The organism is Rothia uropygioeca (genome assembly GCF_004136585.1).
Taxonomy (GTDB): Bacteria; Actinomycetota; Actinomycetes; order Actinomycetales; family Micrococcaceae; genus Rothia.
In genome coordinates this window covers 692058-749088 of the sequence record NZ_NOIR01000001.1, presented here as the reverse complement: position 1 = coordinate 749088, position 57031 = coordinate 692058, and the positions used below count along the sequence as shown (strand labels likewise).

General features: G+C 60.9%; 54 protein-coding genes, 1 tRNA gene, 1 pseudogene and 1 riboswitch (2 of these 57 only partly in view). Of the genes and pseudogenes, 18 read left to right on the top strand and 38 right to left on the bottom strand.

The window, feature by feature from the left end:
• The 4 genes from EWR20_RS03295 to fmdA form a co-directional block, all read left to right on the top strand.
• Positions 1-378 carry the 3' end of a multidrug effflux MFS transporter gene (locus tag EWR20_RS03295; protein WP_129358956.1) on the top strand. It extends 858 nt beyond the left edge of the window, so only the last 378 of its 1236 coding nucleotides appear in the window; its start codon lies beyond the left edge, outside the window; it ends in the stop codon at positions 376-378.
• A 55-nt stretch (positions 379-433) separates the two neighbouring features.
• Positions 434-1315 carry an aminotransferase class IV gene (locus tag EWR20_RS03290; protein WP_129358954.1) on the top strand — a complete coding sequence of 294 codons (882 nt, stop codon included), beginning with the start codon at positions 434-436 and terminating at the stop codon, positions 1313-1315.
• A 91-nt stretch (positions 1316-1406) separates the two neighbouring features.
• Positions 1407-1694: an FmdB family zinc ribbon protein gene (locus EWR20_RS03285; protein ID WP_129358952.1), complete on the top strand. Its 288-nt coding sequence runs from the start codon at positions 1407-1409 to the stop codon at positions 1692-1694.
• Positions 1695-1735: 41 nt separating this feature from the next.
• Entirely contained in the window at positions 1736-2992 is a 1257-nt protein-coding gene (gene fmdA, locus EWR20_RS03280) for a formamidase (protein WP_129358950.1), read from the top strand.
• 74 nt (positions 2993-3066) lie between these two features.
• Here fmdA and EWR20_RS03275 read toward each other — a convergent pair whose 3' ends face one another.
• The 5 genes from EWR20_RS03275 to EWR20_RS03255 form a co-directional block, all read right to left on the bottom strand.
• Positions 3067-4485: an ABC transporter permease gene (locus EWR20_RS03275; protein WP_129358948.1), complete on the bottom strand. Its 1419-nt coding sequence runs from the start codon at positions 4483-4485 to the stop codon at positions 3067-3069.
• A gap of 1 nt (position 4486) precedes the next feature.
• Positions 4487-5224: an ABC transporter ATP-binding protein gene (locus EWR20_RS03270; protein ID WP_129359421.1), complete on the bottom strand. Its 738-nt coding sequence runs from the start codon at positions 5222-5224 to the stop codon at positions 4487-4489.
• 192 nt (positions 5225-5416) lie between these two features.
• A complete protein-coding gene (locus EWR20_RS03265; protein WP_129358946.1) occupies positions 5417-6208 on the bottom strand; it encodes an energy-coupling factor transporter transmembrane component T family protein in 792 nt (263 codons plus the stop codon).
• Complete coding sequence (locus EWR20_RS03260; protein WP_129358944.1) at positions 6196-7857, bottom strand: ABC transporter ATP-binding protein; 1662 nt, start codon at positions 7855-7857, stop codon at positions 6196-6198. The genes EWR20_RS03265 and EWR20_RS03260 overlap by 13 nt, the downstream gene beginning before the upstream one ends.
• A complete protein-coding gene (locus EWR20_RS03255; RefSeq protein ID WP_129358942.1) occupies positions 7854-8525 on the bottom strand; it encodes an ECF transporter S component in 672 nt (223 codons plus the stop codon). The genes EWR20_RS03260 and EWR20_RS03255 overlap by 4 nt, the downstream gene beginning before the upstream one ends.
• 56 nt (positions 8526-8581) lie before the next feature.
• Positions 8582-8681: riboswitch (TPP riboswitch) on the bottom strand.
• 141 nt (positions 8682-8822) lie between these two features.
• Between EWR20_RS03255 and EWR20_RS03250 the strand changes: the two genes are divergently transcribed.
• The gene (locus tag EWR20_RS03250; RefSeq protein ID WP_129358940.1) at positions 8823-9095 is read left to right on the top strand and encodes a DUF4235 domain-containing protein; all 273 of its coding nucleotides are present in this window, start codon (positions 8823-8825) and stop codon (positions 9093-9095) included.
• Positions 9096-9167: 72 nt separating this feature from the next.
• Here the strand turns inward: EWR20_RS03250 and mnhG are convergent, their stop codons facing one another.
• From mnhG to EWR20_RS03220, 6 genes and pseudogenes are all read right to left on the bottom strand, one after another.
• Complete coding sequence (mnhG, locus tag EWR20_RS03245) at positions 9168-9641, bottom strand: monovalent cation/H(+) antiporter subunit G (protein ID WP_129358938.1); 474 nt, start codon at positions 9639-9641, stop codon at positions 9168-9170.
• A 126-nt stretch (positions 9642-9767) separates the two neighbouring features.
• Positions 9768-10025: pseudogene (locus EWR20_RS03240) on the bottom strand (monovalent cation/H+ antiporter complex subunit F); the annotation flags it as partial.
• On the bottom strand, positions 10022-10606 hold the full coding sequence (locus EWR20_RS03235; protein WP_129358934.1) for a Na+/H+ antiporter subunit E: 585 nt from the start codon (positions 10604-10606) through the stop codon (positions 10022-10024). The gene EWR20_RS03235 and the pseudogene EWR20_RS03240, both read right to left, overlap by 4 nt.
• 1 nt (position 10607) lies before the next feature.
• Complete coding sequence (locus EWR20_RS03230; RefSeq protein ID WP_129358932.1) at positions 10608-12233, bottom strand: Na+/H+ antiporter subunit D; 1626 nt, start codon at positions 12231-12233, stop codon at positions 10608-10610.
• Positions 12230-12805, bottom strand: a complete 576-nt coding sequence (locus EWR20_RS03225; protein ID WP_129358930.1) for a Na(+)/H(+) antiporter subunit C — start codon at positions 12803-12805, stop codon at positions 12230-12232. The genes EWR20_RS03230 and EWR20_RS03225 overlap by 4 nt, the downstream gene beginning before the upstream one ends.
• A complete protein-coding gene (locus tag EWR20_RS03220) occupies positions 12802-15963 on the bottom strand; it encodes a Na+/H+ antiporter subunit A (RefSeq protein ID WP_129358927.1) in 3162 nt (1053 codons plus the stop codon). Before EWR20_RS03220 ends, EWR20_RS03225 begins: the two co-directional genes overlap by 4 nt.
• A 206-nt stretch (positions 15964-16169) precedes the next feature.
• Between EWR20_RS03220 and EWR20_RS03215 the strand changes: the two genes are divergently transcribed.
• Positions 16170-17507, top strand: a complete 1338-nt coding sequence (locus EWR20_RS03215) for an MFS transporter (RefSeq protein WP_129358925.1) — start codon at positions 16170-16172, stop codon at positions 17505-17507.
• Here EWR20_RS03215 and EWR20_RS03210 read toward each other — a convergent pair.
• From EWR20_RS03210 to dcd, 3 genes are read right to left on the bottom strand one after another with little or no spacing between them, the layout of a single operon-like run.
• Positions 17428-18510 (bottom strand): MauE/DoxX family redox-associated membrane protein, encoded by a 1083-nt coding sequence (locus EWR20_RS03210; protein WP_129358923.1) that lies wholly within the window; start codon positions 18508-18510, stop codon positions 17428-17430. The two genes, EWR20_RS03215 and EWR20_RS03210, sit on opposite strands and share 80 nt — an antisense overlap.
• Before the next feature lie 35 nt (positions 18511-18545).
• On the bottom strand, positions 18546-19817 hold the full coding sequence (locus tag EWR20_RS03205; protein ID WP_129358921.1) for a P-loop NTPase family protein: 1272 nt from the start codon (positions 19815-19817) through the stop codon (positions 18546-18548).
• 9 nt (positions 19818-19826) lie between these two features.
• Positions 19827-20411, bottom strand: coding sequence for a dCTP deaminase (gene dcd, locus EWR20_RS03200; RefSeq protein ID WP_129358918.1), 585 nt, complete (start codon positions 20409-20411; stop codon positions 19827-19829).
• Between the two features lie 95 nt (positions 20412-20506).
• Between dcd and EWR20_RS03195 the strand changes: the two genes are divergently transcribed.
• Positions 20507-20580: transfer RNA gene (locus EWR20_RS03195), tRNA-Gly, on the top strand.
• A gap of 81 nt (positions 20581-20661) precedes the next feature.
• Here the strand turns inward: EWR20_RS03195 and EWR20_RS03190 are convergent.
• Positions 20662-21315 carry a class I SAM-dependent methyltransferase gene (locus EWR20_RS03190; protein WP_129358916.1) on the bottom strand — a complete coding sequence of 218 codons (654 nt, stop codon included), beginning with the start codon at positions 21313-21315 and terminating at the stop codon, positions 20662-20664.
• A 9-nt stretch (positions 21316-21324) separates the two neighbouring features.
• Complete coding sequence (locus EWR20_RS03185) at positions 21325-22032, bottom strand: hypothetical protein (protein ID WP_129358914.1); 708 nt, start codon at positions 22030-22032, stop codon at positions 21325-21327.
• A 59-nt stretch (positions 22033-22091) separates the two neighbouring features.
• On the opposite strand from EWR20_RS03185, the gene EWR20_RS03180 reads away from it, so the two are divergent.
• Positions 22092-23084, top strand: a complete 993-nt coding sequence (locus tag EWR20_RS03180; protein WP_129358912.1) for a hypothetical protein — start codon at positions 22092-22094, stop codon at positions 23082-23084.
• Positions 23085-23105: 21 nt separating this feature from the next.
• Here the strand turns inward: EWR20_RS03180 and EWR20_RS03175 are convergent, their stop codons facing one another.
• From EWR20_RS03175 to EWR20_RS03100, 16 genes are all read right to left on the bottom strand, one after another.
• On the bottom strand, positions 23106-25040 hold the full coding sequence (locus tag EWR20_RS03175; protein WP_129358909.1) for an NHL domain-containing thioredoxin family protein: 1935 nt from the start codon (positions 25038-25040) through the stop codon (positions 23106-23108).
• A gap of 168 nt (positions 25041-25208) precedes the next feature.
• Entirely contained in the window at positions 25209-27479 is a 2271-nt protein-coding gene (locus tag EWR20_RS03170) for a cytochrome c oxidase assembly protein (RefSeq protein WP_129358907.1), read from the bottom strand.
• A gap of 79 nt (positions 27480-27558) precedes the next feature.
• Positions 27559-28881, bottom strand: a complete 1323-nt coding sequence (locus EWR20_RS03165; protein WP_129358905.1) for a Dyp-type peroxidase — start codon at positions 28879-28881, stop codon at positions 27559-27561.
• Between the two features lie 12 nt (positions 28882-28893).
• A complete protein-coding gene (locus EWR20_RS03160; protein ID WP_129358903.1) occupies positions 28894-29571 on the bottom strand; it encodes a copper chaperone PCu(A)C in 678 nt (225 codons plus the stop codon).
• Positions 29572-29585: 14 nt separating this feature from the next.
• Positions 29586-30233, bottom strand: a complete 648-nt coding sequence (locus EWR20_RS03155) for a copper resistance CopC family protein (protein ID WP_165000939.1) — start codon at positions 30231-30233, stop codon at positions 29586-29588.
• A gap of 80 nt (positions 30234-30313) precedes the next feature.
• Positions 30314-30952, bottom strand: coding sequence for a hypothetical protein (locus EWR20_RS03150; protein ID WP_129358899.1), 639 nt, complete (start codon positions 30950-30952; stop codon positions 30314-30316).
• 185 nt (positions 30953-31137) lie between these two features.
• Positions 31138-31422, bottom strand: coding sequence for an HU family DNA-binding protein (locus EWR20_RS03145; protein WP_129314580.1), 285 nt, complete (start codon positions 31420-31422; stop codon positions 31138-31140).
• A gap of 68 nt (positions 31423-31490) precedes the next feature.
• Positions 31491-31796 (bottom strand): 30S ribosomal protein S14, encoded by a 306-nt coding sequence (gene rpsN, locus EWR20_RS03140; protein ID WP_129358897.1) that lies wholly within the window; start codon positions 31794-31796, stop codon positions 31491-31493.
• Between the two features lie 5 nt (positions 31797-31801).
• Positions 31802-31972: a 50S ribosomal protein L33 gene (gene rpmG / locus EWR20_RS03135; RefSeq protein WP_030015328.1), complete on the bottom strand. Its 171-nt coding sequence runs from the start codon at positions 31970-31972 to the stop codon at positions 31802-31804.
• Between the two features lie 2 nt (positions 31973-31974).
• A complete protein-coding gene (rpmB, locus tag EWR20_RS03130; protein ID WP_129314578.1) occupies positions 31975-32211 on the bottom strand; it encodes a 50S ribosomal protein L28 in 237 nt (78 codons plus the stop codon).
• Positions 32212-32487: 276 nt separating this feature from the next.
• Positions 32488-33345 (bottom strand): SGNH/GDSL hydrolase family protein, encoded by an 858-nt coding sequence (locus EWR20_RS03125; protein ID WP_129358895.1) that lies wholly within the window; start codon positions 33343-33345, stop codon positions 32488-32490.
• Between the two features lie 131 nt (positions 33346-33476).
• Positions 33477-34460, bottom strand: coding sequence for a siderophore-interacting protein (locus tag EWR20_RS03120; RefSeq protein ID WP_129358893.1), 984 nt, complete (start codon positions 34458-34460; stop codon positions 33477-33479).
• Entirely contained in the window at positions 34457-35278 is an 822-nt protein-coding gene (locus EWR20_RS03115) for an ABC transporter ATP-binding protein (RefSeq protein ID WP_129358891.1), read from the bottom strand. Before EWR20_RS03115 ends, EWR20_RS03120 begins: the two co-directional genes overlap by 4 nt.
• 5 nt (positions 35279-35283) lie before the next feature.
• Positions 35284-36360, bottom strand: a complete 1077-nt coding sequence (locus EWR20_RS03110) for a FecCD family ABC transporter permease (protein WP_238147535.1) — start codon at positions 36358-36360, stop codon at positions 35284-35286.
• Positions 36357-37397, bottom strand: coding sequence for a FecCD family ABC transporter permease (locus EWR20_RS03105; RefSeq protein ID WP_129358889.1), 1041 nt, complete (start codon positions 37395-37397; stop codon positions 36357-36359). Before EWR20_RS03105 ends, EWR20_RS03110 begins: the two co-directional genes overlap by 4 nt.
• Positions 37398-37409: 12 nt before the next feature.
• Entirely contained in the window at positions 37410-38471 is a 1062-nt protein-coding gene (locus tag EWR20_RS03100) for an ABC transporter substrate-binding protein (protein ID WP_129358887.1), read from the bottom strand.
• A gap of 270 nt (positions 38472-38741) precedes the next feature.
• On the opposite strand from EWR20_RS03100, the gene EWR20_RS03095 reads away from it, so the two are divergent.
• The 4 genes from EWR20_RS03095 to EWR20_RS03080 all read left to right on the top strand — a co-directional run bounded on the left by EWR20_RS03095 (position 38742) and on the right by EWR20_RS03080 (position 42762).
• On the top strand, positions 38742-39476 hold the full coding sequence (locus EWR20_RS03095; protein ID WP_129358885.1) for an HAD family hydrolase: 735 nt from the start codon (positions 38742-38744) through the stop codon (positions 39474-39476).
• Positions 39477-39748: 272 nt separating this feature from the next.
• Positions 39749-40441, top strand: coding sequence for a hypothetical protein (locus EWR20_RS03090; protein WP_129358883.1), 693 nt, complete (start codon positions 39749-39751; stop codon positions 40439-40441).
• A 57-nt stretch (positions 40442-40498) separates the two neighbouring features.
• Positions 40499-42001 carry an FGGY-family carbohydrate kinase gene (locus tag EWR20_RS03085; protein ID WP_129358881.1) on the top strand — a complete coding sequence of 501 codons (1503 nt, stop codon included), beginning with the start codon at positions 40499-40501 and terminating at the stop codon, positions 41999-42001.
• 14 nt (positions 42002-42015) lie between these two features.
• Complete coding sequence (locus tag EWR20_RS03080) at positions 42016-42762, top strand: GolD/DthD family dehydrogenase (protein ID WP_129358879.1); 747 nt, start codon at positions 42016-42018, stop codon at positions 42760-42762.
• 81 nt (positions 42763-42843) lie between these two features.
• On the opposite strand, the gene xylB is transcribed toward EWR20_RS03080, so the two are convergent.
• The 4 genes from xylB to EWR20_RS03060 form a co-directional block, all read right to left on the bottom strand.
• Positions 42844-44232, bottom strand: coding sequence for a xylulokinase (gene xylB / locus EWR20_RS03075; protein ID WP_129358877.1), 1389 nt, complete (start codon positions 44230-44232; stop codon positions 42844-42846).
• Positions 44233-44321: 89 nt separating this feature from the next.
• A complete protein-coding gene (locus EWR20_RS03070) occupies positions 44322-45827 on the bottom strand; it encodes a mannitol dehydrogenase family protein (protein WP_129358875.1) in 1506 nt (501 codons plus the stop codon).
• A gap of 69 nt (positions 45828-45896) precedes the next feature.
• The gene (locus tag EWR20_RS03065; RefSeq protein ID WP_129358873.1) at positions 45897-47588 is read right to left on the bottom strand and encodes a dihydroxyacetone kinase family protein; all 1692 of its coding nucleotides are present in this window, start codon (positions 47586-47588) and stop codon (positions 45897-45899) included.
• Between the two features lie 129 nt (positions 47589-47717).
• A complete protein-coding gene (locus EWR20_RS03060; RefSeq protein ID WP_129358871.1) occupies positions 47718-48812 on the bottom strand; it encodes a zinc-binding dehydrogenase in 1095 nt (364 codons plus the stop codon).
• Positions 48813-48955: 143 nt separating this feature from the next.
• Between EWR20_RS03060 and EWR20_RS03055 the strand changes: the two genes are divergently transcribed.
• Positions 48956-49903, top strand: coding sequence for a sugar-binding transcriptional regulator (locus EWR20_RS03055; RefSeq protein ID WP_129358869.1), 948 nt, complete (start codon positions 48956-48958; stop codon positions 49901-49903).
• A gap of 242 nt (positions 49904-50145) precedes the next feature.
• Here EWR20_RS03055 and EWR20_RS03050 read toward each other — a convergent pair whose 3' ends face one another.
• Positions 50146-51567, bottom strand: coding sequence for an RbtT/DalT/CsbX family MFS transporter (locus EWR20_RS03050; protein WP_129358867.1), 1422 nt, complete (start codon positions 51565-51567; stop codon positions 50146-50148).
• 412 nt (positions 51568-51979) lie between these two features.
• On the opposite strand from EWR20_RS03050, the gene EWR20_RS03045 reads away from it, so the two are divergent.
• The 3 genes from EWR20_RS03045 (at position 51980) to EWR20_RS03035 (ending at position 54763) form a co-directional block, all read left to right on the top strand.
• Positions 51980-52867: a MetQ/NlpA family ABC transporter substrate-binding protein gene (locus EWR20_RS03045; protein ID WP_129358865.1), complete on the top strand. Its 888-nt coding sequence runs from the start codon at positions 51980-51982 to the stop codon at positions 52865-52867.
• Between the two features lie 127 nt (positions 52868-52994).
• Positions 52995-54053 (top strand): methionine ABC transporter ATP-binding protein, encoded by a 1059-nt coding sequence (locus EWR20_RS03040; RefSeq protein WP_371811918.1) that lies wholly within the window; start codon positions 52995-52997, stop codon positions 54051-54053.
• Positions 54050-54763 carry a methionine ABC transporter permease gene (locus EWR20_RS03035; RefSeq protein WP_238147534.1) on the top strand — a complete coding sequence of 238 codons (714 nt, stop codon included), beginning with the start codon at positions 54050-54052 and terminating at the stop codon, positions 54761-54763. Before EWR20_RS03040 ends, EWR20_RS03035 begins: the two co-directional genes overlap by 4 nt.
• An 87-nt stretch (positions 54764-54850) precedes the next feature.
• Here the strand turns inward: EWR20_RS03035 and EWR20_RS03030 are convergent, their stop codons facing one another.
• Positions 54851-56557: a long-chain-fatty-acid--CoA ligase gene (locus tag EWR20_RS03030; protein ID WP_129358863.1), complete on the bottom strand. Its 1707-nt coding sequence runs from the start codon at positions 56555-56557 to the stop codon at positions 54851-54853.
• A 48-nt stretch (positions 56558-56605) separates the two neighbouring features.
• Between EWR20_RS03030 and EWR20_RS12650 the strand changes: the two genes are divergently transcribed.
• Complete coding sequence (locus EWR20_RS12650; RefSeq protein ID WP_165000938.1) at positions 56606-56749, top strand: hypothetical protein; 144 nt, start codon at positions 56606-56608, stop codon at positions 56747-56749.
• 53 nt (positions 56750-56802) lie between these two features.
• Positions 56803-57031, top strand: partial view of a sugar O-acetyltransferase gene (locus tag EWR20_RS03025; protein ID WP_129358861.1) — the beginning only. Its footprint extends 503 nt past the window's final position; 229 of the gene's 732 nt are visible here — the first part of the coding sequence; it begins with the start codon at positions 56803-56805; its stop codon lies beyond the right edge, outside the window.

The following is a 57031-nucleotide window of genomic DNA, read 5'->3' as shown; positions in this document are numbered from 1 at the left end:
AAAAGATTCCGTCCTCAAGGAATTGGGTTAGGCGGCATTGTCATCTCAAATGTGGCGACACTGTCTTTTCTGGTCCTCGCACTGTGCGGGCTCTCCCTCGTTCCAACGCTCGTGTGTCTCTTCGTCACCGCCGCGGCCCAAGGACTGGTCTTCGGAAATGCGACATCGTTGGCGCTCGGGCACGGTCGAGATTACGCAGGGGCGAGTTCGGCATTGGTTGGCGGACTTCAGTGCACAATGGGCGGGATCGTTTCCCCGCTCGTCAGTGCCGCTGGCGCGAATGCGGTGATCCCCATGGCGGCAATGATGGTCGGTTGCAGTCTGATTGCCTTGGTTCTTTTCCTGCTCGCGTCCCGAATTTTCGAACCGCGAATCTGAAGATCCGCGCGGGTCCTCGAACAACGCTCTTGCGGTATGGCGTTTAATGAGGTGTATGACACCCACGGTTGTTCGCATAGATCAGAATTCTCCGACCGGAACGGTCCTCAACGCCTCGACTCCCCTGATTCGAATCGACGACGAAGGCTATACGCGTGGAGACGGAGTGTTCGAAACGATGCTGGCCGTAGACGGTTCGATTCGCAAATTCGATCTCCATCTCACGAGGCTCGGGAACTCAGCCCGCCTCCTTCACCTCCCGAATCCCAGCGAGGACTCGTGGCGATCGGCATCGGCCCTGGCTCTCAAATCCGCAGGAAACGGCACACCATCTTCTCTGGGAGCCGAGCACACGGTGAAACTCCTCATTAGTCGCGGAACGCCGGAAGACGGTCCGTACGGGCTCGTCGTCGTGAGTTCCGTACCGGACTCGACCATCGCTCAACGCGAGGAAGGCGTCAAGGCGCTCCTGCTTCCACGCGGACACGATCCCGCTGAAGACACGGCCTACCCATGGCTTCTGGCCGGCGCCAAAACCCTTTCCTACGCGGTCAACATGGCCGTCCTGCGACACGTCAGGTCCCTCGGCGCACAGGAAGCCATTTTCACGGCTTCGGATCGACGAATTCTCGAAGCTGCGACCAGTTCCGTGATCATGGCTCGTCAGGAAGGCGACCGACTGCGACTCTTCACCCCGGAACCCAACCGGGGGATTCTTCCGGGAACCACTCAGGGCGCAATTTTCCAAGGAGCGCGGGAGGCAGGTTGGGAGGTCGGCTTCGGACCGCTCTACCCGACGGACCTGATGGAGTCCGATGGTGTCTGGCTCACCTCATCCGTCCGCCTGTTGGCACCGGTGACCCATCTCAATAACCAAGAGCTCGTTCTCAACCCCGGCCTCACGGGTGAATTGATGAATTTTCTTCGTTCCCGCTAGGTAATATGCGGTTTTTCCTTTGACCGGTCATCACGGCGGGCGTAGCCTCGAGGCGTTAGTGTTTTGGATCACAGCATCATTTGGGGTGTGCATGCCGCTGTACGAGTTCCGGTGTCCGCGTTGCGGGGTCTTCGAAGCCCAGCATTCTATGTCCGCTGTCCCCGCCGAGCGGCAGTGCCGCACCTGTGTCGAGACCGCAACGCGCATCTTCTCCCCAGTCGGCCTCTCGAAACTCGGCACGGCCCGGGCGACGGCAATGAGTGAGGCCGAACGCTCGGCCCATGAGCCCGACGTCGTAACCCGCCTCCCCGGTCCGCCTGTCCCCAAGGCCCCACATACCTCCCACGATCCGCGACACCTCAAGCCTCCTCGTCCCTGAGGTCTCAAGCCCCTGTTCATCGTTCGATCGAGAGGAACACCATGCCCGAGGTTCTATTTCCGCTGGACTCCGACAAGCCATTCTCCGAACAGGAGAAAATCGGTCACAACCGGTGGCACCCGGACATTCCTCCCCTCGAGACCCTGAAGCCGGGCGAGACCTTCCGGGTGGATTGCCGCGAGTGGTTCGACGGCGCGATTAAGAACGACGACTCCGCCGACGACATCCGGGATGCGCCCATCGACGTCGTCCACGCTCTTTCAGGACCTTTTGCCGTGGAAGGTGCCGAGCCCGGCGACCTACTGATCGTGGACATCCTGGATCTGGGTCCCATTCCCCAGGAAACCGGCCCGCTAGCAGGCCAGGGCTGGGGATACACAGGGATTTTCCCCAAGAACAACGGTGGGAGCTTTCTCGTCGACCAATTTCCGGATGCCTACAAGGCCGTTTGGGACTTCACCGGCGACGTCGCCACATCGAGACATATCCCCGGAGTCAGTTTCACGGGCATCACCCATCCCGGGTTGATGGGAACCGCGCCGTCCACCGATCTTCTGGCCAAGTGGAACAAACGGGAGGGCGATCTGATCGCAACCGACCCGAACCGTTTGCCGCCCCTGGCACTTCCCCCTGAGCCCAAGAGCGCAATCCTTGGGCAGCTCGAAGGCGCGGAATATGATCGTGTGGCATCCGAAGCGGCTCGGACCGCCCCTCCCCGGGAGAACGGCGGCAACCAGGACATCAAGAACTTCACTAAAGGCTCGCGCGTCTTCTATCCCGTGTTCGTCAAGGGCGGCAACTTGTCGGTCGGCGATCTGCACTTCTCACAAGGCGACGGAGAGATCACCTTCTGCGGCGCGATCGAGATGGGAGGGTACATCGATCTGCGTGTCGATGTTCTGAAGGGCGGCATGGAGACCTATGGCGTGAGCGAAAATGCCATCTTCATGCCTGGCCGCACTGCACCCCAGTACTCGGAGTGGCTTGCCTTCTCGGGAACCTCCGTGACACTCGACGGCGAACAACGCTATTTGGACTCCCAGCTGGCTTATCAGCGCGCAATCCTGCATGCGATCGACTATCTGACCAAGTTCGGATACTCCCCAGAACAAGCATTCCTGTTGCTGGGCGCCGCCCCGATCGAAGGCCGGTTCTCAGGCGTCGTCGATGTCCCGAATTCCTGCGCAACCGTTTATCTGCCCACGGAAATCTTCGATTTCGATGTCAGTCCTCAGTCCTCGGGGCCGGTGCAGATCGATCCTGGAATGGGTGCGCCCCGTTCGGCGAATCCAGCTTAGGACTGTTTCGGCCGCAACCCGCACTACGGGCGCCCCCCCCCAATTCGATCCGAGGGGCGCCCGTCACATCGTCGTTAGGTCAGCGCGAGGGCCCGGACGGGCGATTCCTTGGCTGTCTGGCGCGCGGGGAGTGCGGTGGCGAGGCCGGTAATGGCCAGGCATCCGACGACCACGCAGACGAGCACGGTCCACGGCGGTGTCGGTCCGAAAACTCCGACACCATCGACCGCGGCGAACATGCAGAAGGTTCCGGCCCAACCGTAGAAGAGACCCAAAGGTATGCCCAGGCATGCCGCAGAAAGCGTCAGTTGGGCAGTTTCCCCGAAGATCATGCGCCACATTTGACTCGTGGACAGTCCCACGGTCCGGAGCATCCCCAACTCGCGACGACGTTGCAGGATTGCGGACTTCATATTGTTTGCCACCCCGATCGCGGCGATGACCACCGAGAACGCGACCATTCCGTAGACGAAGAGCAGTGAGTTGTCGACCATCTGGTTGACGACTGCCACGTCCTCGGGGCGGTACTCGCCACTACCGGCCATACGCTGGACCACCGATTTCAAGGTCGAGCCGAGAGTGCCGAACATCACCACGAGCGTGATTCCAATGACCAGCCCCATGGAGGTCCGCGCCGAGCGCAGAGGGTATCGCCGCGAATTGGCGACGGCCATCCGCCCCGAGGTCCCGTGACCGACCACTTTTCCCGAAAGGGCGAAAAAGGGCGGCATAATCCACGCGGATCCCAGGCCGATACCGCCAAAGCTCAGGAACCCTCCGAAGACCGCGGGAAGGACCCCCGCGGGGCCCGTCAGCCCCATCATGAGTCCACCGCCGAGGAACAATGCTCCCAACACGACCAGCGCTATCGAGAGCCCGAGTGTCCAAACTCGCTTGCGCAGAGTCTTCAGGGCCGGTTCGGCGCTTCGGCGCGAGCCTTCGAGAGGAGAGACTGACAGAACCGGACGCGCTCCGTTCCACGCGGCAATCCAACTCGTGAGGGCCACCAGCACGGCGGCAGTAATCATCCACGGGTTGGTTGCTGTGACTTGCAAACCACTACCGGCGCCGTTCGCCTCCGCGGTCAAGGCGATAACCCATGTCGTCACGGCGCCCAGGCCGAGTCCGACGACGGAACCGATCAGTCCGATCAGAAGCCCCTCGCAAGCTACCGCACGCCGCAGCGTCGAGGCTTTCGCACCGATCAAACGAAGAAGCGCCAGCTGCTGTGTTCGGCCCGCGACAACGATGGAAAATGTATTGACCACCACCATCGCCGCGACGAACAGGGCGATCGCGAAGAACGTCATCGAAGTCAACAGGAGCATGACCAACAGCGTTCCTTCGGCCTCGCCTCCGGGATCGAGAATTTTGTGCAGCAGCCCCACGGCCCCGATAAGGCCGGAGCCGAACATCGAACCGATGACCACAACGAGGAGGGTCGATAGGTGCTGTCGAGGATGGTGAGTCAGTTCACGCACGGCATTTTTCACGTCAGTTCACCTCCAAGGAAAGCATCATCTGGGCGATGTCCTCAGCCCGAGCGGAGCTGTTGCTCTGGTGAACAATCTCGCCGTCCGCCAGGTACACCACCCGATGGGCGTGAGCCGCGGCTTTGGGATCGTGTGTGACCATGACGATTGACTGCCCGAGCTCTTGGGCGGCCATTCTCAGCAGCTGGAGGACTTCCAGCGCCGAGCGCGAATCCAGGTTGCCCGTCGGCTCGTCAGCCAGGATCAATGCCGGTCGGGTAGCCAGCGCGCGCGCAATTGCAACTCGTTGTTGCTGGCCTCCCGACAGCTCTGCAGGACGGTGGTTGACGCGCTCGGAGAGTCCCAACCGGTGAAGAAGGTCCTCGATCCACGCACGCTCTTGACGGTCCGGCGAACGCCCGTCCAGGTCAAAGGGCAGCAGGATATTCTCTCGAACGTCCATGGTCGGCATCAGGTTGAAGGCCTGGAATACGAACCCGACACGACGACGCCGAATCTCGGTCAGTGCGGCGTCGTCGAGATGCGTGATTTCCTGCTCTCCGATCCACATCCGTCCGCCGCTCGGGGACTCGAGTCCGGCCATGAGATGCATCAACGTGGATTTTCCCGATCCGGACGGTCCCATCACCGCGACGAATTCGCCTGGAGCGACGTCGAGGTCGACATTGCGGACAGCCGAAACGACGTTGCTGCCTTGTCCGTATGATTTGCTGACGTTCTCGGCCCGAGCGATGGGCATGACGGCCCGGGGCGCTCCACCGGGTGCCTGGGCTTCACGAGTCTGGGGTGACATTTTTCGCTCCAAAGATGCTTGATGGCTGGTGCATCTCTTACTTTTCCGCTGATGGCGTCCGCGGACAGTGGAGCGAGCAGTATTTGGAGGTAGAGCTGGGTCTAGTCTGTCCAGGTGGAGCGCACCCTAGACACGGCCCTAGTAGAAGAAGCGATACGTGCCCAAGGTCAGCGAAAGACCGATGGCCGCAGCGGGAATCCCAAGTCCAATGACCAAGGCGACGGCATCCCGCCACGAGTACTCCGGGCGATGCACCCAGGTTCTCGGTCCAGCACCGAAACCGCGTGCCTCCATGGTCACGGCCAGTCGGCTCGCTCGACGCAAAGCCTGAACGATGAGCGCGAAAGCTTGCGCCGTGAACCCAGTAATGCTCCCGATGACGCCGCGGTCTGCGCCCATACCCCGGGCGCGTCGCGCGGCAGCGAGAGTTTCCCACTCCGTGATCATGATTCCTACCAGCCGGAATGCCGCCACGGCCGAGAGCACGAAGCGCGCCGGCAGTCTGAAAGTCTGGGCCAGCGAATCGCCGATCTCTCTGGCATCCGTGGTCAACAGGAGCAGCACCGAGACCATCGCGAGAGCGCCACCACGCAAAGCGATCGCGATCCCTGCATCCACCGAGTCGGTGGTGAGCAACAGCGGGCCGAAGTCGAGCACGGTCCTGCCGGTCTTGGCGGACAGAAGGGCCGTTGCCCACCCGCTGAATAGCGCCGCCGTAAAAACCGGCCATAGCCGAATGAGGATATTCCAGGGATTGATGCGGCAGCCCGCCATGACGAGTACCAGTGCGATCAGGCCGACGCTCGACGTGACCCAGTCCGCGCTCGCCAAGAAAGCTATGGTCAGAACAAAGAGTAGGACGATCTTGACGGCCGCGTTGACTCGCCCCAACCCCGATTCGGCGGCGCTGGCATTGTTCAAGAGGTCCATGCCTGGTCTCCTGTTCGAACCGCGTGCTGCCGCGTCCCGGCAACGTTGAGGCCGTTCAACCTGTACTCGCTGCCTCCGAGAGCTTCGATGAAGGCATGATCGTGAGTCACCGAGACGACCGCCGTACCCGCGTCCAGGACCTCGCGCAGCAGATCGACCAGGCTGGCCCAGGTGACCGCATCCTGCCCGAAAGTCGGCTCGTCCAGGATGAGAACATGAGGACGAGCCGCGAGCGCAGTACCGACTGAGAGTCGCCTTTTCTCCCCGCCGGAGAGAGTAAACGGGTTCGCTTCCGCAACGTGGCTCAGACCGAGACGTTCGAGCAGCTCAGCCGCCCGATCCTCGGGGTATTCCCCGTCGCTTCCGGAGAAGACGCCGCGCGGTGCCGCATCGCGGGCCAATCGTGCGCCGAGGGCAAGCTCCTCGGCGACCGATGCTTTGACGAATTGGTGTTCCGGTTCCTGAAACACAGTTCCTATCCGCGCAATCAGCTGGCTCGAGCTCCACAGCAGGGGATCCCACGAGGGGCCGCCGGATCGGTCAAGCTCTCGCCTCGCCCCTGCGTATCGGAGTGCATCGGACGCCGCAACATAACCCGCGGCCGGTGCGAGCAGGCCGGCCAGGGTCAGAGCCAAGGTGGATTTGCCGCAACCATTTGGTCCCGTGACCGCCAGATGCTCCCCTCGACGTATACGGACGCAAATATCCGAAGCCGCGACGGTCACTTCCCGGTGTGCCGGGATGGGTCCTTCCGCCGAGCGAGCGGTCGCGCGGCGTCTTTGCCTGAGCCACTTGCGCGCGGGTGCTTGACGAGACACCGCGAGGTCGTGCGCCTCGAGAAGCGCTTCGCCGTTCCCCCGTCCCTGAACCGCCCCCGGCCCCTTGCTCGGAAGCCGGGGAACGTAATCCGGGACCCATACTCCTGCTTGGAGCAATTCCTTTCTCGCCTCATCCAGAACCTGCCGTGGAGGCCCGTCGTGGCTGATTCCCCCGTGCGGACTGAGCACGATCACTCGATCGACGAATTCGGACCAGACCGAGACTCGGTGCTCGACTACGACCAGGGTCGAACCGTATTCCTCCGCAGCGTTCAACACGGCGTCGCGAACTTCGATGACGCCATCTGGGTCGAGGTTGGCCGTCGGTTCGTCCAACAAGATCAGCTGGGGTTCCATGGCCAGAACCCCTGCCAATCCAAGCCGTTGTTTTTGGCCGCCGGACAGCGCCGACGTGGGACGCTCCCACGAGAGATCCAAACCGACCGAACGCAGAGCTCGTTCGCACCGCGGAACGATAACCGCGGGGTCGGCTCCCAGATTCTCCGGGCCGAATGCGAGGTCGTCTCCTACGCGTGACAGGACGATCGACGATTCTGGGTCTTGTTGCATCAGACCGACCGCGCCCCTCGATTGTTCGGGCCCGAGGCCATTGATCGTTGCCCGCCCCAGAACGGCGTCGCCGTCATCGTCCACGAGCACACCCGCCAACGCGTGGAGCAATGTCGATTTTCCTGCCCCTGAGGGGCCTAGTAGCAAAACCCTTTCACCGGCCCGAATATCCAGATTTACACCGTGGAAAGCGGGTGCCTCTCGACCAGCGTGGTGCCAACCGAAGTTCTGGGCCAGGACCCGGGCCCCGTGAACCGTCACGGGCGAACCCTGCTGCGCCGAGCATCACGACCTGCGGCAACGGAACCGAGAACGCCCGTCGAGATCAATGCCCTCATCAGGGCCCAACCCAGAAGTCCCGCGATGACGACGCCGGAAATCGTGCCGCACACGATGTAGACGACCTGATACTTTGCTTCCCAGAAGCCGTAATACATCATGACCTCGCTGACGCCCATGAATACGCCGGAGACGCCGCCGGAAAACATGGCCACTGCAAGCCCGAACCTGCGGTACAGGAATAGAGCGAAGACGATCTCGGCACCGATGCCCTGAATCAACCCTGACAGCAATACGCCGGCGCTGTAATGGGTGCCCAGTAGGGCTTCGATAACGGCCGCGAGAATCTCACAGTAGATCGCGGCACCGGGTTTCCGAATTACTAAGCCGCCGACGACTCCCGCGATGAGCCAGCCTCCACCGATCAGGCCCGACAACGGTGGGAAACCAACCGTCGCGGTCTGCGTTGCCGGCGAAACGGCATTGGACCAGATCCAGAAGATCACGCCGCAGACAACGGCAAGAACCGAGGCGATCACGATGTCGATCACGCGCCACGAAACTTTCCGGCGCTTCGGATGTTTTCCGCTCCCGGTCTCGCTCAACGACTGGACCGTTTGACCGGACTCGTGATGGGATGTGGTGTTCATGGGTCTTCCTCCTGCAATTTTCAGGAGGGGAGGCCGTACCCGTACTGTTCTTGGATACGCCCGAGATCTCGACTCCCTACGTCGGTGCTAACCGCATCAGGTCGAGGGTCTGCTTTCGCACTCTCAGCCTCATCCGAGGCTCCCCTGTCGTTCTTGAACGTCCCCCAGTCTATCTGACTCATTTCACTTCCGGTGAATCGCCCAGCAGATTGGGACAAAGGCAAACTCGTACGATTAGGCTAGAGAGAGCTGAACGTGACCGGCCGCACCGCCGGTGCGAATGAAGAGGAGAGATGGATGAGCAATCCCGTTATCAAGATCGGTTCCACGGTTGCGTCCTTGGCCGGAGTATTCGCGGCCAATAAGGTCATGACGCTGGGCTGGAAGAAGGTTACCGGCAATGAACCGCCGTCGAGCAATCCGGACGCCGAGGAAAGCATCCGCGACATCGTCATTTGGACCGCGATCAGCGGTGTCGTCGCGACCCTCATCAAATTGAGCGTCACGCGGCTGGCCAACAAGATGGAGCACAAGGAAGAAGTCGAGACCGGCGGCCAGGCCGAGGTCTGATAGCCCTCCCCTCGATACGAACAATGGCGGGCGCGTGAATCCTTCACGCGCCCGCCATTGTTCTCACGTCGCTCAGTCCCGCTCTGCCTCCAGGTCGCTTTCGGGTTTGGCCTGCGCATCGTTCCCGAGACCGGCGGCGTCGGCGTCGACGTCGCGCGGCTCGTCGGTTGCTTCAGCAGGAGCCTCTTCTTCTTCCTCTTCACGGTTCATCTGCTCCACGAGGTCGGCAAGCTCGTTGACCGTGAGAGCCGATGCCGTGAAGTGACGATTGCGGAACCCGGAACGTCCTACCATGTGCGAGGAGACGGGTACCGCCAGGATTTGGAGGGTCCACGCCAATACGAGCGCTGGAACCAGAGCCCATGAACGCGCCGCGAATCCGATCCCGGCCAAAAGCAAGAACAAACCGAAAACCTGCGGTTTGGCCCCTGGGTGAAGTCTTGAAAGAACGTCCGGAAAACGGACGATGCCGAGCGCGGCCCCGAGAGACATGAGGCAACCGAGGATCAGGCAGATCCCGGTCAGGATGTCGAATACGAGGTCCATCTAACGATCACCTCGCTGTTTCTTGGTTGTGCCGGGGGAAAGTTTGGAAGGCTTGCGAGAACCAGCAGGCTTCGCGGGCGAAGTGCTCTCTGCCGAACCTGCCCGAGATTCGCGTTCATCCTTGCGTTCGCGTTTGTTGTTTGCGAAGCGAGCAACAGTCACGGACCCCAAGAAACCGACCAGGGATATCACGACGAGCATGGTGATGTTCTCGTAACTGTCCCGGTAGACCATGTCCACTGAGAGCCCCGCACCGACGATAGCCAGCAGCACGTCGGAGGCGATCACGCGATCCAACAGTGAAGGCCCCTTGGCCAGGCGAACTATGGTCCCGATCGCAGCGAGCACCAGAATGACGCCGCAGATGACAATGACGACGGTCATTGCGACACCTCCTCAAGGCTTCCGGATTTCAGGGCCTCGTGACTTTCCTTGGTGCCCATCACCCGGATGACCAAGTTCTCGATGGATCTCACGCTCTCTTGGAACGCGCGCACTTCGTCTTCCGTGTTGATATCGATCACGTGGAAGTAGATCGTGGCACTCCGGCGATCGACCTCAACCACCAGGGACCCCGGAATGAGGGAAACGATATGTCCGACGACGGTAATGAGAAGATCACTGTTGATACGCAACCGGACGGATACCACCGCCGATTTCGGCGCGCCGCGTGGTCTCACCGTGAACCACAGGATCTCGAAACTCGCCTTGGCGATCCACCACACGAATTTTGTGCCCAGGACCGCGCCCCAGAAAACGTTGAATCTTCCCGATAGCTGGACCGGAGGGAGGTAAAAGACCCGGACGATCACCAGAGCCATGATCAGCCCGAAAGCCAGGTTTCCTATCGAGAAGTCCTGCCACAGAGCACCCCAGACCAAAACCAACCAGAAGATCAGGGGCAACTCGGTACGCAGTGTGTTCTTGGGACGCACGCGAGGCGCGCGGTGAGCGGATGGACTCATCTCAGTGGCCCCCTTCCGCAGAGGTTCCGTGGTCCTGCCCCAAGACCGCATCGATGTAGACCTGCGGGTCGCTCAGGTTTCCCGCGGCTTGATGAGAAAGGTCGAAGAGCGGCCCGGCCAAAACGGTGATCGCGACGCCGACCGCCACGAGGCCAATGGTCGAGGCCATCATCGGACGGGGCAGCAATGTCACGTCCTTGCCGCGGTAGCGACGGGACTCGACGTCGAGCTCACCAGAGGTCCTCACCCCGTAGTTACCGTCCTGGTCCTTGGCGAGCAGAATGGGATCCGGGAACTCCGCGTCCTCGGGTTTCCGCCAGAACACGCGATTCCAGATTCGGGCCAACGTCAGCAAGGTCAGCAGCGATACGAAGACGCCGACTCCTGCCAAGGCATAGCCCTGCCATGTACCGGCATGTACGCTCGCGTCAATCAGTCCGACCTTGCCGAGGAATCCCGAGAACGGCGGAATACCACCGAGATTCATGGCCGGGATGAAATACAGAATACCTAGAACCGGGGCAATCTTGGCCAACCCGGCCAAACGGTCGGTATTCGCGGAACCACCACGACGTTCGATCAAGCCGACCACCATGAAAAGACTGGTTTGGATCACAATGTGGTGCGCGATGTAGAAGACCACGGCCATCATGCCTTCCGGTGTGGCCAAGGAGATGCCCCAAATCATGTAGCCGATGTGGCTGATCAGGATGAAGGAAAGAGTTCTCTTGATGTCACTCTGCGTCAGGGCACCGAGGATTCCGACGATGAGAGTGGCCGCCGCGACCAAGGCCAGCAAATTGTCCACCCGGCTTCCCGGGAACAGCAGGGTCTCGGTGCGAATGATCGCGTAGACGCCAACTTTGGTCAGCAACCCGGCGAACACCGCGGTCACCGGAGCGGGCGCGGTCGGATACGAGTCCGGAAGCCACAGGGACAGTGGGAAGACCGCTGCCTTGATCCCGAAAGCAACCAGGAGCATGAGGTGAAGTTGAAGCTGCGTCCCGACCGGTAAGTCAGGCGCCTTGGCCGCGATATCGGCCATGTTCACGGTCCCGAGTGCGGCGTAGATCATTCCGATCGATATCAGGAACAACATCGACGAGATCACGGAAACGACCGTGTACGTGATGCCGGCCCTGATTCTGGGGGCCGAACCGGACATTGTCAGCAGCACGTAACTCGCGGTCAGGAGGATTTCGAACCCGACGTACAGATTGAAAAGATCGCCTGCGAGGAAGGCATTCGACACGCCCGCCAGCAAGACCAGGTAGGTCGGGTAGAAAACCGAGATCGGGGCGTCGGAATCTCCGTCCGCCAGGCCCTGACCGGTCGCGTAAATCATCACTGCGAACGAAACCAACGTGGAAACCACGAGCATCAGCGAGGACAGTTGGTCCACGACCATCACGATGCCGAATGGAGCGGCCCAGGCTCCCAGAGTCACGGATTGTGGGCTCGTTCCCCATGTGGAAACCAACAAGACCGATTCGAGGCTCAACGTCGCGAGCATTGCGATGATCGACAAGAGACGCTGCGCATTGGGGTGTCGGTACAGCGTGAAGTTGGCCCCGGCCGCCATGAGCGGAAAGACAACGGCGGCGGGGGCAAAGTCAACAGCGTTCACGCGTGCCACTCCCCTTGGTCACGGTCGCCACGCCCGAGGTGAGGGTGATGCTCCCCGGCAAAGCCGGGCGACTCGTCGTCCGAGGACGAACGGGCACCCTCTCGTTTGGTTCGCTCGGCATGTTTGCGCTGGCGATAGGCTTCCTCTCGTTGTTCCTCGGAGCCCTCGAACTCAGACGGTTCGATGGGAGCGGCGTCGTCGTCTTCCGGATCGTAATCAGGCTGGGCGGCGACGCGACGGTCCTCGGCGTCGTCCTGGATGTCGTCCCGGCGGGAGAGAACCCAGCTGCGGTAGATCATGCCAAGCATCAGCGCGGTGACCGAGAATGAAATCACGATGGCTGTCAGGACCAAAGCCTGAGGCAACGGATCGAAGTATTCGTCTCCGTCGACCGCCGGGTCGAAGAAAGCTGGCAGCCCAGACAACCCACCGGTGTGCAGGATCAGGATATTGGTTGCGTTGGTAATGAGCATCAAACCCAAGAGGACCTTGGTCAACGATTTCTCGAGGATCAGGTAAACGCCCACCGCGTAGAGGACGCCCATGACCAAGAGCAGTGCAGCATCGATCATTGCGCTCCCTCCCCTGAATTATTCGACGATTCGGACGCCGTTTGAGCCTTGCCTCGTGAGGAAGACTCGTGCACCGGCTCCTCTTCGCTTGTGGCGGTGACCGGTCCCGAAGGAATGACGGAGGTCTGCGGTCCACCCGAGCGCCGGACCTTGATGCGGCGACGCTTCCGGCCAGTGATCCTGGCTTTTTCCCGTTCTTTCTCGCGCTCTTCCTCGAGGACGGAGTCGATTCTGCCTCCGAGGCTCCGGAGCACGTCCAGCACCAGACCGATCACGACGAGGTACACTCCGACGTCGAAGATCGTGGAGGTCACGAAGTGGACCTCCCCGAAGAGCCACAGGTCGAGGTTGACGTTGTACGAGGTGAAAACTGTCCCGCCCCATGCCAGGGGAAGAAGCGCGTAGAGGGCCGCGATGATCATTCCCGAGCCCAGCAGAACACCGGCGTTGAGAGGCGTCGCTTCTTCGAGTTCATAGCGTCCGCCGGCGAGGTACCGAAGGCCCAGTGCGAGTCCGGCAAGCAGGCCGCCCGAGAAGCCCCCACCGGGCAGATTGTGACCGGCAAGCAACAGGTAGACGGACGTGAGCATGATCGTGTGGAACAACAACCGGGTGATGACTTCGAGCATCAACGAACGGTTTTCTGGCGCGAGGGTCCGGCCCGCGACGAGGAAGGGATCTCGTTTCACATTCATGAAGCGCCCGGCGACACGGACCCCGGGGCTCAGCCCGGTTCGCCCCGCGTACCGCTTGGTCACAGCTTTGATGCGTCCCGTGTCGAGGTCAGGATTGTTGCCGCCGCCGTCCTGGCGGCCGGCGATGAATATCAAACTGGCCACGCCCGTGGCCGCAAGGGCGAGGACCGAGATCTCTCCGTAAGTATCCCAAGCACGCATGTCGACGAGCGTCACGTTCACGACGTTCTTGCCGTGCCCGATTTCGTAAGCCAGTTGCGGCATATCCACTGAAATCGGCGCCTCGGTGCGCGAAGAAATCGAGAAAGCCGCCAAGGCCATCATGAACAGGCCGAAACCTGCCGCAATCGCGATGCGGATGGGCTTCCTGGTCGTCTTTCTCTGGCCCATACCGGATGGCAGCATCCGCAAGGCCAGGACAAAGGCGATCAGCGAAATGGTTTCGACCAGGAGCTGGGTCAACGCCAGGTCAGGCGCTCCACGAAGCGCGAAAATCAGGGCAAGGCCGTAGCCGGTGACCGAGACCATGAGGATGGCCAGGAACCGTTTGTTGGCCCGAACCGCGACCAACGATGCACCCACCATGACAGTCGCAATGGCCCACTGCGCGGGTGAGTCCGACCAAACGAAGGAATTCAGCGGCGGAGTCTCGACGATGAAAAGACCGATAGTCGGCACGACGACCGCCGTCACGAGGATGACCGCAAGATAGAAGCTCAAAGAACCCCGCTGCGTGTACCCCGTAATTCGGACGGCCAGGTAATCGATTGCCCCAATGACAGCGCGGTACACGGTGTCCGCGGTCGGGAGGCTCGGCAAAGCGAGTTGGAATCGTTGGATGGGCACGCGAAGGGCGAAGAGCCCAAAACCCAACGCAATAATGACCAGGGAGAGTCCGAGCGCCGGGGTGATTCCGTGCCACAGCGCCAAGTGCTGTTCCAGATGGCCGCCCGATCTCGCGTAGTCGTAGACCATCGCGTGCAGAGGTTCCGGAAAGAGACCGAAGGCGACCGTCAGAACCGTGATGAGCCCCGGGGCCAGTGCGAAGTTGAAGGGGATCACATGGAAGTCGGTCGCGTGAACCGAGCCTCCCTGGATCAGATCCGGATGGGCGTCTCCGGCCTTTTTGGTTGCGAATGCACCCCAAATGAACCGAGCACTGTACGCCAGCGTCAGCACTGAGCCGAGCGCTATGCAGACCAGGACCACCGCGGATTCCGTGGTATTCAGCGTCCCCAGACCGTGGCTCAGTCCCTCGACGCCCAATTCGAGGATGCCTTCCTTCGTCACGAAGCCGGCCAGTGGGGGCAGACCCGCCATGGACGCTGCGGACAGGATGGCCATGACGAACAGCCCTGGAGCCTTCCTCCAGATACCGGAAAGGCGGGTGATCTCACGGGTACCGGCCTGGTGGTCGATAATTCCCGTGGCCAGGAACAAAACCGATTTGAAGAGCGAGTGCGCGACCATCATAGCCAAACCGGTATATATCGCGCCCGGACTCCCGATGGCGACGACCGTCATGATGAAGCCAAGCTGGCTCACGGTCCCGTACGCGAGGATCAGTTTGAGATCGAATTGCTTCAGCGCTTGGTAACCGCCGAACAGCATCGTGAACAGGCCGACCACAACCACCAGACCGGTCCAGGGAGCGACATCGGCGAACCCGGGCGCAAGTCTGGCAACGAGGTAGATACCGGCCTTGACCATGGCAGCCGCGTGGAGGAAAGCCGAGACCGGCGTTGGGGCGGCCATGGCACCCGGCAGCCAGAAATGCAGGGGGAACAAAGCCGACTTCGACAGCGCTCCGACCAGGATCAGAACGAGGGCTGCGCCAACCGCGACCCCGCCACCCGGGGCGTTGATGGTCTGAGGAGCTCGTGCGACGACGTCGGACAGGAGGTAGGAATCGCTGGCGATGCCCAACATGATGACGCCGATGAACATCGCCAGACCACCGGCCGTTGTGACGATCAAGGCTTGGAGGGCCGCCCGGCGAGCGAAGAACCGCACGTGAGCGAATCCGATCAACAGATACGACAGGATGCTCGTGACTTCCCAGAACACGAACATCACGATCATGTCGTCCGCCGTGACCAGGCCGAACATGACGCCGGCGAATAACACCAGCTGGGCTCCGAAAGCCCCGGAATATTGGTTGGTGTGTTTGAAGTACGACGCGCAGTAGAAAAGGATCGGCGCACCGATACCGAGAATCATCGCGGAAAGAATCCAGGACAATGGATCCAACCGGAAAGTAAGACTGATCCCCAATTGCGGGATCCATGGAAAGCTCTCAGTGACGTCGTGCCCGCCGAAAACACCAGGGGCGGTCGTGCAGAGCCATATGAAGGAGACTGCGGGGACAACCGCAAGGCCATAAAAACTGGTGCGGCCCCATCGTCGGAAACATGCCGGGGAGATGAGGGCCGCTAGGCCATGGACCAGGATCACGAAGCTCACGCAGGATCCTCCTCTTAGGGCCTCGGGGTCTGGTCCCCACTAAGAATACCAGCGCAGTTATGTGTCGTTTGCCGGGCAAGCTGAGAGCTGACTATTACGTTATGCAATGCAAATGTTCGAGCACCTGAGCATTCCTCTCCACGATCCGAGACTTTAGGAGTTCGTGGAGGCGCGCGAACCTCCGACTCGCTTGTACCCTGAGCACTATGAGCTATGACACCTCCGCGGAGGTCCCTGCCCAGACCAGGAAACGAAAGCCCGTGCTCCCCTGGGCACTCTGGGACGCGGGGGCCTCGAGCTTTCACGCCGTCATGACGACCTTCGTCTTCAACGTCTATCTGACGAGCGAGCTCTTCGGCACGAAAACGCACACGACGCAGGTTCTCTCCGCAGGCCTTGCGATCGCGGGTCTGGTCATCGCGCTGACAGCCCCTGTCACAGGACAGAGAGCCGATCGCAACGGATCACGTCGGCGGTCCCTCGCCGTGACCACGGCAGGTGTCGCTTTATGCGTCGCTGCGTGCTTCTTCGTTCGCCCCGATCCGTCCTATCTCTGGTTGGGAGTAGGGCTGATCGCGCTGGCCAATGTCTTCAGCGAAATCGCCACCGTGCACTACAACGCCCTTCTTCCCTCGGTATCGACGCCGGAAACCGTCGGTCGAGTCTCCGGAACAGGATGGTCCTTCGGATACTTCGGCGGAATCATCGCCTTGGTGATCGTTCTCTTCGGATTCGTATCACCGGGCTTTCCGGGTCTTCCTCATGAAGATTCATTGAATTTGCGAGCCGTGGCCCTTTTCTCCGCGATCTGGCTCGCCGCTCTGTCCCTGCCGATCCTGATTCGTTTCCCTGGAGTCACGGCCCCCGAAAGCGGATTCGGCTCGGCCACGGGCGAGAATTTCACCGGAGTCCGAGATTCTTGGGTCGTTTCATACCGCCGCCTCGGGCGCACTCTGCGCCGTATGTACCGAGAAGAACCCGTAACCCTCAAATTCCTCATCGCCTCGGCCGTCTTCCGGGATGGCCTGGCCGGGGTGTTCACTTACGGGGGTGTACTTGCCGCGGGGACCTTTGGCTTCTCGACGAGTCAAGTGATCGTCTTCGCCATCGCTGGCAACATCGTTGCTGGTCTCGGCGCAGTACTGGGTGGCCGTCTCGACGATTCCCTCGGACCGAAACGCGTGATCCTGGCGTCGCTCATTGGTTTGCTCATCGCGGCGGCTCCCCTTCTATTCTTCCAGGCCCCCGGCTTGTTCTGGGTCTGCGGTCTGGCGCTCTGTGCTTTCGTCGGGCCAGCGCAGTCTGCCTCCCGTACTTACCTCTCCCGTCTCACGAAACCCGGCGACGAAGGGGAATACTTCGGCTTGTACTCCACGACAGGCCGGGCCATGAGTTTCCTCGCCCCCGCGCTTTTCGCACTGTTCGTCGGCCTCCTCGGGGCCCAGGTTTGGGGGATCCTCGGGATCATGCTGGTTCTTGCCGGGGGCTTGGTTCTTGCCGCGCGGCTTCCAGCTCATCCTGGATGTCCTGGACAAAAATGGTGATGTCCGGTGCACCATTGACCGGGCCACCGGCGAGCAGGCCGTCGGCCCCCAGGAGGACGGCGCTCGGGGTTCCCGTCAAGCCCAACAAGCCCCCCATGAAGTCGCCGACGTCGTATAGGGCCGAGTCCCAGAGCGAGGCGTCGGCGACCGTCTCCAGGATCTCCTTGCGCGACCCGGTGACCAGGTGGACCCCAACCGATGGGCCCAGGGCCTTGGCCCATTCCGGTGCGGAGGCGATGATCTCCGCACATGAACCGCAACCGGGCGAGATGTAAAGGAGCAGGCGCGCTTGAGCCGAGGCCAAACGCGTGAGTGCGACGAGTTCCCCCTCGGAGTTCTTGACGACGACCCCGGGAATCGGATGCCGCACGTATTCCTCGGCGTCGTCGTCCTCAGCGGAAACCGGTTGGGTGGGCGACACTGCGGCGTCCGGGCCCTCAACCGGATGGTGCTGCCGGGCGGAGGCTCGTTTGGCTTCCGCGGCGCGGCGGGATGCCGGGGAGATCGCGAGAAAGAGGATTCCCGCACCACAAGCAAGTCCCACGATCCACAGGAGATCGTTGCCCGAGGCTTGGGCAAACAGCCCGGGCGATGATGTGAAGAATGACGCGACGAGCCAGAAAGCAGAAAGAAGAACAAGCCCTGTATTGCGCCACAGCGTCCAGTGGGTCACAGGATCCGAATTGGCCTTTCCGAAACAATTGCACGCGACGGGCTGATCGAAGCCCAGGGCCTGATATATCAAGGCCCAATACGCTGCGAACAGAGCGAAGGCAATCAAGGCCACGACCGGGGCCAACCAGCCAGGCGTCACGAGAAGAAGAACACCGAGAGCGATCTCGCCCCAGGGGAATGCGGATCGTAGCCACGGTCGGTCCAGGGCCGATGGCACCTTGAGGTCTTTGAACGCCGCGGCAACGCCATTAGGGTCACGGAGCTTGGCGAGCCCTGAAACCCACAGGACGACGGCAAGAATCAGGGCCGGAAAGACAAGTGCGGTCATGCTGATTTCTCCGATTCGATGTGCGGAGCCGTACGCTATCGCGCGTCGACTCGAATAACGGTCTTATCGTTGACGATGTCCGAAAGTATCCGGTTGAAGACACCTTCCGGAGGAGGGCCGTACGTCTCGCTCAGTTTGTTCTCGAGTTCTTGTCGCGTTCTTCCACGCTCCGCCTCGATCCAGAGATCTGCACCGAGCCTCGTGTAAATGACCGTTCGGTTCACGTGCATCAGCAGGACTCCGTCCTCAGTGCCGATTCCGCAAACATGACTGTTCCGGGCAAAAGTACCCGAATTTTCGACCGGCCCGCTGGACTCTGGTCTGGTCTCGGGAAGTTGCGGATCCGGCACGTCCCAATACGGTTCCGCCGGAGGAAAGTATCTCCACTCCTCGGCGGAAGGAGGCTGATCGGCGAGCTCGGACAGCAGTGCGGGGAGGTCGGCCGCCTCCCGATAATCCACGGCCCTGATCCCACCCACTCGGTCGGCCAGAAGCGCAAGGCCTCGGAGACCATCGGGCGTACGGGCCAGTCCGGAGGACTGTTCCGCCAGAGCCTGCAGCCCGTTCAGCAACGGCATATTGCTGACGCCTTGGCCGGATTCCGTTCGTTCGCCGCTACTGCCCAACTCGAGGTTGCTGCTTGCCGCGGACAGCTCGCTTTCGCGCCGCAGAATGACGATGTGCGCGAGCCTGGGCTCGGGTTCCCTCGCTTTCGCCACGGTGCGCAGGCCCAGCTCCGAAGCGGCGATCTGCGCTTTGGGCTCGCCTGGCTGCCGAATGATTGAAAGCGGCTTGGAATACGGAAAGACTCGTAGGGTATTCGGGTCGATCGCGCAGGTCTCATCGCTCAGATAAACCCAGCCGTTCCGGGCAAGAGCCCGAGCTGCCGTAGTCTTGCCCCGTCCAGAGGGCCCTACGAGTGCGACGACTTCGCCGGTTTCCGGATTCATCAACGACGCGGAATGAAAAAGATGTAACTCCACGACGTGATGCCGAATCAGAGCGAGAGTCACCGATGAGGTGAATTCCTGGGCCGCGGTGGCAATATCAGCATCACTGACCACGACCGCCGAAATAGGCTGCCCAGCCGTTTCAGCCAGCTGATGGAAAGGACGGTCCTCCGTGACCAGAGCGATGGTCACATGACCCGGAATGAGGTCGGACGTGGGCGAAGAGGCGCGTTGCGGCTTGCAATCCGCCCAGGATGCGACCAAGGATTCGATGAATCGACTGGACACATCGGATTGAGCGAAAACGTCGACGACCGCCCCCATAGCCCTCATGGTAAACACAAGGGTCTCGGTCATTGTCTGTTTCTAACTCCCGAATACGTCGGTGGTGTGGAAATTCTGATAGCTCCGTGAGGCTGTCGGCCCCCGTTGGCCTTGGTAGCGATTCCCATAGGCCCCGGAACCGTACGGGTGGTCCGTCGGCGAGCTCAATCGGAAGAAGCACAGCTGACCAACCTTGGACCCAGGCCACAACAGGATCGGCAATGTGGCCATGTTGGACAGCTCGAGGGTCACATGCCCCGAAAAGCCGGGGTCGATGAATCCAGCGGTCGAGTGGGTCAGCAACCCGAGACGCCCCAACGAGGATTTTCCTTCCAAGCGGGCTGCGACGTCGTCGGGCAAAGTGACCTGCTCGTAGGTAGAGCCGAGAACGAATTCTCCGGGGTGCAGGATGAACGGTTCCCCGGGTTTGGTCTCGATCAAACGAGTCAGCTCGGGTTGGTCCTCCCGAGGGTCGATGTATGGATACTTGTGGTTGTCGAAGAGCCTGAAGTACCTGTCCAAGCGAACGTCGATGCTTGCCGGCTGCATCATCGAAGGATCGTAAGGATCCAGCTGTATGCGTCCGCGCTCAATGTCCTGGCGAATGTCGTGGTCTGAGATCAGCACGCTTTAAGAATAAGACATCCTCGGCAATCTCCTTATACCGGTTCGCACCGATTCAGACGATGCGCTAGGATGGCTACTGGTCCTTGATGGACTTTGCGGCTGTAGCTCAATGGTAGAGCGCACGCTTCCCAAGCCTGATACGCGGGTTCGATTCCCGTCAGCCGCTCCATAACACATGGCAATGGGCCGCGGATTTTCTTCCGCGGCCCATTCTTCGTATTGCCCGAGACCGGTCGGCGAATGTGTGGGCCTAGCTCAGCAGGCTTGTTCGTTGGCCCTGGTCGTTGGCCGGATTCACGGGTTTGCGGAGAATCGACACCAGGAAATTCGATTCCTGGTCGAAGGGCTCCAAATCCCAGGTTCCCAGAGTCAAACTGGGCTCGAGTCCGGCCGCTTCCGCATCGGAAAAATAGTCTTCGAATGCGTATCCGCGGCCGCCTCCGAAGCCGATCGCGGCCCGTCCCCCGGGAGTCAGCACGGTCCGAAATCCTTCAAGGACTGCACGACGTGTTGACGGCGCCAGGAAAGTCATGACGTTTCCGGCACAGACAATCACGTCGAACGTGCCCAAAGACTCTGCTGGAAGGACCGAGCCCAGTTCCGCGAGGTCACCCGTCAGCCAAGTCGCCGAAGGATGATCACGATTCGCTTGTTCCACGAGTTCGGGATCCACATCGACCCCGACCACCTGATGCCCGCGCCGGGCCAATTCCCCACCCACTCGCCCCGGACCACACCCTGCGTCGAGGATCGCGGAGCTGCGATGCGTCATCGCGTCGATGGTTCGCGCCTCGCCGTCCAAGTCCGCGCCGTTGGCCCGCATGGTCTCAAATCGCTCTATGTACCACCGGGAATGCCCCGGATTCTTTTGTTTCTGGATCTCCCACAATGACGGTTCACGCATATGAAGAGTCTAATCCGCCCCGTGAGTCAGGCCCTCATGAGCGCCCAGGAGCTCGGGCCATATGCCCAGAACGAGGATCAGCGCAAGAAAGATGAGCCCCAGTATGGCGATCAGCGTCGACCGGAACGCAGGATGCAATTCGGTCCAACTCACGAGCCCCTTGTGTTCGGCGGCGAGTTCGGTGACGTTGATCGAGCTGTACATGGTTGTCTGCGGCGTGATCTTGCCCGAGAGTTTGCGGAGGGTTTTGGTATCCCATACACGCCCATCGAAACGCATCAGTGACTTTCCCCGGGAGCCGATGAACCACAGACCTGGAATTCCCCGGTACCTCAGTCGCGCCCAGGTTCCTTCACTCGCCCTCAAGGCTGCTTTGGGCTTGAGTTTCTCCACGAACACGGTATGTTCCACACTGTTCCGCGGGACGGCTTTCCAACCGATCAACCGGCCTCTGAGAATATGCGTGTCCGTCACCACGGCCACAGCTGGCTTCAAAATCGAGTAGACGGCTGTGGCTGCCAAGAGCTCCATGACGAGCACCACGATCACAAATGCCGCCGCCGGACGTTTGAAATACAGAATGGCGAGCAGTGCAATCGCGAGAAGGATCGTCGGGAGAACAGACAGGATTCGGCGACCGTAGGAGTTGATGCGCGGGTAGAACCCCTCTTGGAGCGTGCCGTACTTGGCGGGAACATCCCTTAGGTTTTCTGCCATGCTTACAAGCCTATTCGATGCGCATCCGTCGAATTTTCACGGCCGATATGCTGGTACTCATGTTTCCCCGATCCCCCGTAGCACGCGCACTTGCCACCTTTTGCGTCGGATTGCTCGTCGCGGTAGCTCTCGCAGTGGCCACGATGGCGTTGATCGCCCAGTATGCATTCGGCCCCACCGCACCGGTTCGGGACTATATCCAGGCCATCCAGAACGGGGACGGACGCAAGGCCATGGCTCTGCTGGACGCAGAAGTTCCCGATTCGAATGCTGCCATGCTGGACGGGCGACCGCTCTCGGAAGCAACCAAGACCCTTGACCATGTCGACTACACCGTGCGACAGACCTCCGGCGACTCCGCCGTGATCACCGTGACCTATCAACTCAACGGAACGACGTCGAACACCGATTTCCCTGTCCACCGGACCGGCGTCCACGCCGGATTCCTCGAGGATTGGGCCATCGACTCGACGACCCTTCCCACGGTTGAGGTCTCCGCTCCCAGCGTCGAGACGGCAACGGTCAACCGCCAAAAGGTCGGTGTGCCGGGAAGTGACGAGAAATTCTCGGTCTTCTACCCCGGTGTCTACACAGCCGAATACTCGTCCTCGCTCTTGGAAGCGCCGGAAACCACCACGACAGTAACCAATTCGGATTCGGCCAAGGACGTATCGCAAAAACCGGTTCTGTCTCTGAAGCCGGCACCGAGTCACCATGCCCAGGACTCGATCAAGTCCCAAGTATCCGAGAAACTCGACGCGTGCGCCCAGCAGGATGCTCTGTATCCGAAAGGCTGTCCTTTCGAGTACGACTTCCAGGGGCGTGTCCAAGGAGACGTGCACTGGAGCATCCTCGAGTATCCGGACTCTTCGGCAACGATCGACAAGAATGGCCAATGGAAACTTTCAAACCCTAAGGGAAAAGCCCAAATAGAATTTCAGTCGCTCGACCTCTTCACGGGAAAAGTCAGCACCGTCAAGAAGACCGTTCCGTTCCAGCTGAACGCCGGATTGCAGGTCAACGGTGATCAGGTCACCGTCAACACCAAGTAAAAACCGCCTGGGCGGCTGCTGTCAGTTGACCCCCCGCAGGTCTAGCGTCATGGTGCGCTCATCCTTCTCGTCGCCTGTGACCCGAACCGGGATGCCCCAATCCTGTTGGTAGAGGTGACATGCGGCATGATCCGGGATCTCACCGCCAGGCTCACCATCGCAAGCTGCGGCCCGAGCCGTAACGTGGAGGACGGCGTCAGTGATCTCCGGATTCAACGTCAACGTCCGAGCCAGTCCTTGCTGGGCACCTGAGCCTTCTGTGATGAATTCAGGCGGGGTGGCCGAGATCTTCAACTGCGTGGGATCGCCCCAGCGGTCATCCAGTTTCTGTCCACTGGGAGCCGAGAACCGGGAGACGATCTCCAGAGTTCCTCCCGCCAGAAGAGACGGCGGCCGTTGCGTCTGGGAAGCTCCCTCGTCAACCCGCTGGGCTTCCTTGGGGATGGGCAAGCGAACCACCTGGTGAGCATTCGCCTCGACCACGAGGAGAAGGGGCTCTTCACCTTCCCCTCTGTCTTCGAGCAGAACGTCCGAGGGCTCGGCCAGATCACGGGCCAAGGTAGTCAGTTCGGCCGTCGCAGGATCCCACCGCCGCACGGCGCCATTGTACGTATCCGCGATTGCTACTGACTGGTCCGGCAGAACTGCGACGCCCAGGCAATGCTGCAATCGAGCTTCTTCGGAGGAACCATCGCGGAACCCGAAGTCAAATAACCCTTGGCCGACCGCCGAGGTGACCACCGGACCGTTTTCCTGGAATGAAATTTTTCTCAGTGCCGAGGTCTCCGAATCGGCAACCCAAATGGTTCCGTCCGCCGCTTGAGCCAGGCCGGAGGACTGGGCGAACCATGCCTCCGCAGCGGTGCCGTCGAGCAGGCCTTCCGCTCCTGTCCCCGCCAAAACCTGGACCGTGCCGGACACAGGGTCAAAGGAAAAGATTTGGTGCGTACCGGCCATTGCAACGATGAATGACTCGATGGCATCGGACCATACGAGGTCCCACGGCGAAGATAATGAGACGGATTGGGGGTCGGCCTTGGGATCGATGAAGTTGGGGTCCCCCGTGCGCGCACCCTCCGCGTCGAGTAACCGCTGCACCCCGTTGCCGGCCACCGTGGTAACTTCCCCAGTGTCCAACCGAACACCCCGAAGGCGGTGGTTGACGGAGTCCGCGACGACGACGTCGTACCCGACCTGGGCTCGCAACTCTTCCGGCACGATCGCCAGGCCCTGCGGCTCGTTGAAGCGGGAGTCGTCGGCCGAACCGTCCTGATACCCCTTGGCATTGCCTCCCCACGTCCGGAGCACCTTTTCCAGCGACGCATCCAGCTCGACGACGCGGTGTCGGCCGGTATCCGTAACAAGGTACGTCTGTCCTTGAGCTTCCTGTGCGCGCAATTCGGCAGGAAGGGCATTGATCTTGCCCGGGAAGGAAAGGATCCCTTCCGATTTGGGGCGAGGCACGTAGGGGCCGCTACCCCGGTGCAGAGTCCCTTTGGCCTCGTGTTCCTGGGCCAGCTCGTGAACAAGGGAAACGAGCCCTTGGACGTGTCCCTCACCCGAGAGGTGGGCGACGATGTAGCCTTCCGGGTCCACGACGACGAGGGTCGGCCATGCACGGGCCGTGTAGGCCTGCCACGTGCTCAGCTCAGGGTCGTCCAGTACCGGATGCTGAATGTCGTACCGGTCCACGGCTGCGGCCAGGGCCTCGGGGTCCGCTTCGTGCTCGAACTTCGGTGAATGGACGCCTACCGTCACGAGGATGTCCGAGAACTCCTCTTCCAGGGGCCGCAGCTCGTCCAGGACGTGCAGGCAATTGATGCAGCAAAAGGACCAAAAATCCAGAACGACAATCTTGCCGCGCAGATCCGACCAATTCAGGTCTTTACCTCCGGTATTCAGCCAATTTCGGCCGGTCAATTCGGAGGCACGTACTCGGGGCGCGCGTTCAACCATCGGATCCTCTTTCCTGAAATCTTCCACGGTTCGTTCTGGACTGTTCGTGGGTGCTTGCAGAAGGGTAACAAGCCGTAAGGCGCGGATGTTCCCTGTTTCGTAGCAACGTCATGCGACGGTGGATGGGCGTCATATTCCGGTGATGTACGCCGCCATGGTGGAAGGCAGTTACCGCCGCTCCCCCGGGCGCGATTCGATGCCTTCGTTGAGCTTTTCGAACATCTCGTTGTACGCCTCCAACTCGGCGTCGCCATCGCGATCCGCCTGGCGGTCGAGCCTCTTCGCCAGGCGTCCGTCGGCAATAGACCATTGCACGCCGACGACGACCGCAATCAACATGGTCGGGATCTCTCCCATTCCCCACATGATGGATCCGCCCAATTTCTGGTCAGCGATGGCCGACAGCCCCCATGGACGTCCGAGATTTCCAAACCAGGAGGCCTGCAAAAGGGCGTTGGAGCTCATCAGGGCAATTCCGACGAATGCGTGGTAACCCAGGGTCGCGATGAGAACGACCAGGCGGAGCGCGTATTGAGGTCGTCGAGGAATGGGGTCGATGCCGATCAGGACCAGCAAGAACATGTAACCGGTCAAGAGGAAATGGACCATCATGAACTCGTGCCCCACGTGGAAACGCAGCGCTACGCCGAACAGCGGGGTGAAATAGAAGATCACGATCGACCCTGCGAAGTTGACTCCGGCGACGATCGGGTTCGTGACGATCTTTGCCCAGGTGGAATGCGTGAATCGCAATATCCACTCACGGGGACCCCGAGTACCGTCCTGTCGCGGCTCCAAGGCTCGGAGCAATAACGTTACTGGTGCCCCCAAGACCAAGAAAATTGGAATGATCATGGTCAAGAGCATGTGCTCGACCATGTGCGCCGAGAAGAGGACACGCGCGTATACGGTCAAGGACCCCGAGGTCGCGAATGTCAGGAAAGCGAGCCCCAAGAACCACGAGAACAACCGCAAGGGGTTCCAGGTCCCGCCTCTGGCCCGGACCTTGAAGAACGCCCAAATATAGAACCAGAGAGCAAGAACTGCAATAGCTACCCACAGCCAGTCCCAGCGCCAGGTCGTGAACCACGAAGCCGTCGTCGGCTCCGGCGGCATCTCGTACCACGTGATAATGCGGGCCGGCGAGGCATCCGGCTTCAGCTCTTCGGGAACCGGCGGAGCCGTTCGGGAAAGGGTCACTGCCACACCGGAGACAGTGCCCATAATGATCAGCTCCGCCAGAATGACCTGCCAAATGCCCCGGAATGCGCTGACGGCACCGGATTCGATGCGCGGGATGAGATACATCCGGTGAGCTGCGCCGGCAATACCCAGAAGAATGGTCAAACTTGCCTTGGTCACGATCAAGGCACCATAGGTGGTACCGAGATCCGACAGACCGAAAATGCGGATATCGGCGTTGATGATGCCTGAGACCAGGACCATGACGAAGCCGACCAGCGCGACAGCCGAATAACGGCGAAGGACCGCGACCGCGATCGGCACCCGTCGAGCGTTTGCGCTGAGCGACCCGCGGGTCTTCTCGGGCACGGTGCCCGTCCCGGCGTCGGGTCCGGAGAGCTGACGGGACAAATACGCAAGCACCACGAGGCCACCAAACCAGAGGCTCACACCCAATAGGTGGAGCCCCAGGGAATTGACCGCGCCCATATGGTCATCACCGCCCGAGGAGTGCCCGCTCAGGGCAAGCGCCACCAGAGCGATCATGGACACACCGAAAGTCAACAAGAGGCCCAGCAGCTGGCGCACGGCGAAGATCAAGGTCGTCACGACCGCCGCAACGACGACGATCGTCGTTTGCTCCTGTCCACCTGCGATGCTCTGCATGTAGCTGAGCAACTGCGTCGTAAATGCTTTATCGCTGCCGACGGAACTTCCCGAAACATCGGCATAGGACAGGACGAGCACGGCGACTGCCGCGATAGTCCACGTCATCGCGGCGACCGCGCCGAAGTTCAGAGCCGAGGTGAAGGGCGGATACTCGGCGTTGCTGTTGTCCTCGGCCTGCTTGAGCTCTTCGGCCTCGTCTGCAGACGCATTGGCCAGGGCCTCGACGCTGGCGTCATCCGCATCGGCGGCGCGCTTGACCCGGGCGCCTCGGCGTCCGCGTCGAGTCGCGTCGACAGCGTAGCGGGGGATGAAGAAGACCGTGAACAGCAATGAACCCATGGTCGCCGCCATCGCGACATTGTGAATCGCTTCGGCCACCGGCAGAGCCCAGCGGACGAACGGTCCGGGATCGTTGAGATCCGTCCCGGCCGCGGTGCCCGACAGGATGAGCGAAACGACGAGGAATACGAGGGTCGTACCCGGGACCACGAGCAACCACGGTCTGTGCAGTCCGCGCGCGATTCCTTGCGGTATCTCTCGCCGTGGCGCGGTGGTCTTACCGGCGGCCTTCGGCTTGCTGCTCGTCATCAAATCCTCGGATCGAAAGTGGTGTGTGGGTGTTTGCGCGACCTCGGCCGAGGCCGACCGAGGTCGCGCAGAGCCGGACCTACGTACGGAACAGGAAGTCCCCGATGAAACCGCCCTCTTCGCATCCCGGAGGAATCGCGAAGACCGCGGACCCAATGGGGACGGTCCAGGTATTGAGCATGTCCAACTCGGCCAGACGTTTTTGAATGGGTACGAATTGTTTGACCGGATCGGCCTGGTACGAGGCGAAGATGAGCCCAGTACGGCTCACTCCGCCTTCGCTGGAGCCGGCTTTCGCTAGGCCAGACGCGTTCGAGACCGGTAAATCATAATTGTACGGCCGTCTCAGAATACGTTCGACCGGGGTTTGAGCGGTCGCCCTTCTGATATGAGCGTAATCAGCGATCACCGGAAAACCGACCGGCGTCTTAGCGGAAAGGTCAGCCGGGTCCGTTTCTTTCTGCCCGGTCAGTGGGGCACCGTTGGACAGTTTGCGTCCGACGGAGTCCTCGCGCCCAGGGTTGTCCACCTCATCCCACGTATCCAAGTTCATGTGGATACGGCGAATGACCAACGAGGTTCCCCCTTCGGCCCAGGGTTCGAGCCCGTCAGCCTTTCCGTAGACGATGTCGTCCATGCTGGAGTCGTCCGTACTCGGATTGATCGTTCCATCGACCTGGCCGAACAGGTTCCGCATTGTCGTCCCTTTTTTCAAAGAGCCCGCTGCGTTACGAAAACCCTCCTGTATCCAGTGCACGCTGCCGAAACTGCGCGTGTCCTTGAGGAGCATGCGCTGTGCGTGGGCCAATGTCATTTTGTCATCGCAACAGATTTGCAGCAGGAGATCGGACTCGCCGTACTCGTCGCCGAGTCGATCGATCTGTTCAAAAGCCGGAAGAGGTTTGAGCCAAGACGGTTTGGACTTCGGATCGACCAGGTCAAAGATCTTCTGCCCGAAACCAATGGTGATAGTGAGATTGGCGGCTATTTCAGCGAGCTCGGGTTCCTGATCATTGATCGGGCCTTTCCCGGATGTCAGCGACGCAGCGTCGTCGCTCACGATGCGAAGCATACGGCGAACGTCGGCCGAAGCCACGCCCGGGCGTAAACGAAGCCCGATGAAGTGACCATAGGCCGGCGCCGGAGTCGCGACTCCGGCCTGCCGCTTTCCGTAGAAACCAACTGTTGACGAAGCGAGCGATGTGCCCCCATTCACGGCTTGGGGATTTCCCCCATTGTCTTCGCCCGAAGGCGTCGACGAGCCGCGGTGGCCGCCGCGGCGAGCGAGCTCGACGCTCGCTCCCGCGGCGGCACCTACGGAGGCAGTGGCCCCTCCGACGAGCAGATGTCTACGGCTCCACAGCGAACGCCGTGGCGCCGGAGTTTCCTGTTTGTCGGACATGGGGTCGCTCCCTTACGACGAGCAGCTGGGAAGCTTGCTCGAGCTCGGGCTCATGGACGACATGTCGTGACCGGAGTGATCGTTCATGTCGTGACCAGAATGATCGCTCATGTCGTGATCGGAGGTCTGTTCCGAAGACGAACCGGATTCTTCGGACGGATCGTAGTTCTCCTTGGCCCCCGAGTAGTCCCGGATCGGCGCGTCGACAACAAGGGACTTGTCGTCCGAGGTCTTCAGTGTGACCTTGAGGCTGTCACCGGCCAACATCGAGCACTTCAAGTCCATCAGCATAATGTGGTTTCCGCCCGGCTTGAGGTCAAGCGATTCACCAGGTTTGATCGTGAATCCGTCCTTTTTCTCTTGCATTGACGAAGCGCCGGTTTTGCTGTCGGTCACTGTCTCGTGCAACTGCGCCATGTCAGAGGCCTGAGTTTCCGCCTGGGTCACTTTGACCTCGTGATCCGATGTGTTGGTCAGCGTTCCGAATACTGCAGTCATGCCCGAATCTGCCGCTTTGGCCCACGGGTCCTTGACGGCAAGGCCTGAGTCCGAGGAATTCGCTCCGGAGGAAGCCGAGGCCTTGGAAGAGCTGTCATGACTTGCTTCCTGGGACCCACCGCAACCGGTCAACGCAAGAAGAGTACTCACAGCGAGGGCGGCGGGGACAAGAACAAAACGAGTTTTTTTCATGTTAGTCACCACCGTCAGCGCCTTTCGTCGTTCTTCTTGGCGCGAACCCGCGCGATGAGCAGCACAACGACGGCCAGAACCGCTAGAGCGATGACAGCACCGATGACGGCGCTCACCCATACGGGCAGACCTGAACCCTGCTCCTTCTCGTCCGAGTCATTCGCACCGGCGGAAGAGGAATCATCGCTCGGAGCGGCTGAGGCTTCATTGGTTGCCGATGCCTGGTCCCCTGAACCGCCCTGGCCCACGGTGAAGTTGAAAGCCCCTTCGATCGGGTGGCCGTCTTCGGAAACAACCCGCCAAGCTACTTTGTAGGTTTCGTCCTTGGCATCCGAGGAGACCTTCTGGGTCACTTCTTTGCCCTCGACGGTTGCATCACCGGTGCTCACGGTATTGCCCTCGGAGTCCGTCACGATGACCTTGTTGCCGTTGTGAACTTTGGTGATGTTTCCGGAGAAGGTCAATGTGACGTGGTCAGGGGCAGCGCTGACTTTGTCGTCCTGAGCCGGATCCGTCTGCACGAGTTGGTCGTGCGCTTGAGCCGCCGTACCGCTCATGAAAAGTGCCACGATCACCAGCGCAATTGTCGCTGGCACGGCTGCGATGCGACGTCGCATCGTCGAGTTTTCAAGGTTTTTAGTTCTTGTCATTGTCAGGGCCATGCCTGTACTCTCTTTCGTCGCTGAATTCTCCGGGTGTGGCATGGGCGAAGGCCCAGGCGACTGACCCGGAGTCATTGGATTTATGCGGAGACGAAAGGTACGGGAGGCCCCCGGAGCGCGACGGGGCCGGGATAGGCCTTGTTCACCAGAACCCGAACCATACCGGCCACTGGCAACGGGCGGAACGCAGGAACTACCGCGACGGGTTTGGGCAGGAGGGGAGAAACTCGCTCAAGCCCGATCCGAACGGCCAACGACAGCGCGGCCAAAGCGGCGTCCCCGCGGCGAATAGCGAGGTAAGTCAGCAATGCTGCCGCAAGGTGCATCATGACCATGCCGATCGAAAGGTCAGTTGATTGCCCGCTGACGGACGCGGTCAGAGAACCGCTTCCGTGGGACATATGGGCGGCATGACCAACCATGGGCTCGCCGTTGGCCTGCGTCATGACGACACCATGGCCTGTCTGTGCGAAGAGCCAGTGAAGAATCCCCTGGGAGCAAATAACGCTCAAAGCGGTTGAGAAAACCGACCATCTGATGCCGGAAACCAGCACGCAGACAAGCCCGGACAGTGCCCAGCAAACGGCCACGAGGGCCGGCGGTGGGACATGCCCCATGGCCAGGACGTGGGAAATGACGCCGGCGAAGGTCGCGATACTCGCCAAACTCCAGCCACGAACGAGGCGGGACAAACGGGTCGGCGTGGCACGGAGAGTCACGACGGTCCACCCCCTGAGTTCCTCGACATGACAGCGATCAGCCTGAAAGACGCACTCAGTCTACCAATGGTTTCGCCCTGGGCGATCCCCTAGTACGTAGGATCACACGGCGTCCACTGGGCACAAAGAAAGCCCCGCGTTCCTGAAGAGGAACGCGGGGCTTTCAAGCGTCTGCAGTCGGATGACTACTTCTTGGCAACAGCTGCTTTGAGCTTGGAACCAGCGCTCAACTTGACGCCATGACCAGCGGGGATCTTGATGGCCTCGCCGGTCTGCGGGTTACGACCGGTGCGTGCTGCACGATCGGTGCGCTCCACCGACAACCAGCCGGGGATGGTGATCTTCTCGCCCTTGGAAACCGAGGATTCGAAAACCTGGAAGACAGCATCCAGAACGCCATTGACGGCGGCCTGACTCATGCCCGACTTCTCGGCAACCTCTGAAACGAGTTCGCTACGGTTCTTAGCCATATCTGTGTCCCTCCTGAGACTTGAATTTTCTTGGCTCAAGCCGACTATACCGGCCTACAACCGAAAAATTACCAGCTTGACTTGGTAATTCCCGGCAATTCGCCTCGGTGCGCCATTTGGCGGAAGCGAACACGGGAAATCCCAAACTTCTGGAAGGTACCGCGCGGACGACCGTCGATCTGGTCGCGGTTACGGATACGGATGGGAGAAGCATTGCGGGGAAGCTTCTGCAAGCCCAACCGGGCCTCTTCGCGCTCCTCCGGGGATGCGTTCTCATCTACAAGGGTCTTCTTGAGGGCAGCACGCTTCTCCGCGTAGCGCTCAACGATGACCTTGCGCTGCTCGTTACGAGCGATCTTGGACTTCTTGGCCATTGCTCTTAGCGCTCCTCTCGGAAATCAACGTGCTTGCGGACAACCGGGTCGTACTTCTTCATGACCAGGCGGTCCGGGTTATTGCGGCGGTTCTTGCGGGTTACGTAGGTGTAACCGGTGCCGGCAGTGGACTTCAGCTTGATGATCGGACGAACGTCCTTGGTATTCGATGCCATGCTTAAATCTTCTCCCCGCGTGCAAGGATGTCGGCTACGACCGCGTCGATACCGCGGCTGTCAATAACCTTGATGCCCTTGGCGGACACGTTCAGCGTGACATTGCGGCGAAGGGACGGGACCCAGTAGCGCTTCTTCTGAATGTTCGGATCGAACCGGCGCTTGGTGCGGCGGTGCGAGTGCGAAATGCTGTGTCCAAAGCCGGGAACAGCTCCGGTCACCTGGCAGACGGCTGCCATAGTTTCTCCTCCAAATGTTGACAAAATGACGGTGCGCAGTTGTTGCCTACACGAATGCGGGCCTTCCGAGCGCTCCGTCACCTACTTAGAGCACCGGGTTATTCGCCGGGCCAGAGTGTGGAACAGGCGCCTGCGTGAGATTTTCAGGTCCTGCCCCCGCCGCGGGATAACGGTGAAGCTTTCTTCGGTGCCGAGAGGTGGACTCACCACTACGACAGCGTTAAATACTATGGAATAGCCGTACCAAGCGCAACCTGCCCAGGGCAGAACATGGTCTTAATCACCGGATTCGGCCGCCTCATCAACCCTAGGCTCCGTCACCGTCATACTTTGAAGCTCGGGGTATTTCGGTGACAGTAAATCGCCTGATGAGGTCCCTCTCAGTCTACGCCCGACCCACGGCAACGCGAATTCGCGCACCCAATCGACATTGGCACGGGTCGTTTGCACGCGTGAAACACGACGCATTTGCGGCAGAGGCTCCAAACCGAGATCCACCGCCGGGGTCACGTCCAGCGCTTCAAGGACCTTGCCCGCAAGCTTTCGGTGGCCCCGGGTATTCATATGCAAACGGTCCGGTGCCCAGTAGCGAGCATCCGAGAATTCTTTGCTCATGCGCCAGAAATCGACCAAGATCACTCCGTGACGATCAACGATTTCCCGCAGGAGTTCGTTGTAGATCGCCGCGCGACCCCGGGTTCCCTTGAAGACACCGTAGAAATTCTTCGCATCGAATCCGGTAAAGGTCAGAACGTGAGCCCCGCTCGACCGCAGACGCGAGATCGCATCCTCATAGCCGACCATCAGCTCGTCCACGTCCACGTTGGGCCGCAGAATGTCGTTTCCGCCGCCGTAAATGCTTACGAGCGTCGGCTCCAGAGCCAATGCCGCCTCGATCTGCTCATCAAGAATCGGCCCCATGGTTCGGCCGCGAATCGCCAAATTCGCGTACGTCGTCCGAGGGAAACGGAGCGTCAGCTGCTCCGCAACACGGTCGGCCCACCCGCGGACTCCATTCGGGCGCGTGGGGTCGTCGTCCCCCACTCCTTCCGTGAAGGAATCCCCGAGGGCCACAAATCGGATGGGCTCCCGCTCTGCGCGATCTTCCGATTCCGCATCGGCGACTGTGGACATAACTCTCCAAACCAACGTGTGCTTCCATGGATCACAGGCAATTCTCCCCCATGCGAAGCACCCACACCCACGACGTTATGCCCGCCCACAGCGCACCGCAACACGCCCGGGCAAAAAAGCCGGGCATGGACCTAGGACTCCGCGTGGCCTGCTTTCCAGTAGCCCATAAAGGAAATGCTCGACTTCTCGATATTGGCTTCGTTAACACACACTCGGCGCGCTGCACGAACCACGGAGGCCTCACCCGCCAGGTAAACGTACGTGCTGCCCGGGTCCTCAGTGGTCTTCCACACGATTTCATCCGCGGCAACTTTGACCCCGAGAGGGCTGTCCGCGTCATCCTCGTGCGGTTCGATGCCCAGCGCCTCGCGCAATGCCTGAAGTGTGAGTTTGCCTCGGACCATGCCTTCTCGGCGTTCGAGCCAGTGGAGTTCGACGTCGCCGTGCCGACGGGCTTCCTCGATCAACGGCTGTGCATGGCGGTCCAGTTCAGCGTTGCCCTCGGGGACCTCCAACAGGAATCGGGCATGAGCCCCCTGCGGCAAGGTGCGCAGGACCGACATAGCGGCGGGAACAGCAGTTTCGTCGGCGCAAACGATGACCGTATCGGCCTGCTCGGGCTTCCACATCGACCAGAGCTGCCCTTCACGGGACGGGCCGATAAAGCTCAAACTGTCGCCGACCTTCGCCCGGGAAGCCCAGGTCGCGCCGGGCCCCATCTCGGACGGCTGGTCACTGTCTTCGGATTTTCCCTCCGCAGGATGCAGGACGAAATCGACATCGATTTCGACTCCCTGGCTTCCAGCAGGAGATGTCCAGGTCCGGGAATCCCGAAGGGTGTAGGTACGGATCCAACCGCCGCGTTCCTTGGGATCCGCGGCGAACCAGTCCTTCCGCCAGGTGTCGTTGAGATCCAAGCGCACGGGGCCCGAGAGCTCAGGATGCGGAATGAAGAGCTTCAGATAGGAATCGAGGACCTGACCGCTCCCGTCTCCCGCCGGGGCAGCCAACCTGGTCAGCTGTTCGGATGCGAGCCGGATTCGTACGAAGTCACGGCTCAGGCGTTCCGTCCCCGTGACCTCGGCTTCGAAGAGTTCCATGGGGATGTTGCTCATACCAGTTCCTTTCTGGGGGTCGGTACGACGACGGGTGACCCACCCTCATCCGGGCTAACGACTGCATCGAGGCCGAAGACATCGGCCAAATTTTCTCGAGTCAAGACCTCAGCCGGCCGACCCGACATCTTGATCTCGCCGTTCTTCATGGCCACAAGGTGGTCTGCACAACGCGCTGCCAAGTTCAGCTCGTGAAGGACCAGAACCATCGTGGTTCCCCTCGCGCGATTGAGGTCCACGACGAGGTCGACCAGGTCCACCTGGTGAGCGAGGTCGAGGTACGTGGTCGGCTCGTCGAGGAGGAGGACATCGGTTTCCTGGGCCAGAGCCATCGCAATCCACACGCGTTGACGTTGCCCGCCCGAGAGCTCCGCGACGGGAATCTCGGCGAGCTGATCGGTATGCGTCGCTTCCAACGCCCACGCGACTGCGGCGTCGTCCTCTCGGGATGCTTTGGAAAACATGCCCTGATAGGGATATCTTCCTCGGGACACAAGGTCGGCGACCGTGATTCCGTCCGGCGCCACCGGATGCTGCGGGAGCAGCCCCACGCGGCGTGCGAAGTCTCGCGAACCGTACTTGGACAGGTCTTTGGAGTCGAGGTGAACTCGACCGCCGGCAGGCTTGAGCAAACGAGAGAACCCGCGCAACAGCGTGGACTTGCCGCATCCGTTGGGTCCAATGATCGCGGTGACCTGACCGGCAGGGACCTGGAAGTCCAGGTTCTCAACGATGTTGCGGCCACCGTAATTGAGAGTCAGCGATTCTGCGCACAGACGCAGCTGTTGGGATGAGGAAGAAGTTCGGACTTTGGTCATAAGGATCAGGACCTCTCTTTCTGGGCTGCGGCGACCAGCCACAGCAGAATGGGCGCACCCACGATGCCGGTCACGACGCCGACGGGGAGCCGACCGCCCGGAATCAGATTTGCGGCGACGAAGTCGGCCAGGACAACGATGGTCGCGCCGATGAGCGCGGAAGCAGTCACGGAGTGTCTACCGCCCACGCATTTGCGGGCAATCGGCCCGGAGACGAATGCGACGAAAGTGATCGGCCCCGTCATGGCGACCGCGAAGGCCACCAACGCAACGGCCAGAGCCACGTAGAGCCACCGGGTCACGGTCACGGGAACACCGAGCCCCGAAGCCAGTTCGTCTCCCACCTCCAGAGAGTGAAGGTTCTTGGAGAAAATTGCGATCAGGGGCAGGACGATCACCAGGACGACGCCAAGCATCGAGATTCGCTGCCAATTAGCGGACCCGAGCGAGCCGGTCAGCCAGATTGCGGCATCTGCAGCTTTGTAGATGTTCACGCGAGACAGCAGGTAATTGGCCAGAGCCACCGCGAGGACTGATATGCCGAGGCCGATCAGGATGAAACGGTTGCCGACCATCCCTTCACGCCCGATGGACAGGCTGAAGATTACGACCACGCACACCACGGCGCCGATCAGACCGCCTACGGCCATCCCGGTTCCGGCCGCGCCGAACAAGGAAACCGCGACTATGGCCCCGAGACTCGCGGAAGAATTCACGCCGATAATGTCCGGGCTGGCCAGAGGGTTGCGGAGGAGCAGTTGGAAGATTGCTCCGGCGGAGCCGAAGGCGAGCCCCGCGAAGGCCCCCAGAATCGCATGGGGAAGCTTGTCTTGCAGAACGATGAACTTTGCACCGGCCGCACCCGGAATGGTCTTGCCGGAAAGAATCGAGAAGAAGTCAGGAATTGTGACCGTATAGGTACCGAGGAGGACCCGGACCGCGATGGCACCCAGCAGGGCCACGGCGAGAGCGACGACGGCCACGACAGGTCGCGCGGCTCTGCGGCGTCGCATCGCAGCCACATCGTAGGCCAGGGTGCCTTCTGGCTTCTTCTCGGTCCGGTCTTTGACGGTAACGCTCATAGGTTGACCGCCTTCCGTGAACGGATGAGGTAGATGAATATCGGGACCCCGACGATCGCCATGGTCACGCCGACTTCGATTTCCGTGGGCGGCAGGAGGACTCGCCCGACGACGTCGGCCCACAGGAGGACGACGGGACCTGCGAATAAGCTCAAGGGCATGATCCACCGGTAATCGGGGCCGATCACCGCACGCAGAGCATGCGGAATCATCAGACCGAGGAACGCGATGGGCCCGGCGAGGGCAACCGCACTTCCGCACAAGGCAGTGATTCCCACGAAGATGACGAATCTTTTGAGGGCGACTTTCTCGCCCAAGGACTTCGCCATGTCGTCGCCCAAAGCAAAGTTATTGATCGAGGATGCAAGGCCCACGGTCAGCACGAGCCCGAGCGCGATCAAGGGCAGAACCGTCAGTAGATCGCCGTAGGTCGCCCGGGAGAGGGAGCCGATCTGCCAGTGCCGGAATTCGTCCAGGGTTTCCTGTCCTTGCAGAATCAAGGCGTTCGTCACCGACAACGCGCCCGCACTGAAGGCCGCACCCACCAGGGCCAGCTTGATCGGCGTCGCCCCTTCCCGACCTATGCTTGCGATGGCATACACCAGTACTGCCGCAAAAGCGGCACCGACCAGCGCCCACACCGCATAGGCCGCGGCACCCGAAGCACCCACGAGGGCGATTCCGAGAACGACGAAGCATGTAGCCCCGGAATTGATACCGAGAATCGCCGGATCGCCCAGTGGGTTGCGGGTGACGCCCTGCATCGCGGCGCCGGCGGTCGCGAGGACGGCTCCGATCACGACTCCGATGACTGTCCGGCTGAGACGACCGGACATGATGACGGATTCCGGGGATCCCGAGCTGGGATCCAGGAGAGCGTCAAGTGCGGAGACCGGATTGACGGGTTTTGAGCCGATGAACAGGGATCCCAGGACTGCTATGAGAAAAAGGGCGAGTACGCCGACCAGGACCGCGCCCCTGCGGGACCGCTCTTTGGCCGGCGTACTGTGTCGAAGGGATTCGACTGCTGTGGACATCAACGATTCGAACTACTTCTTGCCGTTCGTCACGGCGTCGGCGATCTGCTTGACGAAATCGGTCTCGTCCAGGAGCCATTCGATACCCAACGGGGTATTGCCCATGCCGAGGCCCTGCTTCTTGTCGTAATCCAGAACAGCAGCGTCCTTGGCTACTGCGGGAATTTGCTTGAGGACATCATTGGATTTGATTTTTTCAATGCTTTCGGCCGAATCGACCCACGAGTACAGCATGTCCGAGCTCAACTCGGATGCACGCTCGTTGGACCAGGTGCCGTAGAAAGTCTCCGCCTTGACGGACTTGGCGGCATCGGACATCTTCATACCGAGGGTCTGCAGGAAGTTCACGCGACCATCGCCTTCCGTGTAGACGCTGATCGTAGGCTGCGCCTCGGACACGGAAAGATTGGACGCTACGAAGGTCGCATCCTTGAGCTGTCCGTACTTGCCGGCCTCATCGCTCAACTTGGATTCGACCTTCTTGACCACGTCTTCGGCGGCGGAGCTTCGCCCCAGCGCTTTCCCGATGGTGCGGGTCGAGTCCTGCCACGGGACCATCCAGCCGTCCTTGTGGTCCTTGTTGTAGACAACCACGGGAGCGATTTCCTTGAGCTTGTCGAAAGTCTCCTGGTCCATGCTGCCGACCGCGGACACGATGAGGTCCGGCGAGAGCTTGGCGATCTCTTCGAAATTGGTCCCATCGGTTTCCGAGAAGCGAGTGGGCAACTCGCCGCCGAGCTCCTTGACCTTGTCGTCGAACCAGTCGGTCGAGTGGTTGTCGTTCTCGCCCCAACCCACGTAACCCGAACCGATCGGCACTACACCCAAGGCGAGCACGATCTCGGCATTGATCCAGCCAAGGCCGACAATTTTCTTGGGCTCGGATTCGATTGTGGTTTCACCGAACGACGACTCAAGGGTTACCGGGAAGGCGTCGGCATCGGCCGAGGACGACCCGCCGGAGGACGAAGAATCCTTGTTGTCGTTGGAACCCGTCGAGCAACCAGCAAGAGCGAGCGCGGCAGCCGAAGCGGCAGCCGCCTTCAGGAAGGTGCCACGAGAAATGGAAACCATAATGTGTTTTATCTCCTATGAAGCTGGGGCCCGAGTCGCCCCCAAATGGGTCCGAACCGCGAGGGTTCAAGTATTGATGAGGATGCCAAGTCAGGCACCAATTCGCCGATGATCTAAGGCAAGCCTCATCATACTATGGCCTGGGCGTAATTAGCATAGGTAATTGTGACGAAAAGGGTATATCCGCCGAGATGTCGGCCTCGGGTTGCTGACGGCTAGCCTTGACAACCTCTGCTCGCATGGACGGCTCCATCCTGGAAGGATGGAGGTATGACTTTCACTCGCCGATCTGCGCCCCTGAGCCCCTCCACTTTTCCCGCCGACTGGACTCCTACCACCGTGGTTTTCGATTGCGACGGAGTCCTCATGGACACCGAGAAATCATGGGTCGCGACCATTGCCCGGGTCAGCCACGACCTCGGACTGGACAGCCCTCAAATCCTCGCCGACAAACTGACGGCCCTGCCCGCCTCGACGATCGCCGAGGCCCTAGCCCGTGAAGAGCTACCCGACGATGCGCCGCAGGCGGAGATCGAAGGCCGCGGATCGGAGATCCTGTCACTGCTGTCCGACTTGGACGTTCAACGCATCGAACAGGGAGTCGATCTCATTCCGGGTGCAATGGAGCTGGTCCGCGAGTGTTCCGAGGTGCTGCCCGTCGGAGTCGCTTCCAATTCCACGCGAGCAATTCTCGACGCCAAGCTGGAAACCACAGGGTTCAAGCATTTCCTAGGAACATGGGTTTCCTGTGACGACGTACCTCACGGCAAACCTGAACCAGATATGTACGTGAAGGCAGTGAAAGACCTCAAGGGCTCGTGCGACCGCGCACTGACATTCGAAGATTCCGGTCCAGGCGCCACGGCGGCCGTTGCGGCTGGAACCCGGGTTGTCGTCCTCGCCGAGGACGTCAGCGCTTCTCCCCCAGCGCACTTTGCGACGTCGAGCTTCGAAGACCCCGAATTCCGTCAGTCCATGCGTACTTGGCTGGGAGCTGCAGGTTAGGACGGACCCGGCATACGCGGATCGCCGTTTAACGAGGCAACACCCGGAAGATTCGAGGCTCGCACTTCCTCGAATCGCCGGGTGTTGCCTTGTCAGGGTAACCAACCCTTCTGAAATTTTGGTGCACCCGAGCTGAGTCGATCCTGAAAATCGAGTTCGCTGCCGGCTACCGGCGCCCGGGTTACAACCCATCGTCAACCGGCCTACCATGGAAAGACAGGATATCCACGACGTTCCGGAATGTCGCAGACGGTCGAAGGGAGTTTCCGGTCATGAGCAGCACCCGAGATGCCAGAAACGGCCCGGAAGGCGAATACGAGGCTCCGACCTACGGCATCAGAATCCCTGAGTCCGAGTGGACCGGCTCGATGCTTTCCCCGACCGGCGAACAGTCCGAGCCACGGGAGCCCCAAAGCCTCCGCGCTCGCGCAACCGCGTACCGACGCATGGTCGGTGGACTCTCCTTCGCCAGCTGCATGCTCGGCATTCTCATGGTCTTCGGGCTCGTTGCGGCCGCGCATCCTCGCTGGGCGTTTGTGGGGATCGCCCCGTTATTGGTAGGTATCGCGGGGCTTGTGTCCGTGCGCTGGCGTCTTGCGCCGGCCTTCCGAGATCAAGAGGGCCGCAAACCCACGCGCTACATGAGCCGATGGTTCTGGGCGCCCGTGATCATGGTTGTTCTCAGCGCGGCGTTCTTCGTGGTCAGCTACATGGTCCCTCGTTGGATGGAGGGCTCCGACGCTGTTCTCGTGCGCAATCACGTCGTAATGTGGTCCGAGTTGGGATTCCTGTTTCTCCTCCTGGCAAGCCTGTCCGCGGGCCTCATTGCGCTGGGCCTGTGGAGCACACCGGATCACGACGACGCAATTCTCCGCCAGACGGATTATGCCGAACGCCGCCGTGCCAAAGACAGCGGCCAAAGCCGAGATCTTTACGATTCCGATTGGATCAAGGGCAACGGATAGCGATACAAACCGTCCTCCGAATGGCCCTGCCATGTGATCTGTACCAATATGGACTACATGGCAGCATCTGCATTCTTCGGTCTCGACGTCGGCACATCCAGTACCAAGGCGGTCCTGGTCTCTCCCGAGGGCATGGTCCTCGACTCACGAACACTTGAGCACGAGGTCGAACGATTGCCCAACGGCGTCGTCCAAATGGACATGAACATCTGGTGGAATGAATTCCGGGAACTCTACGCGGATCTCGTCCGTATCAACGCCGTGCAGGTCCGAGGCATCGGCGTATCCGGGATGGGCCCGTGCATCGGAGTCGCGACCGGTGACGCGCCGATCGCTCCGGCTGCCCTCTACGGGGTGGACTACCGGGCACGCGATGAGATCGAGGAAATCTCCGCAGAGCTCGGACAACTGGAAATCCTCAAGCATTTCGATTCCCAGCTCACGTCCCAGGCAGGCGGCCCCAAACTTTTGTGGTTCGCCAAGCGATACCCAGAGGCATTCGCCGAGGGTGTTCGCTTCTACATGCCGTCCAGCTGGATCATCCAGCATCTGACGGGCGAATACGTTCTGGATCGCCACTCCGCGAGCCAGTGCACACCCCTGTATGACCCGGAAACCCAGGAATGGGACACCGAGATGTCCGAACGCTTCGCCGCCGGTGTGGAATTGCCCCGGCTCGGCTGGAGCAACGATATTTGCTCCAGGACGCGACCCGTCGAGGATTTGCCCGAACTCGAAGAGGGTATCCCGGTGATTTACGGCAGTATCGACGCTTGGTCAGAACAGGAATCGGTCGGAGCCACCGACGACGGCGAGCTGTTCCTCATGTACGGGACCACGCTATTCCTCATCGCCAATTCCCGCGAGCGCCTCCGCCACTCGTCCATGTGGGGAACGACCGGAACTCGACGAGGCACCCGCAACCTCGCGGGTGGATTGGCCACGTCGGGGGCGCTTACCCAGTGGTTTCGGGAGATATCCGGAGTCCAGGACTACGCCCGGCTCATCGAGGCCGCCGGACAGGTCAGTCCGGGGTCGGATGGCCTCCTGACGTTGCCGTACTTCGCGGGAGAGCGGACACCCATCCAGGACCCCGACGCACGGGGCGTCATGATCGGGCTCACCGTCGAGCACGGCCGCGGGCATGTGTACCGATCCCTCCTCGAGGCCACGGCCTTCGCTGTCCGACACAATATCGAGGTTATGGAGAAGGCAGGCGCGAGCATCGAATCCATTACCTGCGCGGGCGGCGGTGTCGGATCGGACCTCTGGCCGCAGATCGTCTCTGACGTCACGGGTCGGCCTCAACGCATCCACCGATACAGCGTGGGGGCTGCATACGGGGACGCCTTCATGGTCGCCCAGACGCTCGGCGTCGTGGCGAATCTCGACGATTGGAACCCTGTCGAAAAAGTCATTGAGCCACACGAAATTCCCGTCTACGACGCCCTCTACGAGGACTATCGCAGCCTGTACGAGGCGACCGCGCAGATTCAGCATCACTTGGCCGGGCTGGGCAGCGGACAAGCCCGCGCATCCGACCCGCCGACCGACTCATAACCCAAGGAGTAGAAATGACCGAGAAATCTTTTGCCGGCAAGATCGCGATCGTCACGGGAGCCGCGAGCGGTATCGGCGCGGCCATCGCCGAGCACCTGGCCGAAAAGGGCGCGCGCATAGCCGGCGTGGATGTCTCGCCCGCTCTCGACGACGCCTTGGCGTCCCTCCCGGGTGAAGGCCACGCGGGGTTCCGCGCCGACCTTTCGGATCCGGAGGAAGCGGTCCGCGTGGTCGACGGCGTCGTCGACCGACTCGGCACGCCGCACATCCTGGTCAATTCGGCTGGCGTGGTCTTTCTCAATCCTGCGACGGATCTCGCCGCCGAGGATTGGAAGAAGACCATCAACATCAACCTGAGCGGCTCGTTCTACATGGCCCAAGCGGCCGGGCGCGTCATGACGACCGCAGGCTACGGGCGCATCATCAATCTCGCCTCACAGGGGGCAGTCGTCGGATTGGACCAGCACGCGGCCTACTGTGCATCCAAAGCGGGAATCGTGGGGTTGACCCGCGTTCTCTCGCTCGAGTGGGCTCCCCGTGGTGTCACGGTCAATGCGGTCTCCCCGACGATTGTCGAAACACCTTTGGGCAAGAAGGCTTGGGCCGGGGAAAAAGGCGAGCGGGCCAAGGAGCAGATCCCGGCGGGCCGGTTCGCGCTGCCCGAAGAGGTCGCCGCGATGGTCGGCTACCTCGCCTCCGACGACGCCGCGATGGTGACGGGATCCAATATGATCATCGACGGTGGCTACACGAGCGTCTGACCGATGCGGGGGGGGGCCGACCTCCCGCCGTGGAGATCCTTCGGAGGCCGGCCCGCTTCGGGTCTCAAACCTCCCCAGGGCTTACTTCGCGTCAGGGTAGAGACGATTGCGGAACTCTATGTACCGCTCGTACACCTCGGGCGTAGGATCCGCGATGACTTCCTCGGTATTCGCGGTTTCCCACACCGGGGGCTCGGTCTCGCCGGAAAGGACCCAAGCAGCCTGGCGGGCAGCCCCCAATGCGACGAATTCGCGGGACTCGGGCAACAGAATGGGGCCGCCGATCACTCCGGCGAGAATCTTCTGGAAGGCCTCGGACTTGGCGCCGCCACCGATCAGCAGGACGCGTTGGGGTTCGGTCCCGGTCTGTTTCTGCACTTTCTTGAGGCACTCGGCCATCGAACAGGCTAGGCCCTCCATCATTGCGCGGGCCATGTTCTGACGGGAGAACTCCGAGCCGAGTTCGAGGAATTGTGCACGAGCTTCCGGCAGATTGGGGGTCCTCTCCCCCGCGAAGTACGGGACGAAGACCGCGCCCCCAGATCCCGGCTCCGCAGCCAGGGCCAGAGCCGAGAGCTCTTCGTGGCCGATTCCCAGAAGGTCTGCGGCCCTGTCGAAGACCTGCGCGCCGTTCAGTGTGGTGGCCAGCGGCAGGTAGCGACCGGACGCGTCCGCGAATCCCGAGATCGACCCCGAGGCATCGTGTGACGGCACATCGCTGACCACGGCCACGACCCCGGAAGTGCCTATCGAGATACTGACATCACCCGGTTTCATGCCGAGCCCGAGCGCGGCTGCGGCGTTGTCCCCCGTGCCCGGGCCGATCAGCGCTCCCGAGGCTGTCTTGCCCACGACTTGATGCGGCTCTGCCAGGCGCGGCAGGCTGACGTCATGCCCGGCGGCCCACGCGGCGACCTCAGGCAGCCATTCGCGAGCGGAAGGATCGTAGTACGAGGTTCCGGAAGCCTCGCCGTGGTCGGTCCAAAGCTCATCCGATTCATTGAGTATCCACGTCAAATAGTCGTGCGGCAGAGCAATCCGATCGATGCGTTCGGCATTTTCCGGTTCATTCTCCCGGACCCATAGGACCTTGGTCGCGGTATAGGAGGCCACGGGCACGCTGCCGGTTCGACGCGCGGCCTCGTCCGGCCCTCCGAGCCACGCAAGCAACTCTTCGGCCTGCGGTGCCGAACGGGTATCGTTCCACAAGAGTGCAGGGCGGATGACCTCGCCGGCGTCGTCGAGTAGAACCATGCCGTGCTGCTGGCCGCCGATCGCCACGGCTGAGGCACGAGGCAGAAGCTCCTCGGTGACCTCCTCGATCGCGCTGACCCAGGCAGCGGGGTCCACTTCGGTGCCCTCCGGGTGGCTCGCGCGCCGCTCGTCGACAACCTCACCGGTCGCCGCATCGACCAGAACGGCCTTGCAGGACTGGGTGGAGGAATCCACGCCCAAGACGTAAGTGCTCATGCAGAACGCTCCTTCACAACAACTTGTGGCATTGAAAGTCCCCGGCAGGTGCATAGTTACCCGCCGGGGACCCGCAATGCCACGGTATATCAATCGGCCAGGAGCTTCTCCAACGTCTTCAGGCTGCCCACCTCATGCAATGAGCGAAGAACCTTGACGTATTCCTCCGTGAACCGCGATTGCTCAGCCAAGTCACCGAAGAAATCCTTGTCCCGCAAGAATGCGAGTTCATCGTCCTTCTGCGCCTGCGCCGCAGCCCGGACTTTGTCTTCGGCGTTGTCCACGATCTTGATGGGGCGTCCTTGCTCATCGATCCCTTCGGCGTAACGGGCCCAACTGGCCACAATGGCTGCCGAAAGACGGACGTCCCCGCCGTCCCGCAAGTTGTCCTGGACCACCGGGATCAACCATTTGGGAATACGATCCGAAGATTCGGCACACAGGCGCGGAACGGTGTCCTTGACGTACTTATTCGTGAAACGGCTGATCAGGGTACGAGCGTACTCGTCGACGTCGATACCTTCCAACGGATCGAGTGTTGGTTTCGCTTCCCTCATCATGTAGGCCATGAGGAAATCGGCAATCAGCGGATTCGAAACGGCTTCATCGACCTTGTGGTAACCGGCCAGATGCGCGAAATAGCACAGTCCCTGGTGCGATGAATTCAGCATCCGAAGCTTGAGCTTCTCATACGGTTCGACGTCATCGACCATCTGCACTTCGACGTCCTCATACGGCGGGCGGCCGTTGACGAAGTCGTCCTCCATGACCCACTGGATGAAGTCCTCGGTGACCACCGGCCACCCGTCTTCGTATCCGAAGGTGTCCTGAACGTACGTCCGGTCTTCGTCGGTCGTGGCCGGCGTGATGCGGTCGACCATGGAATTCGGGAAGCTCACGTGCTCCTCGATCCATCCTGCGAGCTCGGCGTCCAAAGCCCTCGCATGCGCCGTGAAGACGTTCTTGGCCATATCGCCGTTGGCCTGAATATTGTCACAGCTACGGACAGTAAATGGCGTGATGCCACGCTCCCGGCGCAGCTTCAGAGCCTGCGTGACCAGGCCGAATACCGTACGCGGATGCTCGGGATCTGCCAGATCGGCGGCGACCAACGGGTTTTCGAGGTCGTAGGCGTGCGTGACCTGGTTGAAGTTGTATCCACCCTCGGTCACGGTCAGCGAAACGATCTTGATACTTTCCTGGGCCAAGTATTCGACCGCCCCGGCTGGATCCTCCGGCGCCCACACGTAATCGATGATCGATCCGATCACTCGAGTGTCCTCGTGGCCATCCGGGAAGCGCGCGACCAGAGTGTAGAGGTAATCCTGCTCGGCCAAGGTATCGCGCATGAATTTGTCATTGGGCAGAACGCCCATGCCGCAGATGGCAAAATCTTTGGCCTCTCCCTGAGTGAACAGCTCGTCCAAGTACCGTGCCTGATGAGCGCGGTGGAAGCCGCCGACTCCGAAGTGCACGACGCCGACGCTCAATTCGTTCCGGTCATAGGCCGGAATCCGGAAGGTGCTGCCTTCGACGAGGCGGGACTGCGCGGTCCGATCGATCTCCTGCAGGGTGGAATTCTTGAGTTTGACCATGGTTGCGGCCTTTCCGTGGCGAGCGGCTTTTCCCGGCAGCTCGCCCTCGATACTTAAGGGGGACTGTGGCTAGAGGCTCTTGCCGAGAAGCTCGAGGATCATCGACATCGAGATCGCTCCGGGATCCGGATGGCCGACCGATTTTTCGGCTAGCGGGCGGGCACGTCCTTTTTGGGGCCGGAGTTCAGCGGTCTTCTCGGCACTGTCCTTGGCCGCCTCTGTCGCCTTTCCCCAGGCCTCGCTGAGATCGCCTTCCTGGGACTCGAGCGTATCCGCGAAGGGCAAAAGGGCATCCAACAGGGTCTTGTCCCCAACTTTGGCACCTCCCAGGGTGACCATGGAATCGGCGAAAGTGCGGACGGCACGGACCAAGTCTTCGTCCGTGAAGCTCTCGGCGGCGTCGTCGATCGTGTTGGCGGCCGCTTCGAGTGAAGCGCCCCAGAGAACACCCGACGTTCCGCCGGCCTGCATGGCCCAAGAGCGTCCCGCGGCTTTGATCAGCGACGCCGGGCCGGCCTTCTCGGGCGCTTCCTTGACGGTGGTCAGTGCGGCATCGCTGCCTTTGACCATACCGCGCCCGTGGTCGCCGTCGCCGGCGTAGGAATCGATTTCGCCGAGGTACGTCTCCTGGTCGTGCATCAGTTCTGCAACCAAGGCGACCGCCTTGCGAACGCGCTCGGAGATCTCGAGTGCTGCTGGGCTGGCTTCGACGAGAGACTCCTCGTCGAGCGCAGAAACCTTACCCTCGTAGGTCTCCTCGATGGTCTCCAGCGGCGCCGACTGCTTGCGGTATGCAGCGGCGTAGGCGTCCGCGGTCCAGAGAGGCTCCAACTCGTCGTCGAGCCACAGGACGGTCAGGGAGACTCCGCCCATGTCGAGGCTCGTGACCAGCTCGCCGACTTCGGGGTCCACAATCTCGTATCCCGCTTCGCGCAGCAGCGGAGCGATCGTGCGGTAGAGGAGGAAAAGCTCCTCGTACTTGGTGGTCCCGAGTCCGTTGACGATCACGCCGATGCGTCCGCCGGGATTTTCGGGCGCATCCTTGAGCACGGTGCGTACCAGAAGCCGGCCGAGCTCGGCAGCCGAGGGGCGAACGTCGTCGCGTATCCCGGGTTCACCGTGAATCCCGAGGCCTACGCCCATTTGTCCCGTCTTGACCTCGAACAGCGGTGTTTTGGCGCCAGGCATCGTGCACCCGGAGAATGCCACGCCGAGTGTGCGCGTCCGTCGGTTGGTCAGATTTCCGAGCCGCTCGACCTCGTCCAGGCTCTTGCCCGCCGCCGCGGCCGCGCCCATCGCCTTGAATACCGTGAAATCGCCCGCAATTCCTCGACGATTGTCGAACTCAGGGTCGGAAGCAATGTCGTCCTTGACCACCACGACCCGGGTGTCGATCCCTTCGGCGCGCAACATTTTTGCGGCAATACCGAAGTTCATGTTGTCGCCCGCGTAATTGCCGAACGTCAGGACGACGCCCTTGCCCTGGTCAGCCGCTTTGGCCACCGAATACACGTGGGCAGCAGACGGTGAGGTGAAAATGTTGCCGACCACCGCCCCGGAGGCGAAACCGGGGCCCACGAGACCAGCGAAGGCCGGATAGTGGCCGGAACCGCCGCCGACGATCACCGCGACCTGGGGAGTTTTCGGGGGCAGAGAAATCACTCCACCCGGGACCTGAGCCAACCGGTCCGAATACAAATCGACGAATCCTTCGAGCTGTTCATCGGAGAATTCGGCGGGATCATTGTAAAGCTTGGTCATGGGAGCGGTCTCCTCCTGGTGATCTCCGGGTGAGGCGCGAGCCGCTGACCCGGTTGTCAGGTGTGCGGGTGGCCCTGGCGTCGGGCCGCTTCGTGCGGGCCGGAATGCTCCGGCCCGCATTAGGGCTGATTACGGCTGGGGAAGGATCGAGACCTTGATGGACGAGCCTGCCGAATCGGCGACGCTGTCCAGGGCCTCCTGGAACTTCTCCAACGGGAACTGGTGCGTGCAGACTTCATCGAGCGGCAATTTGCCGGACTCGATGAGGCTGATGGCCTTCGGCCACGTGTACGGCCCGAGGTGGGCGCCCAGAACGCTGAGCTCTTTGTCATCCGAAATGATGGACCAATCCACGGACACATCCTGGCCGAAGACCGAGTACTCGACGTAAGTTCCGAGCTTGCGGAGGAGGTTGAGACCCTGCCCGACAGCTGATGGATGACCCGTGCACTCGATGTAGACATCGGCACCGTATCCGTCGGTCATCTCCTTGATCTTTGCAACCGCGTCCTCGTTGGCGATGTTGATGGTCATGTCCGCGCCGCACTTCTTCGCGAGCGCGAGCTTGGCGTCGTCCATGTCCAAGGAAATGATCTTGAGAGGATTCTTCTCGCGGACGCCCATGATCGCGCCCAATCCGATGGGGCCTGCGCCGGCGACCACGACGACGTCCTCGAACTTGATGTTCGCGCGCTCGACTGCGTGGAGCGAGCAAGCAAGAGGCTCGGCGAATGCGGCGTGCTGAGGCTTCACGTCTCTGGAAATCTTGTGAACCCGTGCGCGTTTGGGAACGAGCATGTACTCGGCCATTCCACCATTGAAGTTGCGGAAACCGAACATGTCATGCGGTCCGCACATCCAGTACTCGCCACGGAGGCAGAAGCGGCATTCCTCGCACGGAACGATCTGCTCGACGACAATCCGGTCGCCTTCGTGGACTCCGTGGTAGTTGAAAGCCTGGTCCGTTCCTGAGACCACGGTTCCGGTGATCTCGTGACCGGGGATGATGTCTTCCTGGGCCCACTGCGGACGGTTCTCGTCGCCCCAGAACTTCACGGCCCCGTGATAGCACTTCAGATCGGAGGCGCACACTCCCACCGCCTCGACCTTGATGATCAAGTCATCGGTACCGAGTTGCGGTACCGGTCGGGTCTCCAGGGTGTAGTCCTCGGGCTTATTGCAAACGACTGCTCGCATCTCGGTCGGTAGAGCGGTGGTGCTCATGGTCACTCCTTTGTGTCGCACGCGTATGTCACGCACCACACATTCTTGAAGACCCGAGCACATATGTCAAGCACATATGTTCACATCGTGAGTGATCGGGGTTACGATGTAGCGAAACCTATAGCACTACGAGCGAGTACTTCATGGATGACAAGAAGAACCTCAGGGACCTGTACGACGTCGATCGCCTCTACGCGGTTGCGCGCATGTACTACGAGGAAGAAAAAGGCCAATCCGCCATCGCGGAGGCTTTCAAGGTCTCGCGGCCAACCGTCAGTCGCATGCTGACGCACGCCCGGACCATCGGCATGGTGCAGATCCGGATAGTCCATCCGGACGCCGAGGGTCGCTCCGACCTGGCCGAGAGGCTCCGCTCCGCCCTGCATCTCGAAGAGGTTTACCTCGCCCGAGGCATGCAGCCCTCGACCATGGGCCAGGGAATGCTCCCGCCGGTGCAACGGGCGCTCGACGCCATGCACCTCGCACCGGGCGACGCGCTCGTCATCTCGTCCGGAATGGCGCTCTACGGCATAGCCCAAATGCGGCTTTCACGCCTCGATGGGGTCAAGTTGGTCCCTTCCGTCGGCGGTGTCTCCGAACCGGAGGCCTGGCACCAGACCAACGAGATCGTTCGCATGCTCGCGCAGAGCACGGGAAGCACACATTCCCCCCTCTTCGCGAGCGCAATCCCGTCCAAAAGCATTTACCAAGCCCTGCAAAAGGATGAATCCTTCGCGGAGGTTCGTCGGCTCTGGAGCTCCGCGAAAGGAGCGCTCGTCGGCATCGGCTCTCCGACGACGGGCCGAACCTCGCTGTCTTCCGCGATCCCGAAGGACAGCTTGCCCGATTCGATCGGCGACGTCTGCCTGCACTTTTTCAACAGGGAGGGCCGAGAGCTTACCTTCCCTGGCTCCGAGCGGACCGTCCGCATTCCCACAAAGGACCTTGCCGCCATCCCTTTCTCGACCGCAGTGGCCGTGGGCGAGGAAAAGTGCTGGTCCATCGTGACCGCGGCGTCCATGAAATACTTCCGCCGGCTGGTCACGGACGAAGCCACGGCGACGCATATCCTGCGCGCGCTGCGCACTTAAAACGGGAGGCACCGCCCGGGTCGACCTAGCCAAGCCCCAAAGCAATGAGCTTCGTCGCCGAAGCCTCATGAAGCCGAGGAACAGACCTATTCATTGAAGGGTCTTCGAGCCGGTGCTGAACCGTTGGATTCTCCCTGAAACGGTCCCCGAAGGCTGAGGGCCCCGGGAGAAAAACCCTTAAACGATCGACGCCCATGTGCCACCGATCTGGGCAACACATGGGCGTCGTATCCTCGAACCGTCTAGTCGCGGCTGTCCGGTTGCTGGATTGTCACGTTGTTTTCGTTAGCCTCCTGGATCGCGAGGGCCTGGGTATCGGCCTCCTTGATCTTGCGGCGATGCTCCGGATCGTCCTGCTCGGTGCGCAAATGGCCGACCATGATGAAGGCGCAGGCGTACAAAGCCACGAATGCCCAAATCACGGTGGAATTCTGGGCAAAACTGCTCATGCCCATTGCACCGGTGATGTTCAGGACGATGGCGACCACGGCGGTCCCCAAGAAGGTGGCGCCGCCCGCGGCGGTGGTATACATGGCCATAGCGGCGCCGCGGTGATCAGGGGCGTTGGCCGGCATGATGGCCCCCATCGGCACGAAGCCCGCCAGGAATATGCCATAGCAGATACCGGCGATCACGGCGAGAATGTATCCCCAGTTGGACCCTGCGGGCACCATGTGGGGCACGTACCACCACGCGAGCAACGAAACCGCGGAGGCGAAGACGCCGAACCAACGGACCGTTGTGACCCAGCCGAGGCGGTCGCCCAAGTTACCGAAGAACGCATTGAACAGAATGTTTCCTGCGTAGACGCACACCGTCATCGCGAGCCAGCGAGACTGCCCCCAGCCCAATGTCGTACTGATCACCGCGGGCATGATGATGAACATGCCGAACTCGGGTGCGGTGTTGATCAAACGAACCAGGAAGCCTTGAAGGACCTTGCTGTTGGTGAAAGTCAGGCGAAGGCCCGAGAGGATCACCTGCGAAGCGGTCTCACCCTCGGGGGCAATACGGCGTTTTCCCTTCTCGTCATGGCATCCGAACCACACGAGCAGGAAGCCGACGATGTTGAGAACGCAGGAGAAAATGATCGCTCCGGACTCGCCGACCACGCCACCGCCAAAGGTTGGGATGGCGCCGATGGCGACCAACGAGCCGAGGGTCGGCAGACCACCGGTGAACATCACGTAGAACCAGCCAATGGCGGTACCGGCCTTGGACTTCAACGCGGTGATGTTGACCCACACCAAGAAGGAGAAGGTGAACAATGGCATGCCGAATCCGCGGAAGAAATAGGTGACCGCAACCAGCCAGAAGATCCCGCTGGCCATGGCCAGGAGGAATCCGATCTGGAAGACGGCCCACACGAGGAAGCCGATGAGCATAACCCTCTTCGGCCCAATGAGGTCGGAAAGAGCGCCGGAAAGGTAGCTGCCCACCGCCACGGCCAAGGAATACGAGGCGATAATCCCGGCGACAGCACTCTCAGGGCTGTGCAGAACCTCCACGAGGTGCGGGGTCAAAATATTCGACTCGACACCGAGGCCGGTCATGAACAGCAGGACTCCGAGGAAGCCCCACTTGAGAACCGAAGGTATGCCGATACGGTCGAGGTAATGCCCTTCGACCTTGAGAGGTACCGAAGGATCTGCGGTGGAAGACATAAGGTGCTCCTTCTTGGGGGCTCGACGTCCGTCCCCGTTGACAAACTCCACCTACGGGACCTCGCCGTCATCCGGTGATGGTAAAGAACGTGAGGCGTCCCACAGGCATGCGGTTAGCTTAGGCGCGGATCGCCACTTCGCACAACCGTTCTGAACAAATGTGCACGCGGATAGCGTCCTGGGAGAAGACCGACCTGACCTCCCGGCTGGAAAATGCGCGCCCTTGGCAACGGCGCAGCCCCCGCCTTCCGTCAATATTTCGAATTATGACGCCCCGTGAAAGGTGTGACTACACATCTCCGTCGCTTCAGTTCAGGGTCCGAGCGCGTGTTGTAATGGGGCTGACGCGGAGGCTCCGGGCCATTCCGTCGACCCCAAAAACTCACCGCACCGAGTAGAGAGATTCATAGCCGTGAAGAAAAAACTTGGCGCCCTCCTGGCGATTGTTCCCTTAACCCTTGGGCTTGCCGCATGCGGGGGCAACGACACCCCCAGCGGCCCCGAAACCAAAGACGGCAAGACGGTCGTGAAGGTCGCCATCGCCAAGGAAATGGAAGTCAATACCGCCCTCAAGGAAGAGGCTGCCAAGCAGGACATCGACATCGAGTACAAAGAGCTCGACAACTACACCGAGGCCAACCCGCAGTTGACGCAGGGTCAGGTTGACCTGAACTGGTTCCAGCACATCTCCTACTTGGCCAATTACAACGTCGACAACGACGACGATCTTCAGATCGTCGGGCCCACCGCGATCTTCCCGATGGGCCTCTACTCGAAGAACCACAAGTCCCTCGACGAGATCCCGGAGGGCGGAAAGATCGCAATCCCGAACGACGCGGTCAATCAGGCTCGCGCGATCAACGTCCTGAAGTCGGCAAATCTTCTGAAGCTCAAGAGCGATACTCTCCAGCCGACCGAAAACGACATCGACAAGGACAACTCCAAGGTGACCGTGACCTCGGTCGAAGCGAACCAGACCGTGACCTCGATGTCCTCGGTGGATGGTTCCGTGGTCAACAACGACTTCCTCGATGATGCAGACCTCGATCCCAAGAATGCCCTCTTCCAGGACGACGCATCCCAGGATTCGGCCCTCCCGTACGTCAACCTGTTCGTCGCACAGAAGGGGCAGGAGGACAACGAGACGTACAAGAAGATCGTGGACATCTACCACAGCAAGCCCGTTCAGGACGCCCAGCAGAAATCGTCCAAGAACACCGCCGTCGTGGTGGACACCGACGTCAACAAGTTGCGCGACGTCCAGAAGAAACTCGAGGACGAGAACAAAGAAAAGAAGTAAACCAGAGTTTCACCACTCGTCTCGGTGATCGACGCCGGCCCGACAGCTCAGCTGCCGGCCGGCGTCGTCCGCTCTCACGGTGTGAAACGATCGAACCCCTCAACAGTCGACAAGCAAGGGAATGCACATGACCGAGCACACGAGTCCCGTGTCCGAGGCGCACTCTTCGGACATGGTGGTCCTCGATCACGTCTCCAAGGTATTCAAAACCGGGAAGAACCCCGTCAGAGCCGTGGACGACGTCTCGCTCACGATCAAGCGTGGACAGATCTACGCGATCATCGGCTATTCAGGTGCCGGAAAGTCCACATTGGTCCGCCTGATCAACGGCCTGGAAGCCACCACATCGGGAACCTTGACGGTGGAGAATACGACAATCTCAGGGGCCAAGGAGGCCGACCTGCGCAAGGCCCGAACCAATATCGGCATGATCTTCCAGCAGTTCAACCTCATGAACTCAAAGACCGTTTCCGGTAACGTCGATTTCCCGCTCAAAGTAGCGGGCTGGTCGGGTGACCGCCGCAAGAAGCGGGTCGAGGAGCTCCTGGAGTTCGTGGGGCTGGGTGAGAAGGCCAAAAGCTACCCCGATCAGCTGTCGGGTGGTCAGAAACAGCGCGTCGGCATTGCCCGCGCCCTCGCGACCGAGCCCTCTCTTCTCCTCGCCGACGAATCCACTTCCGCGCTGGATCCTGAAACCACGGAGGAAGTTCTCGGACTTCTGAAGAAAGTCAACGAAGATCTGGGGATCACCGTCGTCGTGATCACCCACGAAATGGACGTCGTCGCCTCGATCGCGGACCGAGTGGCCGTGATGGAGAAGGGCAAGGTCGTGGAAGAAGGCAATGTCTACGACGTCTTTTCGAATCCTCAGACCGCGCCCGCTCGGAGGTTCGTGTCCACGACCGTCAAACCGACCCCTTCCGGCGACCGAGCCAGCGAGTTGATGGAGCGCCACCGTGGCTTCCTCGTCAGCGTCGAGGTCACGGACCAGACCGAATTGGGAGATGTCCTCTCACGGCTCGGTGATCGCAACGTGCGCTTCAACATCGTCGAGGGCGGCCTGGAAACCCTCCAGGGACGCACCTACGGAAAGCTCACCCTTGAGCTGCTGGGCGAGGTCTCCGCGGTCGATGCCGCCGTTGAACAGCTGAAACTCGTTACACTCGTCCAGGAGGTGCGCGCATGATGTCGCTGAATCCCCACTCCCTCATCGCCGCCACCATCGAGGCAAAGCCCAAGACCGACTGGAGCGAGGTCCGCCCTGATCTGGTGCAGGCGACCTTGGAAACCATCCAAATGGTCGCGATCACCATGGTGATCGCGGGCATCGGAGGGTTCCTGATCGGTTTGCTGCTGTACACGACCCGTCGCGGGAATATCTTGCAGAACAGGCCCCTGAATTGGGTCCTCAACCTCGTGGTGAACTTCGTTCGCCCCATTCCTTTCATCATCCTTCTCGTTGCCCTGGGGCCAGTGATGCTCGCGACCATCGGCACCACGATCGAGATGAAGGCCGCCGTATTCGGCATGGTCGTCGCCGCGATCTTCGCCGTCGCGCGGATCGTGGAGCAGAACTTGGTGTCGATCGACCCGGGAGTGATCGAAGCAGCCCGGGCCATGGGTGCCTCAAAGGCTCGCATCATGTTCTCGGTCATCCTTCCCGAGGCTCTCGGCCCGCTCGTTCTCGGTTACACGTTCCTGCTCATCGGTGTCGTCGACATGTCCGCAATGGCGGGTTACATCGGCGCCGGCGGCCTGGGCGATTACGCACTGTCCAAGGGCTACCAGCGTTTCAACTGGGATATCACCATGGCTTCCGTGCTGATCATCATCGTGATGGTCCAGTTCGTTCAGCTTTTCGGAAACTGGCTCGCCCGCAAGATTATGCGGCGATAGTCCGTTTCGGTTCCCTTACGACGACGCCCGCCGTGCCTTCTCGAGAAAGCACGGCGGGCGTCGCCGTAGTTGCTGACGGGCCGGAGCCTACAGCTTCTCCATAACCTCTTTTTTGACCTCACGGCGCAGCGTTTTGCCGAGCATCGAGCGGGGGAAATCCTCCAATTCGACGATGCGGCGAGGGACCTTGTACCGGGTGACTTTGGTGTAGCAGTGCTGACGCAGAGCTTCGGGATCGAGGGCGTGGCCGGCAGCCATGATGACGGCCGCCACCACTTCTTCCCCTCCTCCCTCGGCGGGAATTCCTACGACCGCAGCGTCCTTGACCGTATCGAATGTCTTCAAAGCGGTCTCGACCTCGGAAGGAGATACGTTGAATCCCCCGGTGATGATGACTTCTTTGAGCCTGTCGACGACGAAGAGGAATCCGTCGGCATCCATGGTCACCACGTCTCCGGTGCGCAGCCAGCCGTCCGCGGTCACGGTCTGCCTCGTTGCTTCTTCGTTCTTCCAATATCCGCGGAACACCTGGGGGCCTTTGACCCACAACTCGCCGGCTCGCCCGTCCTCGACGTCCTGGAGCGTTTCGGGGTCGACAATACGGATATCGGTTGAGGGGAAGGGCGTCCCGATGGACCCCGCTCTGCGCGATTCGTTCAACGGGTTGCAGGCGACCAACGGCGCGCATTCGGTCAGTCCGTACCCTTCGACCAAATAACCTCCGGTTTTGGCTTCCCAATCGGCCACGAGCTGCGACGGCAGGTTCATCGCACCGGAAACGGAATACCGGATACCGGAGAGGTCAGTGCCCCGTTCATTGGCCATGTCCAGCATCCGCTGGTAGACGGGTGGCACTGCGGGGAGAATAGTCGGTTTGGACTTCTTCATCGCACCGAAGACGAGGTCGAGGTCCACGGTGGGGAACAGAACGAGCTTGGCCTGGACTGCGACGGCGACCCCCAGCCCGAGAGTCATTCCGTAGGCGTGGAACAGCGGCAACAGAGCATAGATGACTTCCTCGTCGTCCAGTCCGATCCATTCTTGCCCCATTTGCGCATTCGACTCCAGATTCCGGTGCGTCAGCATGACGCCCTTGGGATCCCCCGAGGTTCCTGACGTGTAGAGCAGAAGAGCCGTGTCATGGGCGGTCGGCCGATGATGGTCTTCTGCGATCGGCTCGTTCTTGAGCATCTTGCGCCACGAGGTAGTGTCGGGGGCCGGCCCCTCGAGCTTTTCGCGGGAGTCCTTGGCCTTTTTGAACGGCAATTTCAGGGCCAGCCGCATGTGCGTCGGCATCGCCTCAACCAGGTTGACCGAAACAATCTCTCGAGGGCGGACGTCCGCAGGCTGATGCGTGACTTTGTCCGCGATCTTGTCCCACACGAAAGCGATCTTGGCGCCGTGGTCCTCGAATTGATGCCTCAGTTCGCCTTCGGTGTACAGCGGATTGTGCTCGACCACTACTCCGCCCACCCTCAGAATCGCGTAGAACGCGACGACGTGCTGCGGGCAGTTCGGCAGAATTACGGCGACACGATCCCCGGGCTGGACGCCCAGGAGACGCAGCCCCTCCGCAACCCTGTTGACCTGGTCCCCGAGGGTTGCGTAACTGGTCGCCGCGCCGAAGAACTCCAGGGCAGTTTTGGAACCTGCCGCTCGCACGGATCTCTCCATCACGTGGACCAGTGAGGTCTCCGGGAGATCAAGCTCGGTTGCGGTGTCAGGATTGTAATTCTTGAACCACGGTCGTCGATTCGTCAGGGGCCCTGAGGCGTCTGTCTGGGGTTCTGGCATATATGAGATTCTGCCATGAGGGCCTCTGCACCTGGAATACTGTCCACCATGAGTGCACGCCGCAATACGCAATGGACAAAAGACGAAGTCCGAACAGTCATGAGGGAAATCAACAAAAGGATGCTGATCGGGGTCGGCATCGCGATCCTGGTCGGATTGTTCATCATCGGACTGGCCGCCCTGTTCTCCTGAATTTGCTCTTCCCATCTGGCCGCATGGAAGCGGTCACGGAAAGGTTCCGTCGAATGACCACACCTCAGACAAGTCACGATGACATGACCATGCGCGAGCGCATGCAGGCCGGACTCCCGTACCGGGGCGAGACTACGGCAAACGAGACCAATAACTCTGCCGACCTGACACATCGCACGTCCGCCGAAGCGGCGAGAATGACGGAGCGCTATCACCGGCTTGATCTGGAAGAGGATCCGGCCGCCCTCACCCTCTTGGGCGAACTGCTGGGAAGCATGGGCC

Bases quoted from the DNA above. Each gene is read 5' to 3' on its own strand.
- EWR20_RS03290 (WP_129358954.1), top strand. From the start codon at position 434: ATGACACCCACGGTTGTTCGCATAGATCAGAATTCTCCGACCGGAACG.
- EWR20_RS03285 (WP_129358952.1), top strand. From the start codon at position 1,407: ATGCCGCTGTACGAGTTCCGGTGTCCGCGTTGCGGGGTCTTCGAAGCC.
- fmdA (WP_129358950.1), top strand. From the start codon at position 1,736: ATGCCCGAGGTTCTATTTCCGCTGGACTCCGACAAGCCATTCTCCGAA.
- EWR20_RS03270 (WP_129359421.1), bottom strand. From the start codon at position 5,224: ATGCCCATCGCTCGGGCCGAGAACGTCAGCAAATCATACGGACAAGGC.
- EWR20_RS03265 (WP_129358946.1), bottom strand. From the start codon at position 6,208: ATGGACCTCTTGAACAATGCCAGCGCCGCCGAATCGGGGTTGGGGCGA.
- EWR20_RS03255 (WP_129358942.1), bottom strand. From the start codon at position 8,525: ATGAACACCACATCCCATCACGAGTCCGGTCAAACGGTCCAGTCGTTG.
- EWR20_RS03250 (WP_129358940.1), top strand. From the start codon at position 8,823: ATGAGCAATCCCGTTATCAAGATCGGTTCCACGGTTGCGTCCTTGGCC.
- mnhG (WP_129358938.1), bottom strand. From the start codon at position 9,641: ATGGACCTCGTATTCGACATCCTGACCGGGATCTGCCTGATCCTCGGT.
- EWR20_RS03235 (WP_129358934.1), bottom strand. From the start codon at position 10,606: ATGAGTCCATCCGCTCACCGCGCGCCTCGCGTGCGTCCCAAGAACACA.
- EWR20_RS03225 (WP_129358930.1), bottom strand. From the start codon at position 12,805: ATGATCGATGCTGCACTGCTCTTGGTCATGGGCGTCCTCTACGCGGTG.
- EWR20_RS03215 (WP_129358925.1), top strand. From the start codon at position 16,170: ATGAGCTATGACACCTCCGCGGAGGTCCCTGCCCAGACCAGGAAACGA.
- EWR20_RS03210 (WP_129358923.1), bottom strand. From the start codon at position 18,510: ATGACCGCACTTGTCTTTCCGGCCCTGATTCTTGCCGTCGTCCTGTGG.
- EWR20_RS03205 (WP_129358921.1), bottom strand. From the start codon at position 19,817: ATGACCGAGACCCTTGTGTTTACCATGAGGGCTATGGGGGCGGTCGTC.
- EWR20_RS03190 (WP_129358916.1), bottom strand. From the start codon at position 21,315: ATGCGTGAACCGTCATTGTGGGAGATCCAGAAACAAAAGAATCCGGGG.
- EWR20_RS03185 (WP_129358914.1), bottom strand. From the start codon at position 22,032: ATGGCAGAAAACCTAAGGGATGTTCCCGCCAAGTACGGCACGCTCCAA.
- EWR20_RS03180 (WP_129358912.1), top strand. From the start codon at position 22,092: ATGTTTCCCCGATCCCCCGTAGCACGCGCACTTGCCACCTTTTGCGTC.
- EWR20_RS03175 (WP_129358909.1), bottom strand. From the start codon at position 25,040: ATGGTTGAACGCGCGCCCCGAGTACGTGCCTCCGAATTGACCGGCCGA.
- EWR20_RS03170 (WP_129358907.1), bottom strand. From the start codon at position 27,479: ATGACGAGCAGCAAGCCGAAGGCCGCCGGTAAGACCACCGCGCCACGG.
- EWR20_RS03165 (WP_129358905.1), bottom strand. From the start codon at position 28,881: ATGTCCGACAAACAGGAAACTCCGGCGCCACGGCGTTCGCTGTGGAGC.
- EWR20_RS03160 (WP_129358903.1), bottom strand. From the start codon at position 29,571: ATGAAAAAAACTCGTTTTGTTCTTGTCCCCGCCGCCCTCGCTGTGAGT.
- EWR20_RS03155 (WP_165000939.1), bottom strand. From the start codon at position 30,233: ATGGCCCTGACAATGACAAGAACTAAAAACCTTGAAAACTCGACGATG.
- EWR20_RS03145 (WP_129314580.1), bottom strand. From the start codon at position 31,422: ATGGCTAAGAACCGTAGCGAACTCGTTTCAGAGGTTGCCGAGAAGTCG.
- rpsN (WP_129358897.1), bottom strand. From the start codon at position 31,796: ATGGCCAAGAAGTCCAAGATCGCTCGTAACGAGCAGCGCAAGGTCATC.
- rpmG (WP_030015328.1), bottom strand. From the start codon at position 31,972: ATGGCATCGAATACCAAGGACGTTCGTCCGATCATCAAGCTGAAGTCC.
- rpmB (WP_129314578.1), bottom strand. From the start codon at position 32,211: ATGGCAGCCGTCTGCCAGGTGACCGGAGCTGTTCCCGGCTTTGGACAC.
- EWR20_RS03125 (WP_129358895.1), bottom strand. From the start codon at position 33,345: ATGTCCACAGTCGCCGATGCGGAATCGGAAGATCGCGCAGAGCGGGAG.
- EWR20_RS03120 (WP_129358893.1), bottom strand. From the start codon at position 34,460: ATGAGCAACATCCCCATGGAACTCTTCGAAGCCGAGGTCACGGGGACG.
- EWR20_RS03115 (WP_129358891.1), bottom strand. From the start codon at position 35,278: ATGACCAAAGTCCGAACTTCTTCCTCATCCCAACAGCTGCGTCTGTGC.
- EWR20_RS03110 (WP_238147535.1), bottom strand. From the start codon at position 36,360: ATGAGCGTTACCGTCAAAGACCGGACCGAGAAGAAGCCAGAAGGCACC.
- EWR20_RS03105 (WP_129358889.1), bottom strand. From the start codon at position 37,397: ATGTCCACAGCAGTCGAATCCCTTCGACACAGTACGCCGGCCAAAGAG.
- EWR20_RS03100 (WP_129358887.1), bottom strand. From the start codon at position 38,471: ATGGTTTCCATTTCTCGTGGCACCTTCCTGAAGGCGGCTGCCGCTTCG.
- EWR20_RS03095 (WP_129358885.1), top strand. From the start codon at position 38,742: ATGACTTTCACTCGCCGATCTGCGCCCCTGAGCCCCTCCACTTTTCCC.
- EWR20_RS03090 (WP_129358883.1), top strand. From the start codon at position 39,749: ATGAGCAGCACCCGAGATGCCAGAAACGGCCCGGAAGGCGAATACGAG.
- EWR20_RS03085 (WP_129358881.1), top strand. From the start codon at position 40,499: ATGGCAGCATCTGCATTCTTCGGTCTCGACGTCGGCACATCCAGTACC.
- EWR20_RS03080 (WP_129358879.1), top strand. From the start codon at position 42,016: ATGACCGAGAAATCTTTTGCCGGCAAGATCGCGATCGTCACGGGAGCC.
- xylB (WP_129358877.1), bottom strand. From the start codon at position 44,232: ATGAGCACTTACGTCTTGGGCGTGGATTCCTCCACCCAGTCCTGCAAG.
- EWR20_RS03070 (WP_129358875.1), bottom strand. From the start codon at position 45,827: ATGGTCAAACTCAAGAATTCCACCCTGCAGGAGATCGATCGGACCGCG.
- EWR20_RS03065 (WP_129358873.1), bottom strand. From the start codon at position 47,588: ATGACCAAGCTTTACAATGATCCCGCCGAATTCTCCGATGAACAGCTC.
- EWR20_RS03060 (WP_129358871.1), bottom strand. From the start codon at position 48,812: ATGAGCACCACCGCTCTACCGACCGAGATGCGAGCAGTCGTTTGCAAT.
- EWR20_RS03055 (WP_129358869.1), top strand. From the start codon at position 48,956: ATGGATGACAAGAAGAACCTCAGGGACCTGTACGACGTCGATCGCCTC.
- EWR20_RS03050 (WP_129358867.1), bottom strand. From the start codon at position 51,567: ATGTCTTCCACCGCAGATCCTTCGGTACCTCTCAAGGTCGAAGGGCAT.
- EWR20_RS03040 (WP_371811918.1), top strand. From the start codon at position 52,995: ATGACCGAGCACACGAGTCCCGTGTCCGAGGCGCACTCTTCGGACATG.
- EWR20_RS03035 (WP_238147534.1), top strand. From the start codon at position 54,050: ATGATGTCGCTGAATCCCCACTCCCTCATCGCCGCCACCATCGAGGCA.
- EWR20_RS03030 (WP_129358863.1), bottom strand. From the start codon at position 56,557: ATGCCAGAACCCCAGACAGACGCCTCAGGGCCCCTGACGAATCGACGA.
- EWR20_RS12650 (WP_165000938.1), top strand. From the start codon at position 56,606: ATGAGTGCACGCCGCAATACGCAATGGACAAAAGACGAAGTCCGAACA.